This window comes from Herbidospora daliensis, from assembly GCF_001570585.1.
In the GTDB taxonomy this organism is placed as follows: Bacteria; Actinomycetota; Actinomycetes; order Streptosporangiales; family Streptosporangiaceae; genus Herbidospora; species Herbidospora daliensis.
Window position 1 is genome coordinate 880,406 of record NZ_BBXF01000001.1, and the last position, 55,324, is coordinate 935,729.

58 protein-coding genes (2 of these 58 cut by a window edge) are annotated in these 55,324 nt (G+C 71.6%); 18 read left to right on the forward strand and 40 right to left on the reverse strand.

Annotated features, from left to right (window positions below; all coding sequences use genetic code 11):
• On the forward strand, positions 1–957 hold the 3' portion of the coding sequence (locus AW274_RS03335; protein WP_083973802.1) for a tyrosine-protein kinase domain-containing protein. It extends 303 nt beyond the left edge of the window; only the last 957 of its 1,260 coding nucleotides appear in the window; its start codon lies beyond the left edge, outside the window; the stop codon is at positions 955–957.
• A 248-nt stretch (positions 958–1,205) separates the two neighbouring features.
• Here the strand turns inward: AW274_RS03335 and AW274_RS03340 are convergent, their stop codons facing one another.
• Complete coding sequence (locus tag AW274_RS03340; RefSeq protein WP_062429204.1) at positions 1,206–2,531, reverse strand: hypothetical protein; 1,326 nt, start codon at positions 2,529–2,531, stop codon at positions 1,206–1,208.
• Positions 2,532–2,822: 291 nt separating this feature from the next.
• Here AW274_RS03340 and AW274_RS03345 point away from each other — a divergent pair, with 291 nt between their 5' ends.
• A complete protein-coding gene (locus AW274_RS03345; RefSeq protein ID WP_062429207.1) occupies positions 2,823–3,650 on the forward strand; it encodes a hypothetical protein in 828 nt (275 codons plus the stop codon).
• A 74-nt stretch (positions 3,651–3,724) separates the two neighbouring features.
• On the opposite strand, the gene AW274_RS03350 is transcribed toward AW274_RS03345, so the two are convergent.
• The gene (locus AW274_RS03350; RefSeq protein WP_062429208.1) at positions 3,725–4,948 is read right to left on the reverse strand and encodes an ABC transporter ATP-binding protein; all 1,224 of its coding nucleotides are present in this window, start codon (positions 4,946–4,948) and stop codon (positions 3,725–3,727) included.
• 200 nt (positions 4,949–5,148) lie between these two features.
• Here AW274_RS03350 and AW274_RS03355 point away from each other — a divergent pair, with 200 nt between their 5' ends.
• On the forward strand, positions 5,149–6,156 hold the full coding sequence (locus tag AW274_RS03355) for a LacI family DNA-binding transcriptional regulator (RefSeq protein WP_062429210.1): 1,008 nt from the start codon (positions 5,149–5,151) through the stop codon (positions 6,154–6,156).
• Here the strand turns inward: AW274_RS03355 and AW274_RS03360 are convergent.
• The 3 genes from AW274_RS03360 to AW274_RS03370 form a co-directional block, all read right to left on the reverse strand.
• A complete protein-coding gene (locus tag AW274_RS03360) occupies positions 6,128–7,492 on the reverse strand; it encodes a DUF4012 domain-containing protein (RefSeq protein WP_198168996.1) in 1,365 nt (454 codons plus the stop codon). The genes AW274_RS03355 and AW274_RS03360 overlap by 29 nt on opposite strands.
• A complete protein-coding gene (locus AW274_RS41030; protein WP_062429214.1) occupies positions 7,489–7,803 on the reverse strand; it encodes a hypothetical protein in 315 nt (104 codons plus the stop codon). The genes AW274_RS03360 and AW274_RS41030 overlap by 4 nt, the downstream gene beginning before the upstream one ends.
• Positions 7,804–7,924: 121 nt before the next feature.
• Positions 7,925–8,392: a glutathione peroxidase gene (locus AW274_RS03370; protein WP_062429216.1), complete on the reverse strand. Its 468-nt coding sequence runs from the start codon at positions 8,390–8,392 to the stop codon at positions 7,925–7,927.
• Between the two features lie 421 nt (positions 8,393–8,813).
• On the opposite strand from AW274_RS03370, the gene AW274_RS43120 reads away from it, so the two are divergent.
• Together AW274_RS43120 and AW274_RS03380 are read left to right on the forward strand one after the other, a co-directional pair.
• A complete protein-coding gene (locus AW274_RS43120; protein ID WP_439648743.1) occupies positions 8,814–9,254 on the forward strand; it encodes an aggregation-promoting factor C-terminal-like domain-containing protein in 441 nt (146 codons plus the stop codon).
• Positions 9,255–9,303: 49 nt separating this feature from the next.
• Positions 9,304–11,625: an ABC transporter permease gene (locus AW274_RS03380; RefSeq protein ID WP_062429218.1), complete on the forward strand. Its 2,322-nt coding sequence runs from the start codon at positions 9,304–9,306 to the stop codon at positions 11,623–11,625.
• Here AW274_RS03380 and AW274_RS03385 read toward each other — a convergent pair whose 3' ends face one another.
• Entirely contained in the window at positions 11,626–12,258 is a 633-nt protein-coding gene (locus AW274_RS03385) for a TetR/AcrR family transcriptional regulator C-terminal domain-containing protein (protein ID WP_062429220.1), read from the reverse strand. It abuts the gene before it with no gap.
• 73 nt (positions 12,259–12,331) lie between these two features.
• On the opposite strand from AW274_RS03385, the gene AW274_RS03390 reads away from it, so the two are divergent.
• On the forward strand, positions 12,332–13,447 hold the full coding sequence (locus AW274_RS03390; protein WP_062429222.1) for a ferritin-like domain-containing protein: 1,116 nt from the start codon (positions 12,332–12,334) through the stop codon (positions 13,445–13,447).
• Here AW274_RS03390 and AW274_RS03395 read toward each other — a convergent pair.
• Genes AW274_RS03395 through AW274_RS03410 form a run of 4 tightly spaced genes read right to left on the reverse strand, consistent with a single transcriptional unit; the run spans position 13,444 to position 15,550 of the window.
• Complete coding sequence (locus AW274_RS03395) at positions 13,444–14,421, reverse strand: zinc-binding alcohol dehydrogenase family protein (protein WP_062429223.1); 978 nt, start codon at positions 14,419–14,421, stop codon at positions 13,444–13,446. The two genes, AW274_RS03390 and AW274_RS03395, sit on opposite strands and share 4 nt — an antisense overlap.
• Positions 14,422–14,466: 45 nt before the next feature.
• On the reverse strand, positions 14,467–14,790 hold the full coding sequence (locus AW274_RS03400; RefSeq protein ID WP_062429225.1) for a DUF202 domain-containing protein: 324 nt from the start codon (positions 14,788–14,790) through the stop codon (positions 14,467–14,469).
• The gene (locus AW274_RS03405; protein ID WP_062429227.1) at positions 14,780–15,112 is read right to left on the reverse strand and encodes a YidH family protein; all 333 of its coding nucleotides are present in this window, start codon (positions 15,110–15,112) and stop codon (positions 14,780–14,782) included. Before AW274_RS03405 ends, AW274_RS03400 begins: the two co-directional genes overlap by 11 nt.
• Before the next feature lie 48 nt (positions 15,113–15,160).
• On the reverse strand, positions 15,161–15,550 hold the full coding sequence (locus tag AW274_RS03410; RefSeq protein WP_062429229.1) for a DUF8711 family protein: 390 nt from the start codon (positions 15,548–15,550) through the stop codon (positions 15,161–15,163).
• A gap of 95 nt (positions 15,551–15,645) precedes the next feature.
• Here AW274_RS03410 and AW274_RS03415 point away from each other — a divergent pair, with 95 nt between their 5' ends.
• On the forward strand, positions 15,646–15,903 hold the full coding sequence (locus AW274_RS03415) for a UBP-type zinc finger domain-containing protein (RefSeq protein WP_062430105.1): 258 nt from the start codon (positions 15,646–15,648) through the stop codon (positions 15,901–15,903).
• Here AW274_RS03415 and AW274_RS03420 read toward each other — a convergent pair.
• Together AW274_RS03420 and AW274_RS03425 are read right to left on the reverse strand one after the other, a co-directional pair.
• Positions 15,900–17,486: a Na+/H+ antiporter gene (locus AW274_RS03420; RefSeq protein WP_062429231.1), complete on the reverse strand. Its 1,587-nt coding sequence runs from the start codon at positions 17,484–17,486 to the stop codon at positions 15,900–15,902. The two genes, AW274_RS03415 and AW274_RS03420, sit on opposite strands and share 4 nt — an antisense overlap.
• Before the next feature lie 28 nt (positions 17,487–17,514).
• Complete coding sequence (locus AW274_RS03425; RefSeq protein ID WP_062429233.1) at positions 17,515–18,732, reverse strand: hypothetical protein; 1,218 nt, start codon at positions 18,730–18,732, stop codon at positions 17,515–17,517.
• Between the two features lie 246 nt (positions 18,733–18,978).
• Between AW274_RS03425 and AW274_RS03430 the strand changes: the two genes are divergently transcribed.
• Positions 18,979–20,937 (forward strand): ATP-dependent DNA helicase, encoded by a 1,959-nt coding sequence (locus tag AW274_RS03430; RefSeq protein WP_062429235.1) that lies wholly within the window; start codon positions 18,979–18,981, stop codon positions 20,935–20,937.
• Here the strand turns inward: AW274_RS03430 and AW274_RS03435 are convergent.
• The 16 genes from AW274_RS03435 to AW274_RS03520 all read right to left on the reverse strand — a co-directional run bounded on the left by AW274_RS03435 (position 20,927) and on the right by AW274_RS03520 (position 36,299).
• Positions 20,927–21,754: an MOSC domain-containing protein gene (locus AW274_RS03435; RefSeq protein WP_062429237.1), complete on the reverse strand. Its 828-nt coding sequence runs from the start codon at positions 21,752–21,754 to the stop codon at positions 20,927–20,929. The two genes, AW274_RS03430 and AW274_RS03435, sit on opposite strands and share 11 nt — an antisense overlap.
• Positions 21,755–21,786: 32 nt before the next feature.
• Complete coding sequence (locus tag AW274_RS03440; protein WP_062429240.1) at positions 21,787–22,029, reverse strand: hypothetical protein; 243 nt, start codon at positions 22,027–22,029, stop codon at positions 21,787–21,789.
• Positions 22,026–24,998: a hypothetical protein gene (locus AW274_RS41035; protein ID WP_198168997.1), complete on the reverse strand. Its 2,973-nt coding sequence runs from the start codon at positions 24,996–24,998 to the stop codon at positions 22,026–22,028. The genes AW274_RS03440 and AW274_RS41035 overlap by 4 nt, the downstream gene beginning before the upstream one ends.
• A complete protein-coding gene (locus AW274_RS03460; protein WP_062429247.1) occupies positions 24,991–26,016 on the reverse strand; it encodes an SRPBCC family protein in 1,026 nt (341 codons plus the stop codon). Before AW274_RS03460 ends, AW274_RS41035 begins: the two co-directional genes overlap by 8 nt.
• Positions 26,013–26,384, reverse strand: coding sequence for a hypothetical protein (locus AW274_RS03465; protein WP_157519747.1), 372 nt, complete (start codon positions 26,382–26,384; stop codon positions 26,013–26,015). Before AW274_RS03465 ends, AW274_RS03460 begins: the two co-directional genes overlap by 4 nt.
• Before the next feature lie 65 nt (positions 26,385–26,449).
• Positions 26,450–27,202 carry an SGNH/GDSL hydrolase family protein gene (locus AW274_RS03470; RefSeq protein WP_062429251.1) on the reverse strand — a complete coding sequence of 251 codons (753 nt, stop codon included), beginning with the start codon at positions 27,200–27,202 and terminating at the stop codon, positions 26,450–26,452.
• Between the two features lies 1 nt (position 27,203).
• Positions 27,204–27,632 carry a type II 3-dehydroquinate dehydratase gene (aroQ, locus tag AW274_RS03475; protein ID WP_062333840.1) on the reverse strand — a complete coding sequence of 143 codons (429 nt, stop codon included), beginning with the start codon at positions 27,630–27,632 and terminating at the stop codon, positions 27,204–27,206.
• Positions 27,625–28,707, reverse strand: coding sequence for a 3-dehydroquinate synthase (gene aroB, locus AW274_RS03480; RefSeq protein WP_062429253.1), 1,083 nt, complete (start codon positions 28,705–28,707; stop codon positions 27,625–27,627). Before aroB ends, aroQ begins: the two co-directional genes overlap by 8 nt.
• Positions 28,704–29,213, reverse strand: a complete 510-nt coding sequence (locus AW274_RS03485; protein ID WP_062429255.1) for a shikimate kinase — start codon at positions 29,211–29,213, stop codon at positions 28,704–28,706. Before AW274_RS03485 ends, aroB begins: the two co-directional genes overlap by 4 nt.
• Before the next feature lie 11 nt (positions 29,214–29,224).
• Entirely contained in the window at positions 29,225–30,403 is a 1,179-nt protein-coding gene (gene aroC, locus AW274_RS03490) for a chorismate synthase (protein WP_062429257.1), read from the reverse strand.
• 25 nt (positions 30,404–30,428) lie between these two features.
• Positions 30,429–31,088, reverse strand: coding sequence for a prepilin peptidase (locus tag AW274_RS03495; protein ID WP_062429259.1), 660 nt, complete (start codon positions 31,086–31,088; stop codon positions 30,429–30,431).
• A 64-nt stretch (positions 31,089–31,152) separates the two neighbouring features.
• A complete protein-coding gene (locus tag AW274_RS03500; protein WP_062429261.1) occupies positions 31,153–31,698 on the reverse strand; it encodes an SseB family protein in 546 nt (181 codons plus the stop codon).
• 94 nt (positions 31,699–31,792) lie between these two features.
• Complete coding sequence (bar, locus tag AW274_RS03505) at positions 31,793–32,890, reverse strand: barbiturase (protein ID WP_062429263.1); 1,098 nt, start codon at positions 32,888–32,890, stop codon at positions 31,793–31,795.
• The gene (locus AW274_RS03510; RefSeq protein ID WP_232319959.1) at positions 32,891–33,811 is read right to left on the reverse strand and encodes a carbamate kinase; all 921 of its coding nucleotides are present in this window, start codon (positions 33,809–33,811) and stop codon (positions 32,891–32,893) included.
• 76 nt (positions 33,812–33,887) lie between these two features.
• Positions 33,888–34,946: a C45 family autoproteolytic acyltransferase/hydrolase gene (locus AW274_RS03515; RefSeq protein ID WP_062429265.1), complete on the reverse strand. Its 1,059-nt coding sequence runs from the start codon at positions 34,944–34,946 to the stop codon at positions 33,888–33,890.
• 198 nt (positions 34,947–35,144) lie between these two features.
• Positions 35,145–36,299, reverse strand: coding sequence for a pyridoxal phosphate-dependent aminotransferase (locus AW274_RS03520; RefSeq protein WP_062429267.1), 1,155 nt, complete (start codon positions 36,297–36,299; stop codon positions 35,145–35,147).
• 22 nt (positions 36,300–36,321) lie between these two features.
• Here AW274_RS03520 and AW274_RS03525 point away from each other — a divergent pair, with 22 nt between their 5' ends.
• From AW274_RS03525 to AW274_RS03540, 4 genes are read left to right on the forward strand one after another with little or no spacing between them, the layout of a single operon-like run.
• On the forward strand, positions 36,322–37,212 hold the full coding sequence (locus tag AW274_RS03525; protein WP_062429269.1) for a DUF418 domain-containing protein: 891 nt from the start codon (positions 36,322–36,324) through the stop codon (positions 37,210–37,212).
• Positions 37,142–37,924, forward strand: coding sequence for a carbon-nitrogen hydrolase family protein (locus AW274_RS03530; protein WP_062429271.1), 783 nt, complete (start codon positions 37,142–37,144; stop codon positions 37,922–37,924). The genes AW274_RS03525 and AW274_RS03530 overlap by 71 nt, the downstream gene beginning before the upstream one ends.
• 50 nt (positions 37,925–37,974) lie before the next feature.
• Complete coding sequence (locus AW274_RS03535) at positions 37,975–38,433, forward strand: hypothetical protein (RefSeq protein WP_030454273.1); 459 nt, start codon at positions 37,975–37,977, stop codon at positions 38,431–38,433.
• Positions 38,430–38,846, forward strand: a complete 417-nt coding sequence (locus AW274_RS03540; protein ID WP_062430107.1) for a hypothetical protein — start codon at positions 38,430–38,432, stop codon at positions 38,844–38,846. Before AW274_RS03535 ends, AW274_RS03540 begins: the two co-directional genes overlap by 4 nt.
• Here AW274_RS03540 and AW274_RS03545 read toward each other — a convergent pair.
• A complete protein-coding gene (locus AW274_RS03545) occupies positions 38,843–40,333 on the reverse strand; it encodes a carboxyl transferase domain-containing protein (RefSeq protein ID WP_062429273.1) in 1,491 nt (496 codons plus the stop codon). The two genes, AW274_RS03540 and AW274_RS03545, sit on opposite strands and share 4 nt — an antisense overlap.
• On the reverse strand, positions 40,330–41,478 hold the full coding sequence (locus tag AW274_RS03550; RefSeq protein WP_062429275.1) for a CaiB/BaiF CoA transferase family protein: 1,149 nt from the start codon (positions 41,476–41,478) through the stop codon (positions 40,330–40,332). The genes AW274_RS03545 and AW274_RS03550 overlap by 4 nt, the downstream gene beginning before the upstream one ends.
• A gap of 69 nt (positions 41,479–41,547) precedes the next feature.
• On the opposite strand from AW274_RS03550, the gene AW274_RS03555 reads away from it, so the two are divergent.
• Together AW274_RS03555 and AW274_RS03560 are read left to right on the forward strand one after the other, a co-directional pair.
• Positions 41,548–42,108: a uridine kinase family protein gene (locus tag AW274_RS03555; RefSeq protein ID WP_062429277.1), complete on the forward strand. Its 561-nt coding sequence runs from the start codon at positions 41,548–41,550 to the stop codon at positions 42,106–42,108.
• Positions 42,109–42,113: 5 nt separating this feature from the next.
• Positions 42,114–42,662, forward strand: a complete 549-nt coding sequence (locus tag AW274_RS03560; protein WP_062429280.1) for a DUF1707 SHOCT-like domain-containing protein — start codon at positions 42,114–42,116, stop codon at positions 42,660–42,662.
• On the opposite strand, the gene AW274_RS03565 is transcribed toward AW274_RS03560, so the two are convergent.
• Positions 42,652–42,831: a hypothetical protein gene (locus AW274_RS03565; protein ID WP_062429282.1), complete on the reverse strand. Its 180-nt coding sequence runs from the start codon at positions 42,829–42,831 to the stop codon at positions 42,652–42,654. The genes AW274_RS03560 and AW274_RS03565 overlap by 11 nt on opposite strands.
• The gene (locus AW274_RS03570) at positions 42,828–43,136 is read right to left on the reverse strand and encodes a hypothetical protein (RefSeq protein ID WP_062429284.1); all 309 of its coding nucleotides are present in this window, start codon (positions 43,134–43,136) and stop codon (positions 42,828–42,830) included. Before AW274_RS03570 ends, AW274_RS03565 begins: the two co-directional genes overlap by 4 nt.
• Before the next feature lie 52 nt (positions 43,137–43,188).
• Here AW274_RS03570 and AW274_RS03575 point away from each other — a divergent pair, with 52 nt between their 5' ends.
• Complete coding sequence (locus AW274_RS03575) at positions 43,189–43,806, forward strand: hypothetical protein (RefSeq protein WP_063813065.1); 618 nt, start codon at positions 43,189–43,191, stop codon at positions 43,804–43,806.
• 7 nt (positions 43,807–43,813) lie between these two features.
• Here AW274_RS03575 and AW274_RS03580 read toward each other — a convergent pair whose 3' ends face one another.
• The 5 genes from AW274_RS03580 to AW274_RS03600 form a co-directional block, all read right to left on the reverse strand.
• The gene (locus AW274_RS03580) at positions 43,814–45,634 is read right to left on the reverse strand and encodes a hydantoinase B/oxoprolinase family protein (RefSeq protein WP_157519748.1); all 1,821 of its coding nucleotides are present in this window, start codon (positions 45,632–45,634) and stop codon (positions 43,814–43,816) included.
• Complete coding sequence (locus AW274_RS03585; RefSeq protein WP_062429286.1) at positions 45,621–47,639, reverse strand: hydantoinase/oxoprolinase family protein; 2,019 nt, start codon at positions 47,637–47,639, stop codon at positions 45,621–45,623. The genes AW274_RS03580 and AW274_RS03585 overlap by 14 nt, the downstream gene beginning before the upstream one ends.
• 307 nt (positions 47,640–47,946) lie before the next feature.
• Complete coding sequence (locus AW274_RS03590; RefSeq protein ID WP_062429288.1) at positions 47,947–48,591, reverse strand: DsbA family oxidoreductase; 645 nt, start codon at positions 48,589–48,591, stop codon at positions 47,947–47,949.
• A gap of 99 nt (positions 48,592–48,690) precedes the next feature.
• Complete coding sequence (locus tag AW274_RS03595; RefSeq protein ID WP_062429290.1) at positions 48,691–49,587, reverse strand: hypothetical protein; 897 nt, start codon at positions 49,585–49,587, stop codon at positions 48,691–48,693.
• Between the two features lie 33 nt (positions 49,588–49,620).
• The gene (locus AW274_RS03600) at positions 49,621–50,265 is read right to left on the reverse strand and encodes an SRPBCC family protein (protein WP_062430110.1); all 645 of its coding nucleotides are present in this window, start codon (positions 50,263–50,265) and stop codon (positions 49,621–49,623) included.
• A 210-nt stretch (positions 50,266–50,475) separates the two neighbouring features.
• Here AW274_RS03600 and AW274_RS03605 point away from each other — a divergent pair, with 210 nt between their 5' ends.
• Positions 50,476–51,294, forward strand: a complete 819-nt coding sequence (locus tag AW274_RS03605) for a polysaccharide deacetylase family protein (protein ID WP_062429292.1) — start codon at positions 50,476–50,478, stop codon at positions 51,292–51,294.
• A 4-nt stretch (positions 51,295–51,298) separates the two neighbouring features.
• Here the strand turns inward: AW274_RS03605 and AW274_RS03610 are convergent, their stop codons facing one another.
• On the reverse strand, positions 51,299–51,859 hold the full coding sequence (locus tag AW274_RS03610; RefSeq protein WP_062430111.1) for a PadR family transcriptional regulator: 561 nt from the start codon (positions 51,857–51,859) through the stop codon (positions 51,299–51,301).
• A 2-nt stretch (positions 51,860–51,861) separates the two neighbouring features.
• Entirely contained in the window at positions 51,862–52,551 is a 690-nt protein-coding gene (locus AW274_RS03615) for a DUF8817 family protein (protein WP_062429294.1), read from the reverse strand.
• Positions 52,552–52,909: 358 nt separating this feature from the next.
• On the opposite strand from AW274_RS03615, the gene AW274_RS03620 reads away from it, so the two are divergent.
• Both AW274_RS03620 and cydB read left to right on the forward strand, forming a co-directional pair.
• Positions 52,910–54,340: a cytochrome ubiquinol oxidase subunit I gene (locus AW274_RS03620; RefSeq protein WP_062429297.1), complete on the forward strand. Its 1,431-nt coding sequence runs from the start codon at positions 52,910–52,912 to the stop codon at positions 54,338–54,340.
• Between the two features lie 11 nt (positions 54,341–54,351).
• Positions 54,352–55,260, forward strand: coding sequence for a cytochrome d ubiquinol oxidase subunit II (gene cydB, locus AW274_RS03625; protein WP_062429298.1), 909 nt, complete (start codon positions 54,352–54,354; stop codon positions 55,258–55,260).
• Here cydB and cutA read toward each other — a convergent pair.
• On the reverse strand, positions 55,197–55,324 hold the 3' end of the coding sequence (cutA, locus tag AW274_RS03630) for an aerobic carbon-monoxide dehydrogenase large subunit (RefSeq protein WP_062429301.1). 2,296 nt of this gene lie beyond the right edge of the window; the window shows 128 of its 2,424 coding nt (coding positions 2,297–2,424); its start codon lies beyond the right edge, outside the window; its stop codon occupies positions 55,197–55,199. The genes cydB and cutA overlap by 64 nt on opposite strands.

Consider the following 55,324-nt stretch of genomic DNA (forward strand, 5'->3'; position numbering starts at 1 on the left):
ATCGTCACCGACGCCGACCCGCTCCGGGCCGCCCGCGTCGCCAACCGCATCGGCGGCGAGCTCAGCGGCCTCATCCACACGCTGGAGAAACGCTCGGTGATCGGCGTCACCGTGGTCGACCGGGCCACCCCGCCGCTGCGCCCGGTCTCCCCGCGCCCGCCGCTCAACGTGGCGGCCGGGATCCTGCTGGCCCTGGTCTTCGGCTACGGCCTCCTGATGCTGCGCTCCCGCCTCGACACCACGATCGCCGACAGCGACGACCTCGCGGCCGTGACCGGCACGCCCACCCTGGGCGTCATCGGCCGGGGCCGCCCCCTGCTCGCGACCGGCCCCCGGGCCGAGGCCTACCGCGCCCTGCGCACGAACCTGCGCTTCGTCGGCGTCGACGGCCGTCCACGCTCGCTGCTGGTGACCAGCTGCGGCACCGGCGAGGGCAAGTCGACCCTGGCCGTCAACCTGGCCCTGGCCGTCGCCCAGACGGGCCGCCGGGTCGCCCTCGTGGACGCCGACCTCCGGCGCCCCTCCCTCGCGCGCTACCTGGAGCTGACCGCCCCGATGGGCCTGACCGACGTGCTCGTCGGCTCGGCCCGGCTGCCCGAGGCGCTGCTGCGCTGGCGCGACGTCGACGTGCTGCCGAGCGGCCGGGTGCCCGCGGACCCGGGCGAGCTGATGGGCTCACCCGTGATGCTCCGCGTGTTGTCGGACCTCACGGCCGACCACGACCTGGTGATCGTGGACGCGCCCCCGATCCTGCCCGTCACCGACGCGGTGGTGCTCGCGACGGCCTGCGACGGGGTGCTCCTGGTCGGCCGCGCCGGCCGGACCCGCCGGGAGTCGCTCGCCCAGGCGGTCGGGCAGCTCACCCGGGTGCGGGCGCGTCTGGTGGGCGGCGTGCTCACCTTCGCCCGGCTCCGCCCCCGCTCGCCGTACCCGGAGAACCGGATGACCTTCCAGTAGGCGTGCCGGTTCACCGTCAGCCGACCGCGGAGACGGCCGGCCATCGCCGCGCCTCCCGATGTGGAAGCAGCCAAGGCGAAGCCTCAAGAAGAACTCCGCGGGGGAAAGACAGACCAGATCCCAGAAAGGGCCGGCGGCAGAAAGGCCGTGCACGGCCGATGAATTTCCGCGCCGGATGTCAAACCGCCGTCGATTTCCGATGGAAATCGACGGCGCATTCGCGGTGCGCCCGTCAGGGACGCCTGCCGTCAGGGAGTGGCCAGGCCGCTGTCGAGCCTGCACCCGTCGGGGGTGCGGCCGTTGTCGCACCTGTTGAGCTGGAGGGCGTCCAGCGCGTAGGCGAACGACTGACCGGCCGGGCTCACCACCGAGGTCTGCACGCTCGCCGCCCCGGCCGGGGCGACCGCCGACACGTTGTACTCGGCCCAGTCGGGGTTCAGGGCGCTGAGCGTGCCGTCACTGCTCGACAGCGCCACGCCGGAGGCGTTGTACCAGGTCAGCCGTAACCTGACCGAGCCGGAGCCCGTCGTCGTCAGCCGGGCGAAGAACTTGTACCGCCGGCCGGGCGTCACCGCCGGCCTGCGGGTGACCGACAGCACCCCCTCAGCCCACGACTGGACGTTCATCGTCAGGGACCGCCGCCCGTCGTAGTAGCGGGCCGACACCGTGTTCTCCGGTCCGGGCGGGGTGACCTGCATCCATCCGCCGCCGGACACGCCGAACCCGGTCGGGTAGGCGTAGGGGGCGTCCGCCTCGATCGTGCGCTCCTGCGCGGTCAGCAGGTCGTTGCTGTAGCCGACGTCGCAGCAGACCGGCGCGGTGAGCATGGACCAGGTGGCCAGGTTGGCCCTGCGCTGGTGCGGATAGGTGCTCGTGTAGAACAGCGCGGTGAGCTCGCTCGGGTCGTAGTAGTTGTTGAACTCCTGGTCCACCGACCAGGTGTGCCAGGGCGTGGACATGACGTCGGCGTCCTCGTGCAGGACCGCCTCGGTCACCTTGGCGTGGTCGACGTCGAACAGGTGGATGAACTCGTGCAGCATGGCGGCGCTGTCCCATTCGTCGGTCACCGCCACGCAGAGCACGTCGCAGTGGGCGACCGCCCCGCCCTGGAAGTCCTCGAACACCATGTAGGTCCGGTTGCCGGGGTCGTAACCGGCCGCCACCAGGTCCTGCTCGATGACGTGGGCGGGGGTGTCGCCGCCGATCACGGCGTTCTCGACCTTCTCGGGGACGACGAGGGACCGGGCGAAGTCCGCCTGGCCCGACCGGCAGCTCAGCTTGACGTGCTGGTCGTAGTCGGTCGACTGGTCCAGCGACCAGTCGACGCGGTCGACGATCGTGGCGATCCGGTCGACGAACTGCTCGTAGCGGTTCCCGAACTCCTCGCTCCAGGCGTAGACGACCTGGACCGCCGGGGTGCTCCCGGTGGCGACGGCGGGATCGGACAGGGTGGTGACACAGCCCGGCCGGGGCACCTGCGCGTCGGCCGGCTGGGCGTGGGGGACGAACGGCTCGTCGGTGACGGGGCTGAATTCGGCATGCGCCGGATTCGCCGTCGATGTGATGGAAATCACCGCAATGAATGCAACGAACAACTGCATCGCTCGTACGCGCACAGTTTCCTCCCATAACGGAATCGAAGCGCCTCGAAATGAAAGAAAAACAGCCTGCGGTTTCGGCGTCGTTGCGCATGAATCCTTATGTTGATTGCGTACCGGCAACCGTGCGGTCCGGGCGTTAAAGGTGAATGACGAAACCTGTCCACGTACGACTACCGGCCACCGGCGGGTAAAAGGGCGCGGTACGGGACTCCGTCAGGGGTGACCGTGCGGGGATGGGGGCGCCGCTCCCGCCAAGGAGACACCGTGAACACCAGATTCAGAGCCGTCTCGCTCGTCATCGCCCTGGCCGCCGGGCTCGTCGTCGCGGGGGCGGGCCCGTCGTCGGCCGACGTCCCCGGCCGCGTCGTGGTCAGCGAGGTCAGCGACAGGAACTCCGACGACAAGGGCGCCGAGGTGCGCTGCCCGGACGGCACCCATGTGCTCGGCACCGGGGCCGAGATCACCAGCGGCGGCGGAGCCGTCGTCATCGACGAGGTCATCCCGACCGCGTACACGGTCAGCGCCTACGGCGTCGAGACCCTGGCCGGCACGACGGCGGAGTGGACCATCCGGGTGTGGGCCGTGTGCGGGAACCCGCGCACGGCCACCTACATCCGCTACCAGACGACCGCCTCACACCCCAACCCGAAGACGCTCGGGCTCGCCTGCCACGAGGGCGACTGGCTGCTCGGCTCCGGCTACCAGCTGGAGGGGGCGCGGGGCAACGTGAGCGTCACCGGGCTGATCCCCACCCTCGACGACGTCTTCGTGGAGACGAAGGAGAACCACCGGGGCTACGGCGGCAACTACTACCTGCGGGTGTTCGTGATCTGCGCCGAGGACGCGCCCTCAGGGCTGCAGGTCGTGTCCGAGGAGAGCGACGAGAACTCCGAGGACAAGGGCGCCGTCCGGCCCTGTCCCGAGGGGAAGCAGACGCTGGGGGCGGGATTCTCGATCCCCGGCGCGGCCGGCGAGACCATCCTCACCTATTTCATCCCGACCAGGGAGACCGCCATCGCGTACGCGCACGAGCTGAGCACCACGAGCCGTGAATGGAGCGTCCGGTCGTACGCGACCTGCGCGAACGAGTGAAAAGGGCAGAGCCCGCCCGGCCGAACGGAGGGGGGAAGTCGGCGGGGCGGGCTCTGCCGGTGAAGGGGATGTCGTCAGCGGCCGACGTTGGCCGGGTGGCCGATGGACAGACCGCTCTCGACGTCGAAGAAGTGCAGGTTGTGCGTGTCGACGACCAGCTCGATGTTCTGGCCGGGGCGCACGTGGCTGCGGGCGTTCACGCGCGCGGTCCACAGGGACTTGTCGCCCGAGAGCGGCAGGGTCGCGGCCTCTTCCTCGTCGCCGTCGTTGGCGGCGGCGACGGTGTCCTTGTGCTCGACCGGCGGGGCGTCGATCGTGAACAGGACGTTGATCTCGGAGCCGAGCTCCTCGGTCACGTTGGCCTTGACGGGGACGCGGGCCCAGCCGGCGGAGGCGCCGTTGGCGGCGACCGAGTCCTCGAAGTCGGAGGGGCGGATGCCGAGGATGATGCGCTTGCCGATGTAGCGCTCGAGGCCGGCCTTCTCGGCGAACGCCGAGTCGGGGACGGGGAGCTTGTAGCCGGCGAAGGCCACGGCCGCGCCGGCGCCGTCGCGGACGAGCTCGGCGTAGGTGAAGTTCATCGACGGGGAGCCCATGAAGCCGGCGACGAAGAGGTTGACCGGCTTGTCGAACAGGTTCTGCGGGGTGTCGACCTGCTGGAGGATGCCGTCGCGGAGCACGCAGACGCGGTCGCCGAGGGTCATGGCCTCGACCTGGTCGTGGGTGACGTAGACGGTGGTGACGCCGAGGCGCTCGTGCAGCTGGTTCAGCGAGGCGCGCATCGAGACGCGGAGCTTGGCGTCGAGGTTCGACAGCGGCTCGTCCATGAGGAAGGCCTGCGGCTCGCGGACGATGGCGCGGCCCATCGCGACACGCTGGCGCTGACCACCGGAGAGGGCGGCCGGCTTGCGCTTGAGGTACTGCTCCAGGCCGAGCATCTTGGCGGCCTCGTTCACGCGCTTGGCGATCTCGGGCTTGCTCATCTTGCGGAGCTTGAGGCCGAAGGCGAGGTTCTCCTCGACCGTCATGTGGGGGTAGAGGGCGTAGTTCTGGAACACCATGGCGATGTCGCGGTCCTTCGGCGGCAGGTGGTTGACCACCCGGTCGCCGATGACGATCTCGCCGCCGCTGATGTCCTCAAGCCCGGCGATCATGCGCAGGGCGGTCGACTTGCCGCAGCCCGAGGGGCCGACGAGAACCATGAACTCGCCGTCTTTGATCTCCAGGTTGAGGCCGTTCACGGCCTTGACCCCGCCCGCGTAGATCTTGTCGACGTTGTTCAGAACGATAGATGCCATGCCAGTCCTTCGCGCTCCGGAAGGCACGCGCGGACCCCGGCGCCGCCTTCCCCTTGAGGGAAAAGTGGATACGTTTTCATGCATCTCACCCGAACCGGACATCCGTGTCAAGCGACTCGCCCGGTTTCACCTTGTCATCGCATGTCGCGTTATCGTCCCGAGACTGGCGGTGACGATGGAATGATGATGGAATCGTTTCCATGAGCACTCCTGGACCGCGCCGGATCACCATCAAGGACGTCGCCGAACTGGCGGGAGTCGGGGTGGCCACGGTGTCGCGGGTGTTGTCGGGCGGGTCGGCGAGCGCGGAGACCCGGGAGCGGGTGCTCGACGCGGCGACCAAGCTCGACTACCGGCCCAGCGCCCTCGGTCGCAATCTACGTCAGCAGCGCAGCGGCGGGGTCGCGCTGCTGGTGCCCGACATCACCGACGGGTTCTACGCGCGCCTGTGCGACGGGGTGCTCTCGTGCGCGCGGTCCTACCGCGAGCCGGTGACCATCGGGGTGACCGGCGACGACGCCGAGCAGGAGGCCGACCTGGTCGGCGGGCTGCTGGAGCAGAGCATGGACCGCATCATCGCGGTGCCGACCGGCGACGGCGAGATGTGGGCGAGCGCGGTGCGCGCCGGGCTGAACGTCGTGTTCGCCGACCGCCGCGTGTGGTCGCCCGGCCAGCACGCCCGCGCGCTCGACGAGGTGCCGGCCGTGCTGACCGACGACCGGGCGGGGCTGCGTACCGCGATCGAGTATCTGACCGGGCTCGGCCACCGCAAGATCGGCTTCCTGGCCCGCCAGGGCATGTCCCACCGGGTCGCCGCGTTCCGCGAGGTGATGGGCGACCTGCTCGACGAGGACCTGGTCGTGTTCGCGCGGGCCAGCCGCGACTCGGCCTACGCCGCCGCGGCCGGGCTGTTCCAGCGGCGGGCCGACCTGACGGCCGTGATCGCCGGGGGGAACATGCTCGGCGAGGCGGCCGTGCTGGCCGCCCGCGAGCTCTATGTACGCATCCCGCGCGACCTGTCGCTCATCATGTTCGACGACGTCCCGTGGGCGGAGTTGTGCTCGCCCCCGCTGACGGTGATCGCGCAGCCCGCCTCCGACGTCGGCTACCGGGCGGCCGAGCTGGTGCTGCGCCACGGGCGGCGGCCCCGCACGGTGTCGCTGCCGACCGAGCTGATCGTCAGGAGCAGTTGCGCTCCTCGGCGGTGACCACGGTCCGCTGCGGCTTGGCCATCGGCTGCTCCGGCACGACCGGCGCGGCCGTGGAGGCCGGCTCGACCAGCCGCAGCTCCAGGGTCCGGGTCTCGTCGGCGGCCAGGTCGAGCGTCGTGGAGAACACCGGGTGCCCGTGCTCGGTCTCCTGCCGCAGCCCGGTCACCTTGCCGTCGAGGTACGCCTTCTCCAGCCGCGACCCCGCCGAGGTGAACACCGACACCCACACCTTGCCGTCGCGGTCGCCGTTGCGCAGCGTCGCCGACACCGTGCTGCCACACTCGGGGGACACCCGGTATTCGACGGTACGGTCGAGGTTGCGCCCGATCCCGTCGCCGCCCGCGTCGTTCACGACCAGGTAGGCGAACGGCCCCGGCGCGGGGGTGAGCACGCCCGCGAGCGGGGTGCGCTCCAGCAGCGCCTGCTCCCCGGGGTCGGCCGACCAGATCCTGATGTGCCCCTGGTCGATGACCTTCATCAGGCCCGGCAGCCCGGCCAGGCCCGACAACCGCGCCAGCGTGGCCGCGTCGGCGCCGATCACCCCGTCGACACGCTGACCGTGGAGGGCGGCCCAGATGCGGGCGGCGTACGGGAAGTGCGGCGAGCGGTTCGACGCCTCCAGGGTGCGGGTCGCGCCGGTTCCGTAGCGGGCGGCGTAGCCGGCGCCGAGGTCGGCGGCGGGCCCGTCGAGGTCCGGCGCCTCGCGGACCGGTTCGACGGTCCAGCCGGTCGGCGCGATCGTCACCACCCCGAACCCGCGCACCACTCCCCCGGTCGCCCGCGCCCGGTCGGGGCTCTGCACGGCGACCAGGTAACGGCCGCGCAGGCCCGCCAGCGCGGCCAGGGTGTCGACCCGCTGCAACGCGGTGACCTGCGGCAGCACCGCCCGCGCCGCCTGCAGGTGGCCGACGGCCCGCGGGATCTCGGTCCGGTTCTGGCGCAGCAGCAGTTCGAGGCCGGTGGCCAGGTCGAGCGCGGCCCGCGCGTAGTCGCGGACCGTCCGGGCCGGTTCGCCGGCGAACGGCAGGTGGGACAGCAGGGCCCAGTCACGGCCCGAGGTGTAGCGCATGGCGGCCTCGGCCCCGGCCCGCGCCTCGCCGATCCGCGCCGCCACCTCGGGGCCGGGCGGGATCAGCCGGGTCGAGGCGGCGAGCTCCTTGAACGCGTCTCTGGCCTCCGACAGGTGCCGCGCGGCCGAGACGCCCAGGTAGACGGGCCAGGCCACGCCGAGGGTGGTCGCCGTCAGCGCGGTCGCGACGACCGACGTCCGCAACCAGCCCTTGCGCCGCCACGCGACGCGCGCCCAGCCGACCCGGGCCCACCGCACCCTCACCTCACGCGCCTCGCTTCGGCCCGCCTGCGCCGCCGGGCCCCGGCGGCCAGCAGCACCCCGGTCAGCGCCAGCCCCGACGCGGCCACGGCCAGCGCCTCCAGCGGCGCCCCGGTGAACGGCAGGTCCTCGGCGACCGGGCGGCGCGGGTCGACCGCGGGCGACTCCCAGCCGTCGAGGAAGTCGACGGTCGCCTGCTCGCCCGTCACGAACGCGTCGGCCACGTCCTGGGAGATGTCTTGGGAGACCGGCACGGCGGCGGCCAGGCAGGTCCACATCAGCCCCGCACAGGCGAGGACACGCGCGGCGAGCATGGCCTCCCCCGGAAAGAGCAGCGGATTCCGGCCGCAATCGGGCCGGTGCTCCCTTCCTACGAGCGCGGTCGCGCGGGCCCGCCGAGCGGCGCGCCCGCATGACCGAAACTTGCCGCCGGCGTCAGAGATTCTTCTCGATCGCCGCCACGACCTCGGCCGACTCGGGCTCGATCTGCGGGGCGAACCGCGCGGTGACCTCGCCGTCGGCGTTGACGGTGAACTTCTCGAAGTTCCACTTGACGTCCTCGCCGTCGCCGATCAGCGCGCGGTAGAGGGGGTGGCGGTCGTCGCCGTTGACGTCGGCCTTCTCCAGCAGCGGGAAGTCGACGCCGTAGGTGACCGAGCAGAACTCCTGGATCTCGTCGGCGGTGCCGGGCTCCTGGCCCATGAACTGGTTGCACGGCACGCCGATGACGGTGAAGCCACGCGGCGCGAAGGTGTCCTGGAGGCGGACCAGGCCGGTGTACTGCGGGGTCAGGCCGCACTTGGACGCCACGTTCACGACCAGTGCCGAACGCCCCTGGAGGAGGTCGCCGAGCGTCGTGACCCGGCCGTCGAGGGTGGTCACGGGGATGTCGAGATTCGTCATGGGGCCGACTCTACCGAGCGTCACTTTCGTCCCGCTCACCACGTTCCGGCGACCTGAAACCCCAGGCGGCGGGCATTTCCCCGCCATCGGGACCTCTCCCGTCCGCCCCTCCCCGCCAGCGCCGGGCCGTGTGATCACCCGGGCTTGGCACGGGGTCGGCAAACAACCGTCCTCGGGGGGTCGAAGACGCGGCGGCGCGGTGGCCGTACGTACTTCAATCCGCGCTAGAGCGAGACGCGGGCGGCCGGCGGCCGGCCGTGGTTCGCGTCTGGAATCTGCCCAACAGCAAAGTCGCGGTGCCTCCTGGGGGTTGTCTGTTGTCCCGGGGACGGCCGCGCGGACCGGTGTGCGCGAGCCATGGGCGTACCGGCACGGGGGTTCTCCCTCGTCGACCGCACGCGACCCGAGGACAAGGACCGATTTGGACAGCATCAGCGCACGTCGCGGCACCGTCGCGGCCATGCTCGCGTTCGCCGCGCTCGCCGGGGCCACCCCCGCCTCCGCCTGCAAGGGCGAGCATGACGGCCACTCGTGGAAACGGCGGGCCGCACCGTCGATCAAGGTGAGCAGCAAGATCTACGCCCACCGCCTGATCCTGCGCCGCGACTGGGCGCGCCGGGAGTTCCGCTGCCTCGACAGCCTGTGGACCCGCGAGAGCAACTGGAACCACAAGGCGCGCAACCAGTGGTCGGGCGCCTACGGGATCCCGCAGGCCTACCCCGGCGACAAGATGGCCCGCGCGGGCTGGGACTGGCGGGTGAACCCCCGGACGCAGATCCGCTGGGGCATCGGCTACATCAAGGGCCGGTACGGCTCGCCGTGCGGGGCGTGGGGACACTTCCGGGCCCACAACTGGTACTGAGGGGCAACCCCCTGGCAGCGGGGCGCGGTGACGGCGCAGACTGCCGGTCATGGACGGGATCGTCGCGGCGTGGCTGCGCCTCGAAGCGCGGCGGCGCGGCCGTTCGCTGCTGATCCTGGCCCTGCTCGTGGCGTTCGGGACCGCCACCGTGCTGACCGCGGCGGCCGGGGCCCGGCGGGGCGGCGGCGCGGTCGGCCGCCTGCTGGCCGTCACCGCCCCGGCGACCGCCGTCGTGGTGCCCAACCGGGCCGGCTTCGACTGGGCGGGGCTGCGGGCGCTGCCGGAGGTCGAGGCGGTGACCACGTTCCCGGGCTACGTCGCGACGCTGGTGGCGGAGGACCCCGACGACGACCCCTCGCCGTTCATCGCCGCCGACGCCGACGCGATGCGCACGATCGAGCGCCCGGTCGTGCTGGCCGGGCGGCTGCCCGATCCGGCGAGCGCCCACGAGGCGGTGGTGACCCCGGCCTACGCGGCGCGCGGCTTCGGGGTGGGCCGCCGGGTGACCGTGCTGCTGCCGACGTCCGGCGACGCGGCGGCCGCCATCGCCGGGGCGCGCACCGGCCCGCCGCGCGGGCCGAGGGTGCCGGTCACGATCGTCGGGGTGGTGCGTTCGGCCTGGTACGCCGACGAGCCCGGCGGGCGCGGCCACTTCATCCCGTCTCCGGGCCTGGTGGCCGCCTATCCCGGCGAGATCCTGGGGCCCGCCCGCCAGGCGCCGCTGAACGGCCTGGTCAGGGTCGCCGGGGGCGGGCTGCCCGCGTTGCGGGCGTGGCTGGCCTCCCGCGGCGACGTCGAGGTCGCCGACCGGGCCGACCACCTCGCCCACGTGCGCCAGGTCATCGGCTTCGAGACCGGCGGGCTGCTGGTCTTCGCCGTCGCGGCGTTCCTCACCGCCGTGGTGCTGGTCGGCCAGGCCGTCTTCCGGTACGCCACCGCGTCGGCCGCCGACCTGCGCCCGCTGACCCTGGTGGGGATGACCCGGCGGCAGGCCGCCACGGCGACGGCGGCGGCCGTCCTGCCGTCCGCGTTCCTCGGCGCGGGGGCGGGCGTGCTCGGCGCGGTCGCCGGTTCGGCGTGGTTGCCCTACGGCACCGCCGCCCTCTACGAGCCCTCTCCCGGCCTCGACGCCGACCTGCCGGTGCTGCTCGCGGGCTGGGCGGCGGTCACCGCGCTGGTCACGGCGGGCGCGGCGGTCACCGCGCTGCTCCCGAGGGCGCGTCCGGCGGCCCGGCGGTCGGCGCTGACCGGGCTCCCCCTGCCGGTGCCGGTGACGACGGGCCTGCGGTTCGCGCTCGAACCGGGCAACGGGGTGGCGCTGGCCGGCGCGGTGACGGGCGTGCTCGGCGTGGTGGCGGCGGCCGTCTTCGCCGCCGGGGTGGCCGACGCGGCGGCCCGGCCCGAACGGTTCGGCCAGCGGTACGCCCTGATGGTGGTGTTCGGCTTCGACGGCCGCACGTTCACCCCGCCCCGCCCGGCGCTGGAGTCGATCGCGGCGCTGCCGGGGGTCGCCGGGGTGCTCGACCTGCGGGTGGCGTCGGGCCGGTCGGGCCGGGTCAGCGTGGTGACCCACACCTACGACCCGGTGGGGCCGCCGGTGCCGCTCGTGCTGACCGAGGGGTCCGGGCCCCTCTCCGGCGACGAGGTGGTGCTGGCCCTGACGACGGCCCGCGAACTCGGGGCGGGCGTCGGCGACCGCGTCCCGCTGACCGGCGACGCGGGCACCCGGGAGATGCGCGTCAGCGGCCTGGGCTTCGCGGTCGAGAGCTCCACGACCGGCTACGACACCGGCGCGTGGGTCACCCCGGCGGCCTACGACACGATCTTCACCGGCTTCAAGGAGCGCGGCGGCCTGATCGGGCTCGCCCCGGGCGCCGATCCCGCGGCGACGGCGGCCCGCATCACCGAGGGCTCCCGCGGCCGGTTGCTGGTCTTCCCGCCGTTCGTGCCGCCGCAGCGGGCCGAGATCCGCAACGTCGGGGTGCTGCCGGTCGCGCTCGGCGGGTTCCTGACGGTCCTGGCGCTGGGCGCGACCGCCCACGCGCTGTTCACCGTGGTCCGCCGCCGGGCCCGTGAGCTGGCGGTGCTGCGCGCGCTGGGCCTGACCCCGGGCCAGGCGCGCGGCGTCGTGGTGGTCCAGGGGGTGGTCACCGCGGTGATCGCGCTGGCGGCCGGGGCGCCGCTGGGGCTGGCGCTCGGCCGGATGTTGTGGCGGGTCACGGCCGGGGTCATGCCGCTGCAGTACGCGCCGCCCCCGGCGCCGCCGGTGTGGCTGGCGGCGGGGGCGCTGGCGGCGGTCGTCGGGCTGGCGCTCTGGCCCGCCCGCCGCGCGGCCCGGCTCCCCCTGGGCGCGGCGCTCCGGGCGGAGTGATCACCTCGTCCGCTGGGCCAGGCGGCCCGCGATGGCCTCGATCATCAGGTCGAGGCCGAAGTCGAACTCGGCCTCGTGGTCGCACGCCGACAGGTGCGGGGCCAGCGCGCCGATCTCGGGGAACAGCTCCGGGTCGACGTCGGACGCCCTGATCGCGCCGTGGACGGGGGCGAACGTCGGGGTGACCCCGACCTCGCGCAGGAGCGAGCCGATGACGTACGCGATGAAGACCCGGAAGATCTGCACCGCCTCGCGCTCGCCGAACCCCGCCTCGCGCAGCGTCGACAGCGCCCGTTCCACCGGCAGCATGCCGGCCGCCGACTTCAGCTGGCGGCTCACCACGACCATGGTCGAGCGGGGGTGGGTGTGCGCGATCTGCCGGAAGGCGCGGGCCTGCATGCGCACCCGGCCGGTCCAGTGGGCGGCGGGGTCGTCGGTGAACTCGACCTCCGACAGGATCGCCTCGGACACGGCGTCGAGCAGGGCCGACTTGTTCGGCACGTGGTTGTAGAGCGACATCACGCCGACCTCGAGGTCGGCGGCGATCCGGCGCATGGAGACGGCGTCGGCGCCCTCGCGCTCGATCAGGTCGATGGCGGCGGCGACGATCCGGGTGCGGTTCAACGGTGGCACGCGACCAGTATTGACCGGCGGTAAGCTGCGTGTCACTGTCGAGACGTACAGCGTACGTACGGGAGGCCCACACGTGTCCACGCACGAGCTCTACACCATCCCCGCGGACATGCGGACCTGGGACGTCGAGATGGCCGGCTCGGCCCGGTTCACCTGGGAGTACGACGACGGTCGCGACCGCATGCTGGCCCTCTACCAGAAGGGCAAGGACAAGCAGTGGGACTCGGTGAAGCGGATCGACTGGGGCCTGGAGGTCGACCCCTACGACGTGCTCGGCATCCCCGACGAGACCATCGCGATCTACGACTCCCCGCTGTGGCACCGCATGGACGACCGGACCCGCAAGGAGGTCCGCCGCCATGGGGCCGCCTGGCAGTTCTCCCAGTTCCTCCACGGTGAGCAGGGCGCGATGATCTGCTCGGCGCGCATCGTGGAGTCCGTACCGGACCTCGACTCGAAGTTCTACGCGGCCACCCAGACCATGGACGAGGCCCGCCACGCCGAGACCTACGCCCGGTTCCTCCAGGAGAAGGTCGGCCTGGCCTACCCGATCAACCCCTACCTGAAGTCGCTGCTCGACTCGACCCTGAGCGACTCCCGCTGGGACATGCCCTACCTGGGCATGCAGGTCCTGATCGAGGGCCTGGCCCTGGCCGCCTTCGGCGTCATGCGCGACATCACCACCAAGCCCCTGCCCAAGCAGATCCTCGCGTACGTCATGCAGGACGAGGCCCGTCACGTCGCCTTCGGCCGCATGGCGCTGCGCGACTACTACGCGGGCCTGTCGGAGGCCGAACGCCGCGAGCGGGAGGACTTCGTGATCGAGGGCTGCTGGCTGATGCGCGACCGGCTGCGCGGCCGGGAGCAGTGGGAGGCCCTGGGCCTGTCGAAGACCGAGGTCGAAGAGGCCCACAAGCTGGTCGACGAGTCGCGCTACCTGCGGCTGTTCCGCTCGTTGTTGTTCAGCCGCATCGTGCCGTGCGTGAAGGACATCGGCCTGTGGAGCCCCCGGCTCCAGCAGGCGTACGTCGACATGGGCGTGCTCGACATGGCGGGCCAGAACCTCGACGACCTGATGCGCCAGGACGAGGAGATCGCCGAGAAGCTCGACGAGGAGCGGTTCGCCAAGGAGGAGGCCGAGCGCGCCGTCGAGGTCGCCGAGACGATCGCGGCCGCCACCAGCGACTAACGCCGCACGACCACCTTGCCGATCGTCGACCCGGCCGCGACGATCGAGTGGGCCCGGCGCAGCCCGGCGGCGGTGAACTCGTCGATCTCGGTGGTGAGCGTGGAGCGCAGGCGGCCCGCGTCGAAGTGGGCGGCGGCCTCGTCGAGCAGGCGCCCTTGGGAGGCCATGTCCGGGGTCTGGAACATGGCGTGGGTGAACATGAACTCCCAGTGCCAGGAGATGCTCTTCGCCTTGAGCGGGAACAGGTCGGGGTGGTGGTCGTCGATGGCCACGACGTGCCCGAAGGGCTTGACGATCTCGGCGTAGGCCTCGATGTTGCCCTCGGAGAAGGGCGAGAACACCGCCTCGACCCCGTCGGGCGCCAGCGCCTTGACCGCGTCGACCAGCTTGTGGCGGTCGACGGTCGCGTCGGCCCCCAGGCGCATCACCCAGTCGTGGGTCTCGCCGCGCGCGGCCGTGCCGATCACCCGGAGCGACGTCAGCTGCTTGGCGAGCTGCACCAGCATCGACCCGACCCCGCCGGGCGCGCCGACGACGAGCAGCGTGCCCGTGGTGCCCGAATGGGCCCCCAGGTGGGTGAAGAGCGACTCCCAGGCGGTGATCGTGGTCAGCGGCACGGCGGCCGACTGGGCCACCGACAACGTGCGGGGCCGGTGGCCGGCGATGCGCGCGTCGACGGCGTGGAACTCGGCGTTCGCACCGGGGCGGGTGACGTCGCCGGCGTAGTAGACCTCGTCGCCGACCTGGAACCCGGTGACCTCCGGCCCCATCTCGACGACGGTCCCGGCGGCGTCGAAGCCCAGGATGCACCGGTCGTCGACCGCGCCGGCGGCGATCTTCACGTCGACGGGGTTGACCGAGACGGCCTCCACCCGGACCAGCAGGTCGTGCGGACGCGGCGACGGCACGGGCACCTCGACGTCCACGAGGCCGCCCGCGCAGGTCGCGACGGCGCGCATGGTGTTCCGCTCCATACACAGCAGGCTAGGGAGACGACGGTCACCGCCCGGCAAAACGGGTCAGAAGACCACGAAAACGAAGCCGCCGGCCACCGCCGACAACACCCCGCCCCACAGGATCAGGGCGTCGCCGCCGTGCTCGAACGGCCGCTGCTGGTGCAGCGCCTCCTGCACCTGCCGGAACCGCCGTCCGGTACGCAGCAGCGTGACCGCCCCCAGCAGCGCGGCGATCCCGAAGAACACGATCGCCACGACGTGGCCCGAGGCCCGCGCCGTCACGCCCGCCCCGCCGAGCCCGAAGGTGGCCAGCGCGGTGGCGGTGCGGACCCAGGCCAGCCGGGTGCGTTCGCTCTGGAGGCCGGGGTCCCAGGTCTCAGCCGACAAGGATCAGCACCAGCGCCAGGACGGCGACGCCCGCCACCCCGTACCCGAAAAGAGGCGCGAGCCTCGGCGGCGGCAGGGGTTCGGCGCGGCGCAGGGCCGTCTGGACCGTGCGCCAGCGCGGATAGGCGAACGCCGCCGCCAGGGCCGAGAGCAGCACCAGGACGACGGCGAGGGTCGTGCGGACCCAGGGGACGAAGAGGTCGGGGGGCACCGCCGCCATGGCGACTCCCCCGGCGCACAGCGCGAGGGAGGTGCTCAGCCACGTCAGGTAGGTGCGTTCGTTCGCCAGGGTGAACCGGGGGTCGGGTTCTTCTCCGTCCATGCCGAAAAGGATATTTCACCGCAATTCAGGCATGGCTTGCCGGAATAGCTACTCCCCCGCGCAGGCGGACGTGAGGGTCTCGACCCATCCGACGGAGTCGGCGGCGAGCTTCTGGAGGGCGTCGACGGCGTCGTTGGCGTTCTGCACGTTGAACGCGTCGAGCTTGCCCGCGATGTCGTTGGCCGCCTCGGACAGGGTCGTGTTGGCCGCGTCGTTGGCCAGGTTCTCCAGCTTGCTCGCACCGTCGGCGAGGGCGGTCTCGACGGCCTGCGGGTCGCTCGCGAGGCCGGTCACCTTCTGTACGGTCTCGGTCACGATGCCGGCGGCCTGGATACACTGCTGCGTCTTGTCGATCGCCCCCGTGATCTCGTTGAGCTCACCGCAACCGGTGAGCAGAACGAGCGACAGCGGAACGGCGGCAAGAGGGAGGAGTCGCATGGCCTGGAGCCTAATGCACGCGAACCTGCCCCAAGCGCCCCAACACAAAGGGGCAGGTCGGAATGTCCGCGATGCGGCGTCGTACGATCAAGAGCATGGGAATGTGCGAACATCTGCAGGTCGCCGGAGACCCGAAGCCGACCTCCCCGCAGGGGTGCGAGGAGTGCCTTCAGGAGGGCACCCGGTGGGTCCACCTGCGCAAGTGTCTTGACTGCGGGCATATCGGCTGCTGCGACTCCTCGCCCCGCCGGCATGCCACCGCCCACTACAAGAACGCCGATCACCCGGTCATGCAGTCGTTCGAACCGGGTGAGGCGTGGAAGTGGTGCTTCATCGACAACGTGATGGGTTAGTCGCGCTCCAGGGTGGCCTCTTCGAAGTCGAGCTCCGCCATGATCCGGCGCAGCACCTCGTCGTCGATCCTGCGCTGGTCGCGGAGCCTGATGAAGACCGCCCGCTCGGCGGCGAGCATCTCCCGGCGCAACCGCCGGTAGACACTCGCGGGCGTCTCCTCGCCCTCGGGCCCGGTGCCGCCGCCGAGCCGCTCCCAGGCCATCCGGGCCACCCGCTCCGACCGGTCGCGGAGCCCCTGCACGACCTCCTCGTGGATGTCGAGCACCCCTTCGGCCACCAGTTCGTCGAGCCGGGCCGTGGCCGCCGCCGCGGCGGCCTGCTGGGCCGCGGCCTCCGACAGGTCGTCCTCGAACCGCTCGCGCTCGTTGGAGATGCCGAGCCTGCGGATCAGCCAGGGGAACGACAGTCCCTGGACGACCAGCGTGCCGATCACCACCGAGAAGGTCAGGAACAGCAGCAGATCGCGTTGCGGCACGTCGGCCGGCAGCGCGAAGGCCGCCGCCAGTGACACCACGCCCCGCATCCCGGCCCAGCTGAGCGTGGCCACGTTCTGCCACGGCACCTTGGGCTCCCGGGCCCGGATCTTCTTCGACAAGATGCGCGGCAGGTAGGCGCTGGGCACCATCCAGAGCACCCGGCTCAGCACCGTCACCCCGAACAGCACCAGGGCGTACATGGCGACCGTGGCGGGCTCGTAACCCTCCAGCCCGGCGATCAGCGGCAGCAGCTGGAGCCCGATCAGGGCGAAGACGATGCCCTCCAGCAGGAAGTCCATCACCTGCCACACGGCGGCCGACAACAACCGGGTGCCGTAGGAGGTGCGGCTCATCTGGTGGCCGAGGTAGATGCCGACGACGACCACGGAGATCACGCCCGAGGCGTGCACGACCTCGGCCGCCAGGTAGGCGCCCCAGGGCACCAGCAGCGAGATCGCGTTCGCCACCAGGGCGTCGGTGATCCGGGTCAGGATGTAGCCCGCGACGTAGGCGATGGCCAGGCCGATGGCCAGGCCGACGCCGGCGGCGAACAGGAACTGCCCGCCCGCCGCCACGAAGCTCACCCCGCCGCCCGCGATCACCCCGATCGCGACCCGGTAGGCGGTCAGCGCGGTCGCGTCGTTGAAGAGGCTCTCGCCGATCAGCACGGTCATGACCCGGCGGGGGAGGCCGAGTTTGCGTCCGACCGCCACGGCCGCGACGGCGTCGGGCGGCGCCACGATCGCGCCGAAGGCGATGGCCGCCGGGATGGTCAGCTCGGGCACCAGCAGGTAGGTCACCGAGGCGACCACGGCGGTGGAGAACAGCACCAGCCCGATCGAGAGCAGCATGACGGGCCGCTTGACGTCGCGCAGCCGCAGGTAGGAGCTGTCGAGGGCGGCCGAGTAGAGGAGCGGGGGGAGGAATACGAAGAGCACGATCTCCGGGCTCAGTTCGTATTCGGGCACGAAGGGGATGATCGACGCGATCAACCCGGCGAGTACGAGAAGCAGAGGGACATTCCAGTCCATCCGCCGGGCGAGCGCGGAGACCGCGAGCGCCCCGGCGGGAAGGGCCAGCAACTGGAGAATTGTGATCGCTTCCATCAAGCGGTCATCGTATGTCCCTCAGTGACTAGCTCCAGTCACGCCTGTCGTCGGCGCCCTCGGGACGGACCCGCTCGCCGGTGGAGTACATGGGCGGCTGCCCCTCCACGTAGGGCCGCGCGACCGGGCCGCCGAGGCCCAGCGGGTCGTTGGGGTCGACGCCCGGCTGCTGCGGCGGCTGCTGCTGGTAGCGGGGGTCGGCGTACTGCGGCTGCGGCGGGTACTGCTGCTGGACCGGCGGGGGCTGGAACGACGGGTCGGTCGAGTAGACCGCGCCCTGGGCGTACCCCTGCGGGTAACCCTGGGGGTCGCCCTGGCCGAACGGCTCCGGCGGGAACGGCGGCGGCGCCTGCACCAGGTGCGGGCGCTGCGGCTCCGGCGGGAACGGCGGGTAGGGCTGCTGGGGCGGCAGCTGCTGCGGAGGCATCTGCTGCTGCGGGGGCATCGGCGGCTGCTGGACCTGCGGGGGCTGGTAGCTGCCGGTCTGGTAGACCGTCGCGTCGGCCTGGTAGACGTCGCCGCCGGGGAAGGGCTGCTGCTGGTGCTGGCCCGCCTCGCCGTCGGGCTCGGGGTCGAACTGGTAGGCCGGACGGCCCGGGATCGGCGACGGGAACTGGTAGACCGGCTCGGCCGGGACCTGGCCGTCGAACGGCGGGAAGTCGGGCGGCGGCGGGGCCGCGCGGCGCGGCCGCTCACGCGGCGGGGCCTGCTGGTCGACGGCGACCAGGCGGTCGCGCGTCGGGGCGCCCCGGGCGACCAGCACGTCGTTGGGGCCCAGCGCGGCCGGGGCGGCCGGCGCGGGCTGGCCGTAGGCGGGGGTGGCCTCGGGGTAGGGGCCCGGGTCCCACCCGGCCGGCATGGGCTGCTGCTCCTGCGGGAAGGGCGGGAACGGCTGCTGCGGCGGCATCGGCTGCTGCTGCTCGGGGGCGGGCGGGCGCGAATACTGGCCCGTGCCGGGGTATTCGCCCGGATAGTCGGCCAGGTCGGGCGCCGGGAACGGGCCCGTGCCGGGCTGCTCATGGCCGCCCGCGGCCTGCCCGGTGGCCTCGGCGTAGCCGACCTGGAGGGTCTCCAGGAGGCGGCCGACGTCGTCCATGGGCATGCGGAAACTGGCGGTGCACATCTCGCCCCGCCACAGACTGAGGACGAGGGTGCCCTCGTGCCAGGTGACCCGCAGAACGCGGTCCTGACCTCGGGCGTCAAAGAAAACCTCGCCGAAGGATGGCAGCGGGACGACTTCCGACATGACAGACATAGTGCCTTTACCTGCCCTTATCCGTCCACTCGACCTCAAGAAACCCTACAGAAACGCCCGTCTCGGATTGGTCGGGTCTCCCCTTTTGCCCGAGGTAGATCGTCTTTGACCCAGCGCCCCGTGTGGCCAGTGTGCCATGGGAACTCCCCTTCGCACCCCCGAACTCCGGGATGTGGTCCGGCGGTCACGGTCCGATAACAGCGCTCTTCTGTCAGTGGCGGGCGCTAGCCTTTCGGGGTGCCGAAATCCGACCTGCCAACCGTAGAAGAGCTGCTCACGATCGCCGTCAGGGAGCTCGGCGGCGCCGAGAGACCCGGGCAGGTGACGATGGCGGCGGCGGTCCAGAAGGCGCTCGACAAGCGCGACCATCTCGCAGTTCAGGCGGGCACCGGCACCGGTAAGTCGCTGGCCTATCTGGTGCCCGCGATCCGCCACGCGGCGATCTCCGACAGCGCCGTCGTGGTGTCCACGGCAACCATCGCGCTGCAGCGCCAGCTCGTCGACCGCGATCTTCCGAGGCTCGCCGACGCGCTCGAAAAAGAACTCCCGCATCGTCCGGAATTCGCCATTCTTAAGGGCCGTCGCAACTATCTGTGCCGATACAAGTCAACTGTCGGCATGCCCGAAGACGATCAGCTTTTCGACCCCCGTGAGGTGAGCGCCACGGGCCGCATGGTCCAGCGCATCCAGGAATGGGCCGAGGAGACCGAGACCGGCGACCGCGACGAGCTCGTGCCGGGCGTCAGCGAGGTCGCCTGGCGTCAGTTCTCGGTGTCGGCGCGCGAGTGCCTGGGCGCCCAGCGCTGCCCCAGCGGCACCGAGTGCTTCGCCGAGCTGGCCCGCGAGCGGGCCGGCCTGTCCGACGTCGTGGTGACCAACCACGCGCTGCTCGCCATCGACGCGATGGAGGACTTCCAGGTCCTCCCCGAACACGAGGTCGTGGTCGTCGACGAGGCCCACGAGCTGGTCGACCGCGTGACGTCGGTGGTCACCGACGAGTTGTCCGAGTCGACGGCCGGGCTGGCCGCCCGCCGCGCCGGCCGCCTGATCGAGCAGGGCCTCGCCGACCGGCTCCAGGAGGCCGCCGAAGACCTCGGCTCCCTCCTCGCCGCCGCGCCCGCCGGCCGGGTCGACGAGCTGCCCCAGTCGCTGGGGCTGACCCTGGCGCTGCTGCGCGACGCGGCTTTCGCCTGCATCACCGCCCTCGGCTCCCGCAACGCCGACAAGGACGACCCCGACGGCGCCGGCGCGAAGAAGGCGGCCTTCACCGCGCTCGACGAGGTCCACGACACCGCCCAGCGCATGCTCGACGCGTTCGGCGCCGAGTCCGAGGTCGACCGGGCCGAGGTGGTGTGGCTGGAGGAGGGTTCCGGCCGGGTCCCCCCGACCCTCCGCGTCGCCCCGCTGTCGGTGGGCGGCATGCTCCGCGACAAGCTGTTCGGCGACCGGACCGTCGTGCTCACCTCCGCCACCCTCGCCCTCGGCGGCACCTTCGACGGCATGGCGGCCCAGTGGGGCCTCGGCAAGAACGACGACTGGAGCGGCCTCGACGTCGGCTCCCCGTTCGACCACGCCAAGAGCGGCATCCTGTACGTCGCCAAGCACCTCCCCCAGCCCGGTCGCGACGGCCTGCCCGACGCCTACATCCAGGAGATGGTCGAGCTCATAGAGGCCGCGGGAGGCCGGACCCTCGGCCTGTTCTCCTCGATGCGCGCCGCCAAGGCGGCGACCGAGGCGCTGCGCGAGCGGCTGTCGGTGCCGCTGCTGTGCCAGGGCGACGACTCGACCTCGCTCCTGGTCAAGCAGTTCGCCGCCGACCCCGAGACGTGCCTGTTCGGCACCCTGTCGTTGTGGCAGGGCGTCGACGTGCCCGGCCCGTCGCTGACCTGCGTCATCATCGACCGCATCCCGTTCCCCCGCCCCGACGACCCGCTGACCTCCTCGCGCCAGCGCCACGTGGCGGCCAAGGGCGGCAACGGCTTCATGTCGGTCGCCGCCACCCACGCCGCGCTGCTGCTGGCCCAGGGCGCCGGCCGCCTGCTGCGCTCGATGGACGACCGGGGCGTCATCGCCGTCCTCGACCCCCGCCTGGCGACGGCCCGTTACAGCGGCTTCCTGCTGAACTCGCTACCGCCCTACTGGCGCACGACCGACCCGGCGGTGGTCCGGGCTGCGCTGAAGCGCCTCACGTCCTGACGACCGGCGCCACCGGGTCGCCGATCTTCAGCTCGCCGAGGTTCTTCGGCACCAGCCGGATGCCGAACCAGGTCTTCCCGTCCCACCTGCGGTGCTTGGCCAGCGTGCGCAGGGGTTCCTTGCCGCGCTCGCGGGTGTCCGGGTCCCAGAGCGTGACGAAGCACCGGTCGCACAACTCGGAGACCCGGAAGTCGACGTCGCCGATGCGGACCGACGTCCAGGTGTCCTCCTCGAACGGCGCGAACCCCTCGACGACGACGCTCGGCCGGAACCGCGCGACGTCGAGCGGGCCGGGGGTCTCCTCCTGCCGCTCCATGGCGCCCTCGGCGATCCAGTCGTCGAGGCGGCGCAGGGAGTCGCGGGTGACCAGCAGCAACGGCGCGTCCCAGGCGAAACTGACCACCTCGCCGGGCAGCCCGCCGTGGTAGTCGACGATGTGCCGGCGGTTGGGGTCGTCGAGATACACGAGTCTGGCCGGTTTGCCGAGCAGACGGGTGAACCATTCATGCGCGTCGTCGTGCGCGAGCATGGCCTCGTCGAGCCCGTGGAAGTAGACGGGCACGAGGGGCCCGTCGGCAGGCGGCACCTTGAGCTCGTCGAGCCCCGGCGCGGTGAGCACCAGCCCGCCCTCGGGCGTGTTCACCGCCCGGACGGCGAGATACTCGGGGTTCTCACCTGACCAGTAGCCGTCCCCGGTGTCGTCGACGACGGCCCACCGGCGGTCGCCGTCGAGCCCCCATGGCAGCACCTGGGCGTGGTCGACCCGGATACCGGTCGTCGACTTGACGGGATAGATCCGGATATCGGAGAGCATCATCAGTCGACTGTACGAGAAAGCGCTCTCTAGATTCAGTCCGGGCGGGCGGCGCGAACGTCGAGGGCGTACCTGATACGGACGGAACGATATCGCTGACCCTCGGTGACATTTTCGGGCAGATTCTCCCGGTTGGTGCCCGAAGCGCCTTGGTCCTCGCCATGGAACTCGACGGTGTGCTCGGGCGCGACCCTGACGTCGAGGTCGTCGGCCTCGACGTCGGCGGCGACCACGATGTCGGCCCTGGCGAGCTCCTCGTCGGAGGGGCGTCCGCTCACGGTGGCCTCCCGAGTTTGCCGAGGCGCCGCATACCGGCGAGCAAGGCGGCGTGGCGGAGCTCCTTCAGGGCGCCGCGTAGTGTCTGGCCGGCCCGGTCGGGGCGTTCGCGTCGCCAGTGGTCGGCTTTCTGCTGGGCGTGGTCTTCGGGCTTCGGCTTTCCGGGCTCATGCGATGGCTTGCCGGTCTTCGGCTCCCCTTCCGGTTCCCGAGCCGAGCTCTCCGGGGCTTGACCCTCTTCCTCCGGTATACCGGCTTGGCCTGCGGTCACCGGAGCCTCGCTTTCGTGCTCCGACGCCTCGGCTTCGGTGTCATCGTGCGGCTTCGCGGTCCGGTCTTGGCCTTCTGACCTCCCCGTTCCGCGATCACCTACGGCCTTCTCGGCTTCGCGATCATCTGGTGACTCGCCCTCATCTTGTGGGCCCTCAGTAGTCACCTGACCCGACGGCTCTTCGGAGCCACCATCACCAGTTGGTTCCTCGACAGGGCGATCGCCCCGAAACTCATCGGAATCGCCCTCGCCCTGCTGTTCCCCGGTATCACCCTCACCTCTCGGCTCGGTTAGTCCTTCGTTTGGCGGTTGGCCGGTCTGGCCCTCGCCTTGAAGATTCCCGGCACCCCCTTGTGGCCTCTGCGCCTGGCTTGCCCCCTCGGATTCCACCGCCAGGCCAGCGCCCGGTGAATCCCCTGCCTGAACGTCGCCCTTCGGCTCCTCCGACTGACTTGCTCCCTCGAGCTCTTCCGCAAGGCCAACGCCCTGCGATCCCTCTGCCTGACGGTCGCCTTGCAGCTCCTCCGCCTGGGTTTCGCCCTGTAGCTCCTCCGCCTGGGTTTCGCCCTGTAGCTGCTCTGGTTGGGTCTCACCCTTGGGCTGATCGAAGCGGCCCTCGGTCTGAGCTTCCTCGGCGTCGTGCTCGTCGGTCAGTTCTTCCGTTGGGCCCTCATCTGGCGTCTTGTCAGCCTGGTTTCCTGGTCGTGGCGTCTCATCCACGCCTTCTGCTCCTGGCTGATCCGTCTGGCCTCCGCCTTGCCGCCCCTCAGCTCCGCCATCTCCTTTCGGCGTCGCAGGTCGGCCTTCTGCGCCTGAATCCTCCGCCTGGCCGCGGCTTTTGGGCTCCTCGGTGCGGCTCTCTTCTGCCGAGTGCTCAAGTCGGCCTTCCGCACCCGGCTCGTCGGCATGGGACACGCTTTTCGACGTCTCGCCGGGGCCTTCTTCCGTCTCGTCCTCTGCCCCGGTGCTCCCCCACTGGCCGCCGGTCTCGGGCTCGCCGGCACGGCTACCCTCTGCCGACTCCTCCGCATGACCTTCCGAGGCGGGCCGCTGGTCGCCGCCCGCTTGTTCCTCGGCGCGACTGTCCTCTACCTGGTCTTCCGGACCCGGACTCTCACCTTCTTGTTCGTCGCCGCGGCCGTCCTCTGCTTTGCCTTCCACGCCGGACCGCTGGTCGCCTTCATCCTCCGCGCGACCTCCTGTCGGCTCCGCTGCCCGCTCATCATGTGAGCTCTTGGCACCGGTTTCCGGGCGTTCGGTCTGGCCTTCCCCTGTCGTTTCCCCGGACCGATTCCCCTCTGGCGACCGGCCTGCTTCGGCCTCCTGCCGAGTCTCATCGCGTTCGCCGTCGCCACTGGCCGACGGCTTTCGCTCGCTCTGCTCGCCACGGCCGGAGCTCGGCGCGGTCACGCGCCTCACCGGCGGCCGCCGGGGAACGCTCTCTTTCTCAGCGCTCTTCTCTCGGCCAGTCTGGGCACCGGCAGCAGGCCGCTGTTCTTCGACCACAGTGCCGGTGAGCACGTCCCTCTCGTCGCCGCCATCGGCAGGCTGGCCAGCTTGGTCCGTCTCGGCCGCCTGTTCAGCTTCACCAGGTCCGGCGTCATGCGCCTGATCAGTTTCGGCACCTTCATCGAGACGGTCGGCGTCGTTTGAAGCCTCGCTTCTAAGTGAGTCGCCACGCTCGGCGTCTTCACCGGCCTGACCCGCCCTTTCGCCGACGTGACCGGCAGTGGCCGCAGCCCCGGTGCTCTCCCCCACCTGCGTGGCGGCCCGGTTCGTCTCATCGGTCGCCTTCCCGGCAGGCTCGTCGGGTTCGTCTCTTGCCTGGCCCGCTCCTGCGCCGACGGTCTCACCCGTCTTGCCGGCTCCCGCACCGACTGTCTCGGCCGCATTCCCGGCCTCTGCGCCGACGTCACTGATCGCTCCGCCGACATCGCCAACTGCGTGACCCGTTCGCGAGCCCACCTCGCTCATCGCGTCGGTCGCGCCGGAACCAACGTCGCGATCTGCGCCCGAACCCACGTCGCCGACCGCTTCGCTCGCGCCAGTCCCCACGTCATGAACCGTTTCCCGTGCTCCGGAGCCCACGTCGCTCACCGCGCGACCTGCGCCCGAACCCACATCGCCCACCGCACGACCCGCGCCCGAACCCACATCGCCCACCGCGCAACCCGCGCCCGAACCCACGTCACTCACCGCACGACCCGCGCCCGAACCCACGTCACTCACCGCACGACCCGCGCCCGAACCCACGTCGCTGACCGCCTCGCCCGCTCCGGCTCCCACGTCGCGGACCGCGTCCCGTGCTCCCGAGCCCACGTCGCTGACGGCGCTGCCTGCTCCCTTGCCCAGTTCGCCGACCGCCTGGCCGGCGCCTCCGCCGATCGATTCGGTCGCGTTGCCCAGGCCCCGGGTCAGGTTCTCCAGGATCTGTGGGTTGTGGTCCAGCGTCTGCAGAACATCGCCGACGATCTTGGCGACGTTGTCGAGCCGGACCTTGAGCATGGCCTGCGCCTGGACTCCCTTGATCCCCAGGTCCACCTCGCCCAGGCTCACGTCGGCTCCGACGTTGAGTTTCAGCAGGTCGAGGACCTCGGCGCTGACGCTGACGCGGGCTTTGAGGTCGGCGACCCGGAGGGTGATCTCGTCGACGCTGAGGTTCGGTACGTCGAGGAAGACGTCGGGGTCCTCGTCAGCCACGTGCGCTCACCTGGCCCTCGGGGACTCTCTCCTCGTGGTCCTCCGGCTCCTCCGGTTCCTCTGATTCTTCCGGCTCCGCTGATTCTTCTCCCTCCTTCGGCGCCTCGGGTTCCTCTCCCGAACCGGGCGGGGGCGCCTCGGGGGCCTCGGTCGCCTGCTCCTTCTTCGGCTGCTCCTCGTCGGTCGGCGGTTGTGAGGTGACCTCGCCGTCGTGGATCTCGCCGCGCCAGCCCTGTACGTCGTCGGCGTGCAGGAGGGTCTGGTTCATCACCTGGCGGCGGAAGTGCTTCAGCTCCAGCCGGGCGCGGCGGCCCTGGGCGCGCCACAGGTTGCCGATGCGTTCGAACAGGCCTTGCGGGTGGTATTCCAGCACGACCAGGACCCGGGTCAGGTTCGGCGCCAGGCCGCTGAAGGTGACGGCGCCGTCGACGTGGCCCTTGGCTCCGTGGGAGCGCCAGACGATGTGGTCGTCGGGCACCTGGTCGATGATGTCGGCCTGCCACGTGCGGTGGGACCAGAAGATCTGGGCCTTCCACGTCAGTTTGACGTCTTCGTCCTGGCTGACGCGTTCGACCTTCTTCATGAACGACGGGAACTCCTCGAACTGCGTCCACTGGTTGTAGACGACTTCGAGGGGCGCGCCGATGTCGATCGACTCGACGATGTTGGTGACCTTCCGGTTGCCCTTGCCCTTGCCGCCCTTGCCGGTGAAGGCCTTGAACAGTTCGGTGACGCCCTTCACGCCGTGGCCGAGGCGCTTGAAGAAGCCTTCCTTCTTCTCCTCGCCGCCGCCTCCGTGCTCCTTCTTCTCGGCGCCGAAGCCGAGGTCGCTGAGACCGCTCTTCTCGCCGGTGGCGTATTCGGTGAGGCGGTCGGTGAGGTCGCCGACCTTGCCCTTGATCTTGCCGGTCACCTTGCCGGTCAGTTTGGACGCGCCGCGCTTGCCGGCCGCGCCGATGATGCCGCCGACCTCTCTGCCGAGCCGGCCGAGGGGTGACGCCGTCTTCGTGTCCGTCATGAGTCCTCCCCATTGGAGTTCTGCTCCGTGGAGGTCTTCTCTGCGGTCTTCGTCTTGGTGCCGAGCGGGCTGCGCAGCCGCTCCGCCTTGTCGTGGATGCGGTCGCTGAGCTGGTTGATCGGGCCGGTGGTCGCCGCGGTGGCGGCGGCGCGGCCGGCCTCCATGAGGTCGGTCTGCAGCTTTCCGGCGAGCTCTTCGAGTTCGGGCGAGCCGAGGCTCTTGAGGCCCTTGCCCAGCAGGCTCTTGGGCCGGAGCGCTCCGGCGAGGCCCCCGACGGCGACGGCGGTCGCGAGCGCGAGTTTGTGGTTGCGCCCGAAGTAGTAACCGAGGGCGATGCCCACCGCGAGTTTGGCCTGACTTGGCTTCATCACTGTCCCCCTTCCGGAATTCCCCTCCCCGGAAAGCGGACAGTGCATCTCAAGAGCAGGCCAAATTAGTCGAAAGGCGACAAATCGGGGCGTTTGGGGGTGACGTTGTCGCCCGACGAGGTGCCGCGCAGCCGCCGCAGCAACCAGGGGGCCAGGTGTTCGCGCAGCCATTCGGCGTCTTCGCGGCGCTTCACCCGGGGGTCGACCTTGTCGCGGGGCGGCCAGGTGAACCGCCATTCCTGTCCTGGTACGCCCAGCACGTCGAGCACCTTGGCCGCGACCAGACGGTGGCCGTGCTCGTTCATGTGGAGCCGGTCGTCGCTCCAGGCCCGCCAGTCGCGCAGGCCCTGCATCGACCACTGGTCGACCAGGTGGCAACCGTGGAGGTCGGCGATCGAGCGGACGTGCAGGAAGAAGGTGGCGAACGTGCCGCGGGCCCGGCGCATGATCGGGGTGTCGCGCGGGTCGACGCCGGTGAAGACGACCACCTCGGCGCCGGTCTCGCGCAGCGCCCTGACCGCCCCGGCGAAGGTCTTGGCCATCTGGTCGGGGTCGCTGCCCGGCCGCAGCAGGTCGTTGCCGCCGGCGCAGAAGCTGACCAGGTCGGGACGCATCTCGATCGCCCTCGGCACCTGTTCGGCCACGACCTGGTCGAGCAGGCGGCCGCGGACCGCGAGGTTGGCGTACGTGAAAGAGGGGTTCTGGACGGCCAGGGTCTCGGCGACCCGGTCGGCCCAGCCACGATAGGAACCGTTCACGCCCGGGTCGTTGAGGCCCTCGGTGAAACTGTCGCCGAGGGCGACGAACGACCCGTACATCTCACATCTCCGCGATGGCCCTCAGGGCCAGGACATAGGACTGGACGCCGAAACCGGCGATGGTGCCGTTGGCGACGGCCGCCACGACCGAGGTGTGCCGGAACTCCTCCCGGGCGGCCGGGTTGGAGATGTGCACCTCGATCAGCGGCGCGGTGCGCTGGGCGAGCGCGTCGCGCAGCGCGTAGCTGTAGTGGGTGAACGCCGCCGGGTTGAGGATCACGGGGGTGCGGGAGTCGGCGGCGCCGTGGATCCAGCGCACCATCTCGGCCTCGTCGTCGGTCTGCCGCACCTCGACCGACAGGCCCAGGTCGCGACCGGCGGTCTCGCAGATCAGCACCAGGTCCTTGAACGTCGTGGCGCCGTAGACGTCGGGTTCGCGGGTGCCCAGCCGGCCCAGGTTGGGGCCGTTCAGCACCAGGACGTCACGCATGGGGGCCTCCGCTCACCGCCTGGTAGGCGGCCTCCAGCAACTCCTCGGACGGATCTTCGAGCCGGGACGGCTCGGCCAGCCCGTCGAGCACGACGAACCGGAGCTTGGCCCCCCGGGCCTTCTTGTCGATCTTCATGTGCTCACGCAACCGGGGCCAGGCGTCTTCACGGTAAACCGTGGGCAGACCGACCGAGGTCAGAATCGAACGGGTGCGCGCCACCAGGTCGGCCCGCCCGGCCAGGCGGCCGAGTTCGGCGGCGTACACGAGGCCGATCGCGACCGCCTCGCCGTGGCGGATGGTGTAGTTCTCCACCCGCTCGATGGCGTGGGCCAGGGTGTGGCCGTAGTTGAGGATCTCGCGCAGCCCGCTCTCCTTCAGGTCGGCGCCGACGACGTCGGCCTTGACCTGGATCTTGCGCTCGATCAGCTCGCGGGTGTGCGCGCCCTCGGGGTGGCGGGCCGCCTCGGGGTCGGCCTCGACCAGCCGGAGGATCTCGGGGTCGGCGATGAACCCGCCCTTGATCGTCTCGGCCAGCCCGGCGACGTAGTCGTCGCGCGGCACGCCCACCAGCGTCGCGAGGTCGCAGAGCACGCCCGCCGGGGGGTGGAACGACCCGACGAGGTTCTTGCCCTCGGGGGTGTTGATGCCGGTCTTGCCGCCGACGGCGGCGTCGACCATGGCCAGCAGCGTGGTCGGGACCTGCACGACCCGCACCCCGCGCAGCCACGTCGCGGCCGCGAACCCGGCCAGGTCGGTGGTGGCCCCGCCGCCCACGCCGACGACGACGTCGGTGCGGGTCATGCCGTGGCGGCCGAACGCCGACCAGAGCGAGGAGAGCACGTGGACGTCCTTGGCCGCCTCGGCGTCGGGCACCGGGATCGCCAGCACGTCGTAACCGGCCTTCTCCAGCACGCCCGTCACCGGGCCCGCGAGCTCGGGCAGCGTGACCGGGTGGACGACGGCGACCGTGCGGGCCTGCTCGCCGACCAGGCCGGGCAGCTCGCCCAGGACGCCGGTGCCGACGACGACGTCGTAGGGGCTGTCGCCGAAGACGGGGATGCGGGTGACGGTCACTCGGCCTCCGGCTTGAGCTCGGCCACGATGTGGTCGGCGACCACGTCGGCCTCCAGGTCGTCGGTGGGGACGGTGAGGACCGCGAGGTTCTCGTACAGGGGACGGCGTTCTTCCATCAGCTTGCGCAGCTGGCTGCGGGGGTTCAGCACCAGCAGCGGGCGGGCCGAGGTCAGGCCGATGCGCTTGACCGCCTGGTCGAGGCCGACCTTCAGGTAGACCACCGTGTGCCCGGCGAGCAGCTCGCGGGTGGCGGGGTCGAGGATCGAGCCGCCGCCGAGCGACAACACGCCGTCGTGCTCGGCCAGCGCCGTGGCGACGGCGGCCGCTTCGAGCGCGCGGAACGCCTCTTCGCCGTCTTCGACGAAGATGTCGCCGATCGGCTTGCCCGCCACCTGCTCGACGTCGGCGTCGGTGTCGCGGAAGCCGACGCCGAGGCGTTCGGCCAGGAACTCGCCGGTGGTCGACTTGCCGGACCCCGGCGGGCCGATCAGCACCACGACAGGCATGGTCGCTCCCCCTACTTGATGATCAGCGAGGACAGGTAGCCGGCGACGTTGCGGGCCACCTCCTCGACGGAGTCGCCGCCGAACTTCTCGGTGGCGGCGTCGGCCAGCACCAGCGCGACCATCGCCTCGGCGACGATCGCGGCGGCCGGCACGGCGCACACGTCGGAGCGCTCGTGGTGGGCCTTGGCGGCCTCGCCCGTGACGACGTCGATGGTCGCCAGCGCCCTCGGCACGGTCGAGATCGGCTTCATGGCGGCGCTGACCCGCAGCGGCTCGCCGTTGGTCATGCCGCCCTCGACGCCGCCGGCCCGGTTGGTGATGCGCCGGACGCCGCCGTCGGTGTTCTCGATCTCGTCGTGGGCGCGCGACCCGGGACGGCGCGCGGTCTCGAAGCCGTCGCCGACGCCGACGCCCTTGATCGCCTGGATGCCCATGAGGGCGGCGGCGAGGCGCGCGTCGAGGCGGCGGTCCCAGTGGGTGTAGCTGCCCAGGCCCGGCGGCAGGCCGTAGGCGACGACCTCGACGACGCCGCCGAGGGTGTCGCCTTCCTTGTGGGCCTTGTCGATCTCGGCGACCATCGCGGCGCTGCCCTCGGGGTCGAAGCAGCGGACCGGGTCGTCGTCGATGCGGGCGAGGTCGGCGGGGGCCGGCAGCTCGGCCGACGGGGTCACGGCCGACCCGATCGACACGACGTGGCTGACGATCTCGACGCCGAGGGCCTGCTTGAGGAAGTTCTTGGCGACCTGCCCGAGCGCGACGCGGGCGGCCGTCTCGCGGGCGCTGGCCCGGTCGAGGACGGGCCGGGCGTCGTCGAAGCCGTATTTCTGCATGCCGGCCAGGTCGGCGTGGCCGGGCCGGGGCCGCGACCGGGGCGCGTTGCGGGCGAGCCCTTCGAGGACGGCGGGGTCGACCGGGTCGGCCGCCATCACCTGCTCCCACTTGGGCCATTCGGTGTTGCCGACGCGGATGGCGACCGGCGAGCCGAGGGTGCGGCCGTGGCGGACGCCGCCCGAGATGGTCAGTTCGTCTTGCTCGAACTTCATGCGGGCGCCGCGCCCGTAGCCGAGACGCCGGCGGCGCAGCGCCTCCTCGAGCTCGGATGTGGTGATCTCCACCCCAGCGGGCAGGCCCTCGAGGATCGCGATGAGTTCGGGGCCGTGGGACTCCCCGGCGGTCAACCAGCGCAGCATGGGACCAAGTCTTTCAGATGTGCGGTTAAGCTCCCGCCAGCAGTGCCGCCAGCGCGCCCGCGATCATAGCGGGGCCGAAGGGGAACTCGCTGGTCCGGGTGCCTTTTCGGGCGATAAGCAGCCCTAATGCCCACAGCCCGCCGAGCAGCTGCCCGCCCACCCCGGCGATGATGACGGCGTCGACGCCGACTGCCCCGGCAACGAGCCCGACGAGCCCGGCCAGTTTGACGTCGCCGAACCCGATGCCCGACGGCCGTCCGAACCACAGGATCAGGTAGATCCCGGCCATCGCCAGCCCGCAGGCGGCGGCGACCAGCAGGCGCCCGGTGGGGGCGAGGGCGATCAGCAGCACCGGGTAGGCGGGCAGGGTGACGACGTCGGGCAGCCGCCAGGTCCGCAGGTCGGTGACCGTGAGCACGACCCCGGCCCAGGCGGCCAGCAGGAAGGCGGGGATCAGCGCGGGGGTCTCGGCGTAGCGCCACGCGAGGACCCCGAACAGCAGGCCGGTGATCGCCTCGACGACGAAGGGCCTTCGCGGGACGGGCACGACCGTGATGGCGTGGCGTAACGCGGCGCGGGCCTCTTCGCGCGCGTCGTCGGGGTCGGGGCCGAAACCCGCGGCGAGTTCGCGCGCGTAACGGCCGACGACGACGCCGAGCAGCGCGAGCAGCCCCCAAGACGACACGCGGCCGACCCTAACCGCTCCTCGGCCCGCACGGTCCTGATGCGTGTTACGGGTGTGGAAATCCCTACCGCCGCCACCAGCTCTTCTTCTTCGGCGGCGTCGCCTCGAAACGGGCCACCGTCACGCCCGGCACGTCGACGTCGAGGTTCCTGCGGGCGGCGGCGTCCTCGATGGCGGCCATGGCGTGCAGCATCGACCCCTCGACCGCGAACGGCGCCGGCCCCGCGACGTCGATGACGACGGCCGCGGCCTGCTCGTGCACGGCCGCCTTGCAGACCTGCGACGCGGACGCCTGGATGGGGCGCGCGTCGGCCCGCCACCGCGCCAGCGCCTCGACGCCGGTGAACGCGAGCACGGCCATCCGCCCGTCCTGCCCGACGAGCTTGGGCAGGGCCATCTCGCTCTCCTTCTCCCGCTTCAGCCCGTCGTCGCCGACCTCGGCCTCGGTGAGGAGCGCGACCACCGGCACGAGCAGCCGGGCGGGCCCGAGGGCGGTCAGCACGTCGGCGACGGTGGCGTCACCGGTCTGGAAGCCGGCCAGCGTCCCGGCGAGCACGGCATCGGCCCGCCCGTCGTCGTCGGGCACCAGGGGCTGCGGAATCGAAGGCACGAAGGGCGAGGATACCCGCCCCCCTCGGGCACCCGTTTTCCACAGCCCGCGGGGCGCGTGCTCCGGGATGCGCTTCCCCTTCAGGCAAGAAGATTCATCCCAGGTCGGCGATCGCGATGACCGGGCCGCCGCCGCTCGGACCCTGGTGGACCGCGGCCACGCTCACGAACACCGCCGGGTCTCCCGTCACGCTCGCCGCCACGCCTCCCACCGTCGCCTTGATCTGGCGGTGCCAGTGGACGTCGCTGTCGTCGAGCATGATGTTGCGCCGCCCGCGCACGCTGCCCGTCGGGTCGGCTTCGCACTTCATGAACAGGTTGACCAGCCGCCCGCCCAGGTCACTCGGGTGAGGCCGGTCGGGCAGGTCGATGCCGGCGTCGCGGATGGCCTCCCAGATGCCGTCGGTGTCGAGGGCGTCCTTCATGACCGAGTGGCCGGCGCGGTAGCGGCCGCCGATGCCGCGCACGTTCCCGACGACCACGATCTGGGCCACGTCGAGTTCCACGCCGCTCGAACACGACGCCACCGACGAGTACAGCGACAGGTCGCGGTGGATCTGGTCGGCCGACGGCATCTCGATCTCGCCGAGGGCCACGGCGATGCCGAGGGCGGTCGTGGAGTTGGAGATGTCCATCGACGGGCCGGTGTCCTCGGTGATCACGTCGTGGCCGCGCGCCTTGGCGTCGTTGATGGTCGACAGGGTCAGCAGCGGGGTCTTGGTCTGCACATAGTGGACGTCGCGCGGGTCGTCGATGCCGGCGATCTTCATGGCCTCGCGGACGCCTGCCGCCACCTTCTCGACCATGGCCGGGCGGCCGATGTCCTCGGGGAGGATGACCTCGCTCATCGCGATGCCGACGCTCAGCCTCGGCTCGTCACTCTGAGAAGCGGAGGCCGGGTCGACGGTGGCGAAGATGGTCGCGTGGGGCGACAGGACGCCGTCGGTGCCGCCCGACCAGACCAGGGGCACCGATTCCGGCGACGGGTGGCCCCTGCTCGCCAGGACCTCGCGGAAGGCGCGGTCGGCCAGGATGCGCGTGTAGTCGTTGACGCCGCCGTTGCCCTCGGTCTTGCCGATGACGGCCAGCACGCGGGCGGCCTCGATCACGCCGTCGTCGATCAGCTTCGCGAGCCCGGACGCGTCGGTCACGCTCTCGATGGCGACCTTGCGTACCTCGATGGGGTCCGGCATCTAACTCTCCCGGTTAACCGTTGTACCGATATTTCCTGAAATGGCGGCGGCGATGTTGTCCAGCGACGTGATCACCGACTTCGCGCCGCCCTCCTCCACGAACCGCAGCGCGGCCTCGACCTTCGGGCCCATGCTGCCGCTGGCGAAGTGCCCCTCGGCCTGCAGTACCCGCATCTCCTTCGGCGTCACGCTCCCGATCGGGCGGGCCTCGGGGGTGCCGTATCCGGCGACGGCGTTCGGGACGTCGGTCGCGATGACCAGGACGTCCGCGCCGACCGCCTGGGCCAGCGCGCAGGCCGCGTGGTCCTTGTCGATCACCGCCTCCACGCCGTGGAGGCGGCCGTCGGCGTCGCGTACGACCGGCACTCCCCCGCCGCCCGCGGCGACGACGGTGTAGCCGGCCTCCATCAGCGCCACGGCCGGAGCCGCGTCGAGGATCTCCACCGGGCGCGGCGAGGCCACCACGCGCCGCCAGCCGCGCTCGAACTCGCGCCACGTCTGGCCGAGCGCCTGGAACCGCCGGGCCTCCACGACCGAGAAGTACTGCCCGATCGGCTTGACCGGGTCGCCGAAGGCGGGGTCGCCGGGGTCGACGAGGGTGCGGGTGACCACGGTCGCCGAGGGGATCGGGTCGAGGGCGTTCATGATCAGCGCGCCCAGGGTCCCCTGGGTCTGGGCGCCGCACCAGTCGAGCGGCACCGGGGGGACGACATGGGCGGTGAGCTGGTTCTTCAGCAGGATGTTGCCGACCTGCGGGCCGTTGCCGTGGGTGATCGCCACCCGGTGGCCGCGGCCGATCAGGTCGGCGACGTGGGTCATGGCGCGCTCGATCGCGCGCTTCTGGTCGGCCGGGGCGGCGGAGCCGTCCGGCGCGGTCATCGCGTTGCCGCCGAGGGCGATCAGGACACGCTCACCCGTCACACGGCGAAACTATCCGCCGGTCATCTCCCCGGCATTGGCGACTCTCGCCGTCGAAGGTCATGACCCTGGGCAAGATTCACCAAGTGCGCCGGCCGCACGGACCGCCCTCGGTGGCGCGCACCTCGCCGTTCTTCAGGTCGAGCTCGACCGTCGCCAGCGTGATGTGGTCGTCGTCGTGGCCGGGCTCGGTGTGGTGGCAGACGCCGCCCGCGTGCCGGGCCATCACCTTGCGGACCGTCGTCGCGTCGGGCCGCGAAGCGTGCCGGCGCAGGCCGCGCCTGAGCTGGTCGCGCCGGATCAGGGTGCCGGGGTGGAGGCGTGGATAGGGGTCGCTGGGCACCACGCGCGGGTCGAGGAAGTGGTTGGTGTGGATCAGCATGCCGTCGTCCTCGGGAACGGTCCACCCCGGTCCGCCCGGGTGGAGTTCGCAGGTCACGGCCGCGTTTCCGGCGGGGCCGTGGGAGACGAGGTTGAGCGAGGAGGAGGCGCTGACGGGGGCCGTGGTGAGGGTGTAGGCGGCCGAGGTGACCGACTCGCACTCGTCGAGCACCCGCCGGGCGGCCACGTGGACCGGCAGGCCGATCCCGTCGGCGCCGTCGTCTTCGTGGTGGAGGCGGGTGAACAGCAGGCCGAGGCCACTGGCGTTGACGCCGATCTTGCCGACGACGCCGTATTCGGTGAGGGTCGTGGTCACGCGGCCGTCGGGGAAGGGGATGGTCCAGACGAGCCAGCCGGCCGCCATCTGGCGCATCCAGTCCCACGTCTGCACCGCCACGGGCGGGGCGTCCTCGTCGTCGCCGAGCAGCACGACGGCCGAGCACTCGCTCTCCCGCACGCCGCCCAGGTAGGACAGGATCTCGGTCCGGGCGTTGATCGCGGCGAGGTCGGTCACGGGCAGGCGGGCGCCTTCCGCCATTCCCGTGATCTCCTCGGCGAGGTCGGGCGCCCACGCCTCGATCGCCTTCATGCCGAGCTTGCCGAGTTCGGTCAGATCGGGCTGCCGCCCCCCTGCCTTGCGCCGGAAAACCTCGGTGTAGACGGCGACGGTGCGGGCGATGTCGGCCGCGTGGGCCTGCCCGAATTCATGGCCGCGGTCGAAGGGATCACTGACGGTAGAGGTATAGGCGCGGGTCACGGTATTGAGCATCTCATTCGTGGATCGTTCCATCTGGCTCCGAAATGTGATCCTCATCACCTGGGAGCTCGGTGGCCTCGCCGTAATCTGCCCGGAATCAGCCGATTTAAAATGCCCTTTTTCTCCGTTACGGCTCCGCCTACCCCGGCCCCGACCACCGTCCGGAGTGGGCGCCGGAGACCGGCGCCCACCGGCCGCTCAGCCCAGCCGCCGCGACGTCAGCCGCCCGACCGCCTCGTCGATCACCTCGTCGCGCTTGCAGAACGCGAACCGCACGTAGTGACGCCCGGTCTCGGCGTGGTCGTAGAAGACCTGCGTCGGGATCGCCACCACCCCGGCCAGGTCGGGCAGCCGACGGGTCAGCTCCAGCCCGTCGGTCAGCCCCAGCGGCCGGATGTCGGTCTGCACGAAGTAGGTCCCGGCCGTCTTCAGCACCCCGAACCCGGCCTCGGCCAGCCCGGCCGAGAGCCGGTCGCGTTTGGCCTGCAGCTGGTCGCGCAGCTCGCGCACCCAGCCGAGCTCGTGGCGCAGCGCGTGGGCGACGGCCAGCTGCCACGGCACGGCCGAGGTGAAGGTGAGGAACTGCTTGACCGCCGTCACCGCCGTGACCAGCTCGGGCGTGGAGCAGATCCACCCCGTCTTCCAGCCGGTCACCGAGAACGACTTCCCGGCGCTGGAGATCCGGACCGTGCGCTCGCGCATGCCGGGCAGGGCAGCCAGGGAGACGTGCGGGACGCCGTCGAAGGTCAGGTGCTCGTAGACCTCGTCGGTGATGGCGATCAGGTCGTGCTCGCGGCAGAACGCGGCGATGGTCTCCAGCTCGGCCGGCGTGAACACGGTGCCGGTCGGGTTGTGCGGCGAGTTGACGATGATCGCCCGGGTCCTGGACGTCGCCCGCAGGTCGGCCGGGTCGAAGGTGAACCGGCCGTCGACCGGACGCAGCGGCACCGCCCGGCGGGTGCCCCCGGCCAGCGCGATGGCGGCCGGGTAGGAGTCGTAGTAGGGCTCGAAGACGATCACCTCGTCGCCCGGCTCGACCAGCGCCAGGACCGCCGCCGCGATGGCCTCGGTCGCGCCGACGGTCACCAGGACCTCGGCGTCGGGGTCGTAGGACAGGCCCTGGGTCTCCTTGGCGTGCTCGGAGATCGCCTGGCGGAGCTCGGGCACGCCGATGCCGGGGGCGTACTGGTTGCGGCCGCCCTTGATCGCCTCGGTGGCGACGTCGAGCATGGCGGCGGGGCCGTCCTCGTCGGGGAAGCCCTGGCCCAGGTTGATCGCGCCGGTCCGGACCGCCAGGGCCGTCATCTCGGCGAAAATAGTCGGGCCGAATTCCCGCATACGTCCAACTAGCATCCGCACAATTTACTCTGTTCGCATGGCGAGGATCCGGGAGCTCGACGCCCTGCGAGGGTTCGCGGTCTGCGGGATCATGCTCGTGAACACCTGGCAGCACGTCGACCCGCGGCCCCTGGAGGGCGCGGCGTTCATGGCGTTCGTCGAGGGCCGGTTCTACCCGATCTTCTCGTTCCTGTTCGGCGTGAGCTTCGCGCTGTTCCTGCGCTCCCACGACGACCGGCTGATCATGCTGCGGCGGCTGGCCGTGCTGGCCCTGTTCGGGGCCGGCCACTGGTGGCTGATGCCGGGCGAGGTGCTGCTCCCCTACGCGCTGCTCGGCGTGGGCGTGCTGCTGCCGGCGAGCTACCTGCCCAAGTGGCTCAACCCCGTGCTGGGCGTGGTCGTGTTGTGCTGGGCGGTGGTGGCGGCCAGCCCGTGGATCCTCATCGGCGGGCTGTTCCTGCTGGGCCTGGCCTGCGTCGACTACGGCGGGCCCAAGCCGAGCCTGCTGGTCTTCCTGTGCAGCCTGGTCGCGCTGGGCGTGTTCTGGATGGTCGGCGGCTTCCTCTCGGCGCTGGCCGGGGCGGCGGTCTACGCGTCGGGCTTCCTGTTGCTGAGCCCCCGGGTGTTCGAGCCGCTCGGGCGCATGGCGCTGACCAACTACGTCTCCAGCTCATTCGTGATCATCGCGGCGCAGGCCGAGTCGTTCCGCTCGGTGGTCGTGGTCACGGCGGTGACGCTGGTCGTCCAGTGGTGCTTCTCGGCGTGGTGGCTCTCGCGGTTCCGTTACGGGCCGCTGGAATGGGTCTGGCGGTGCCTCACCTGGATGCGGGTGGTCCCCAACAGGCAGACTGTTGCGGGTGACCGTAGTAGCGCTGGGCCAGATCCCGATCGACCACGAGCCCAAGAAGAACCTGGAGGCCGTGCGTGAGGCGCTGGCCTCCGCCGAGGCCGACCTCGTCGTCTTCCCCGAAGCCACGCTGAGCCGCTTCGGCCGCCACATCGGCGAGGTGGCCGAGCCCCTCGACGGGCCGTTCGTCACCGGTCTGCGCGAGGCCGCCCGCGAGTCGGGCACCGCCGTGATCGCCGGGGTCTGGGAGCCCGACGGGGCCCGCGTCGCCAACACGGCGGTCGCCGTCGACGCCGACGGGTCGCTGAAGGGGGCGTACCGGAAGATCCACCTGTTCGACTCGTTCGGGTCGCGGGAGTCGGAGTTCGTCAGCCCCGGCCCCGAGCCGGTCGTGGCCGAGCTGGCCGGGCTGCGGGTGGGCCTGGCGACCTGCTACGACGTGCGGTTCCCCGAGTTGTTCCGCAAGCTCGTCGACCAGGGCGCCGACGTGTTCGCGGTGATCGCGGCGTGGGCGGCCGGGCCGCTCAAGGAGGACCACTGGACCACCATGGTCCGGGCCCGCGCGATCGAGAACACCACCTGGACCGTCGCCGTCGGCCAGCCGCCCCACGCCGACGGGTTCGGGGTCGGGCACAGCATGCTCGTCGACCCGATGGGCGTGGTGACCAGGGCCCTCGGCCCGGCGCCGGGCGTCGGCACCGGCGTGATCGACCCGGCGCGCACCGAGTCGGTCCGCACGGCCCTGCCCTCCCTGCTGCACCGTCGATTCACAATCGGGGACATTGCCGGGTGAATCCCTCCTAAGGGGAGGTGAGGAAGTCAATCGCTCGTAAACTGTCCCCCATGAGTGAGCCAGGGCAGAGCACACGCATGCAGAAGGTGATCCCACCGCGCCTGCTCGTGCCATACCTGGCCGGACGGCGCACCGTCATCTCCGGTTACGTCTACCGGGTGCAGGACTGCGAGCGGCTGACCACCCCCCGGGCGATCGTCGACGCGCTCGACCTCTCCTTCGAGGGGTCCGAGCTGGTCCCGGGCGTACCGGAGCTCTACATCCTGCGCTGGCTGGCGCGGGAGATCGACACCTACGTCGTTCCCTACGGCCCCCACATGGGCGGCGACTGGAGCGATTCGCCCCCCTTCGCCGGAAACGGCTTCACCGCCTCGCGGGAGCACGTCGTGCCGCAGTTCCACACCATGCCCATGCCGATCCCGGCGGGCGCCGAGATCGTCCACCTCACCCGGCAGGGCGAGCGCCTGTTCGCGGCCTTCGACGGCCTCTCGTGGCGGCCGGCCGCATGAGCGGCGACGTCGAACCGGTCGGCCTCGGGTTCATGGCGACCTACCGGGGCCGCAACTACCCGGCCGCCATAGGGCCCGGCGGCGACGACGTCGTGCTGTTCAGCGAGTCGGCCGAACCCGGCTTCGAACGCGGGCGCGGCTACCACCGCCTGGCCGTGACGACCAAGGAACTCGACAAGCTCGTGCTCCTGCGCACGGTCGGCGAGTTCGGCGGCGAACCCTGTCTCGTCCTCGACGAGGACGACGGCGAGGAGGGCGGCCTCCACATCGCCTACACCGGCCACAGCGGCATGAAGGCCGAGGCCCTCGGCTACTGGCTGGTCGACCACGGCGCCTACGAGGTCGTGGTGCCCCGGGAGGAGGTGCACTCGATCAGGGTCGAGCGCATCGCCATCCCCCTGACGTCGGGCTAGACCGCCCGATAGCGGGCGATCCGGCGGTCGACTCGGGTCTCCGCCGGTTCGGCCAGGAGGGCGGCGATCTCCTCCTCCAGGGCGCGGGCGACCCTTTTGGTGAAGGCCGGTTGTTCGTAGACCGCGTCCGGGCACTCGGCGATGATCCGGTCGACGATGCCGTCGCGCTTCAGGTCGGCCGCTCTGACCCCCTGCGACTGGGCGATCTCGGGGGCGAAGTCGACCGTGCGGTAGAGGATCGCCGAGGCGCCCTCCGGGGGCAGCGGGGAGAGCCAGGCGTGCTGGGCGGCGAGCACGCGGTCGGCGGGGAGCAGCGCCAGGGCCGCGCCGCCCGAGCCCTGGCCGAGCAGCAGGCAGACCGTCGGGGCGTCGAGCATGACCAGGTCGGCCAGCGAGCGGGCGATCTCGCCCGCCAGGCCGCCCTCCTCGGCCGCCTTCGACAGCTCCGCCCCGGCCGTGTCGATGACCGTCACCAGGGGCAGGCCGAGTTCCTCGGCGAGTTTCATGCCGCGCCGGGCCACCCGCAGCCCGGCCGGGCCGATCTTCAGTCCGGCCCGCGCGCCGCGCCGGTCCTGGCCGAGCACCACGGCCGGGGCGCTGCCGAACCGGGCCAAGGCCAGCAGGAGGCCGGGGTCGCTCTCGCCCGCGCCGGTGCCGTTCAGCGGGGTGACGTCGGTCGCGGCCAGCTTCAGCAGGGTCCGGACGCCGGGCCGGTCGTCGCGGCGGGAGCTGACGATGGCGTCCCAGGCCGGGACGTCGGTCCGGGCCTCGGGTTCGGTGGTCGGCGCGGGCACCGGCAGGTTCTTCGACGCGCACAGCACCCCGAGCGCCCTGACGGCGATCTCGCGCGCCTGCGCCGCCGGGACCACCGCGTCGACGAGGCCGTGGGCGAACAGGTTCTCCGATTCCTGGACGCCCTTCGGGAAGCGGTAGCCGTACAGGGACTCGAAGACGCGCGGCCCCAGGAAGCCGATCATCGCGCCCGGTTCGGCGGCGGTGACGTGGCCCAGCGACCCCCATGACGCGAACACGCCCCCGGTGGTCGGGTGGCGCAGGTAGACGACGTAGGGAAGCCCGGCCTCCTTGTGCGCCGTCACCGCGGCCGTGATCTTGACCATCTGGACGAACGCCAGCGCGCCCTCCTGCATCCGGGTGCCCCCGCTGGCGGGCGCGGCCAGCAGCGGCAGCCGTTCGGCGGTGGCGCGCTCGACGGCGGCGACGAGGCGTTCGGCCGCCGCGACGCCGATCGACCCGGCCAGGAACGAGAACTCCCCGGCGACGACGGCGACCCGGCGGCCGTCGAGCCGCCCCTCACCGGTGATCACCGACTCGTCGTAGCCCGACGCGGCGCGGGCGGTCGCCAGTTCGGCGGCGTAGTCGGAGCCGGGCGGCGCGGTCTGGAGCGGCGGCCGGTCCCAGGAGACCCACGAGCCGGGGTCGAGCACGACCTCGATCAGGGTGCGCGCGTCGGGTCTCTCGGGGGTCACGTCGCCTCTCTCCCCTTGAGCCAGTCGAGCACGGCGTCGTTGTCGGCGCCCAGGCCGGGCGGGGCGGTGTGCTCCCCGGCGGGGTGGTGGTCGTAGCGCAGCACCGGGCCGGGCAGCCCGATCGGCCCCAGCTCCGGGTGGTCGACCTCGACCAGGAGCCCCTGGGAGAGGGTCTGGTCCCAGGCGTAGACCTCGTCGATGGTGCGGATCGACCCGGCGGGCACCCCGGCCTCGGCGAGCCGGCCGAGCCAGTGGTCGCGGGTCTCGGTGGTGAGCGTCTTCTCCAGCTCGGCGACGAGCTCGTCGCGGTGGGCGAAACGGTCGCGGTTGGTGGCGTACTCGGGCCGGTCGGGGTCGACGCCGAGCAGCGCGGCGACCTTGCGCCACTGGCCCTCGTTGCCGGCCGCGATCTGGATCATGCCGTCGGAGCAGCGGAAGGCCCCGAAGGGCGCGATCGACGCGTGGTGGTTGCCGTTGGCCTTCGGGACCTGGCCCGCGACCGTCCACTGGGTGCCGTGGTAGGCGTGCACGCCGACGACCGAAGCGAGCAGCGAGGTGCGCACCACCCCGCCCTTCCCGGTGCGCTCGCGCTCGTAGAGCGCGGCGGCGACGCCGTAGGCGCCGTGGATGCCGGCCAGCAGGTCGGCGATCGACGGCCCGGCCCGATGGGGCTCCCCGGGCGGCCCGGTGATCGACATCAGCCCCGCCTCGCCCTGGGCGATCTGGTCGTAGCCGGGACGCCCGGCCTCGGGCCCGTCGTGCCCGAACCCGGTGATCGAGAGCACCACCATGCGCGGATTGAGCTCGGCGATCGTGCCGGTGGAGAACCCGAGCCTGGCCAGCACGCCGGTCCGGAAGTTCTCGATCAGGACGTCGGCCTGCCGGATCAGCCGGGTCAGCACGTCGGCGTCGGCCGGGTCCTTGAGGTCGAGCGTGATCGACCGCTTGTTCCGGTTGGCCGACAGAAAGTAGGTCGACACGTCGCCCACGAAGGGCGGCCCCCAGCCGCGCGACTCGTCCCCGCCCTCCGGATGCTCGACCTTGATCACGTGAGCGCCCAGGTCGCCGAGCAGCTGGCCCGCGTGGGGCCCGGCCAGCGCCCGGGACAGGTCGAGCACCACGACACCGGTGAGGGGTCCCTGCACGATCGTCCTCCGATTTCGAGGGGGAGCCCGCAGGCTACCCGTACCGACGGGGGCTGGCACGATCGGGTCATGCCGACCATCGCCGACCTGGCCGCCCGGATCGTCCAGCTGGAGCCGTCGTGCGGCCCCGCCCGGCTGGTGGCCGTCGACGGCCCGGGAGGCTCCGGCAAGACGACCTTCGCCGGCCTGCTCTCCGGGGCGCTGGACGGCGCACCCGTGGTGCACAGCGACGACTTCCCCATCCCCTGGGACCAGGGCCCCGAATCCTGGTTCTCGCATCTCACCCGAGACGTGCTCGAACCACTACAACGTGGTTCAAAAGCCTCCTTCCTTCGGTACGACTGGCGTACCGGAACCTATGCCGAACGCCTGGAGGTCCCGCCCGCGCCGGTGGTGATCGTCGAGGGCGTCAGCGTGGCCCGGGTGGAGTGCCCGGCGGCCCTCCGGGTGTGGGTGGAAGCAGCCCCCGAACTCCGGCGGAAACGTGTGCTGGCCCGCGACGGGACGGAGCACGCCGCCGACTGGGTGACGTGGACGGCGGCCGAAGACGCCTGGTTCGCCCGGAATCCGGTCGTCGCGGACGCCGGCGTGGACGGAGTCACCTTCGAGGTCGTCTTCGCCGTAGGTTGACGTACATGGACCAGGAAGCCCGCGCCTCCGACCAGGACCGGGAATCGACCGTCGCCCACCTCAAGACGGCCTACGCCGACGGCCGCCTCGCCCCCGGCGAGATGGACCAGCGCGTCGGCCGCGCCCTGACCGCCGTCTCCCGGGGCGAGCTGGCCGCGCTCACCGCCGACCTGCCCGAACGCCAGGGCGAGGTGGTGACCATCCGCACCAAGTCGAGCCGCATCGTGCGCAAGGGCGCCTGGCGGGTCCCCCGCACGCTGCGCGTCGAGGCCGAGTACGCCCACCCCCACTTCGACCTGTCGGAGGCGGTGATCGACCACGCCCAGATCGACGTCGACCTCGACCTCGCCTACGGCAGCGCCACGATCATCCTCCCGGCGGGCGCGACCGCCGACGCCGACGGCGTCGAGACCGAGTGGGGCGGCGTCTTCTCGAAGGTCCCGGGCGCGCCCGTGCCGGGGTATCCGCACGTCAGGGTGACGGGCCGGCTCGGCTACGGGAGGCTCCGCATCCGCTACCGGACCACGGGACGTTTCCGCTGGCTCACCCGCTGACGCCCGGTTTCCGGCGCTCGGGCGCGCCGAACACGTCGGCGACGTCGTCGGTCTCCGGCCCCTTGCCCGGCACGGCCTTGGGCGCGGTGATCGTCGTCGGCCTCTCCCAGTAGCGGTACTGGGTGGCGTAGTGGGCCCGCAGGATCCGGTCCTCGCCGAGCCCCTTCACCTGCGGCCGGGGATGGGCGTAGAAGCGCCAGCCGACCCGGTAGGGCAGGCCCCGGTCGTGCCCAGCTTGACCCTGCCGGTGCCGCTCAACCCCATGGCGGCCTGCCAGGAGAGCCACTGGCCGGTGTCGAGCCGCTTGGTCCGGGTCAGGTCGGTCATGACGGTCCCGTAGAACTCGGTCGTCGCCCCCGCGCCCCGGGCGAGCAGCGACCGCAGGGCCGCCATCGGATCGGGTTCGGCCGCCTGGGCGTGGGCGGCGGCCGGAACGACGCAGACGAGGGTTAGAGCGAGGATGAGGGGGCGCATGACGGGCGAATGCAGCGCACCCGGCAGACAAGATCGCGAACCTGGAGGTCGCATGCTCTTTCCCGCATTACCCGGCCGGACCGACGACGGCTCGGAGCCGTTCCACCGGTGCGTGGCCGAGGTGGTCGCCCTGCTGGGGATCGAGGTCGAGCCGTCGGACGCCTTCCCCTGGCTCTCCCAGGCCCGCAGGGCGATCCGCCTGCACTTCGCCACGCGGCCGGACCTCCCGCCGGAGGCTTTCGACGCGCTGATGAAGGCGGCGGTCCACGACCCCGACCCGAGTTTCAACCGCGGCTTCGTCGAGCCCGCGCTCAACGCCTTCGGCCGCCGCCGCGTCCGGACGGCGCTGCTCGCCTACCTCATGACGGGCGCCGACCAGGAGAAGGCGGGCGCGGCCTCCGCCTGGTACTGGTCGGGCCTCCGCCTGCGATCCGGCGGGTCGGCCGAAGACACGGCCGACCTGGTGGCGATGTGGCACGAGGCGGCGCTGCGTGAGTTCGTCGGGAACGAGCACCTGGACGTCCGGCGCAACCTCGTCTCCGGGTTGCCGCTGAACCCGGAGGCGGCTCCACCGGAACTCCGTCCTCTCGTCGAGGAGGTGGTGCGCATCGCCCGCGCGCATCCCGACGAGTACATCCGCCACCGTGTCGAGATCCAGGTCCGGGTCTGATCGGCGGTCAGGGCCGGAGGTCCACCTCCGCGTGCGGACGGCCGCCCGACAACTTCGGGAAGCCCGGTCCCCGGTCGAAGAACGCCTCCTGCGGCACCCGCAGTTCCGCGCGCAGCGCCTCGGTGGCCGCCTCGTCGACGTCCAGGCCCGCGGAGAACACCACCCCGTAGTCCTCCCGCGCCGCTTTGAGGGACACCTTCCCGTCGCGCACGTCGTCGGCCACGCACAACGGTTCGCGGTCGAAGGGAGAACCCCAGCCGCCGCCGCCCGTCGTCCGCACGCGGACGATCTCGCCCTCGCGCACCGGGAAGTCGTCGACCAGGCCGTCCATCTCGACGCCGTTCACCGTCACCACGAACGGCCTCCCGGCCCGGCCGCCGTTGACGCCCCAGCAGCTGAGGATCGAGCGGTCGGCGATGCTCATGAACGACGCGTCGCGGAGCAGGCGGATGTGCTTGTCGTAGCCGAGGCCGCCCCGGTAACGCCCGGGGCCGCCGCTGTCGACGGCCAGGCCCAGGCGTTCGACCCGCAGCGGCCAGCGGGCCTCGGCGAACTCCACGGGGATGTTGCGGGAGTCGGGGACCACGTGGATGGTGTCCTCGCCGTCGGCGTACCAGCGGCCGCCCGAACCGCCGCCGAGGACCTCGCGCATCAGGTAGTCGTTCCCGGCCGCGTCGTGGCCGTAGACGCCCGTGTAGCGGATGGTCTCCTGGTCGGCGGGCATGCGGCCGCCGGTCGCCTTGGCCAGCACGCCGGCCAGGACCCCGAGGAGGCGCAGGATGACGAAGGTCCGGGCGTTGGTGGGGGCGGGGAAGATCGGAGTCAGGAGGGTGCCCTTCTCCGGGAAGACCATCTTGATCAGCGGGACGACGCCCTCGTTGACGTCCAGTTCCGCCATGCGCTCGGGGGTGTCGGCCAGGTTCCGCAGGATCGGGGCCAGCCACTTCTTCAGGAACACCCCGTCGGCGTAGTCGCCCGCGTGGTTGATGGGGCCCTTGGCCTGCGGCGAGGTGCCGGTGAAGTCGATCACCAGGGGTTCGGGGGCGGCGTGGTCGACGGTCAGGGTGATGCGCTGGGCGTGCAGGCGGGGTTCGTCGACGCCGTCGTGCTCGGCGTAGTCCTCCCAGACGTGCACGCCCTCGGGGATCTTCGCCAGCAGCTCGCGGCGGAAGGTCTCCGTCGTCTTGGCCAGGATCGCGTCGAAGCACGCCTCGACGGCCTCGCGGCCGTAGCGGTCGAACAGCTCGCCGAGCCGCCGGGCGCCCATCAGGCAGGCCGAGCACTCGGCGTCGAGGTCGCCGGCCAGGGAGTCGGGCATACGCGAGTTGCGCGTCATGATCCGCAGCGCGGCGTCGTTGGGCACGCCCCGGTCCCAGAGGCGGATCGGGGGCACCATCAGGCCCTCCTCGAACACGCTCCGGGCGCCCGAGGGCATCGAGCCGGGGCACGCGCCGCCGATGTCGTCGTGGTGGCCGAACGCCTGCACGAAGGCCACCACCTGCCCGTCGTGGAAGACCGGCACGGTCACGCACAGGTCGGGCAGGTGGCCGATGCCGCCTTCGGACAGGTAGACGTCGTTGTGGAAGAAGACGTCGCCGGGGTTCATCGTCTCGACCGGGAAGTCGCGCACGATCGGCTGCACGAGGGCGCTGTAGGAGCGCCCGGTCAGCTTGCGCAGCCGGACGTCGTGGATGCCGGCCCGGAAGTCGTGCGCGTCGCGGATCATGGGCGAGCGGGCGGTCCGGGCGATGGCGGTCTCCACCTCCATCTCGACCGACGCCAGGGTCCCCTCGACGATCTCGATCAGGATCGGGTCAGCCAAGCTCACGGCGCACCTCCAGGTTGCCGTAGTCGTCCATGGTCGCGGTGAAGCCGGGGTGGACCGGGAGCGTGGAGCCGTACTCCTCGATGACCGCCGGGCCGTGGACGACGGCCCCGGCCCCCAGGTCGCGGCGGCGGTAGATCACCGTACGGGCCCAGCCGTCGAAGTGGACGTCGCGGGTGCAGATCGGGGTGGGCTCCTCGAACTGCTCGGGGCGGCGGGCCAGCGCCGGGCGGGTGATCGGGCCGACCCCGCTGACGCGCAGGTTGACCCATTCGACGGCGTGGCGGGGGTCGTCGCGGTAGCCGTAGCCGTAGAGCCTCTGGTGCGCCTCGTGGAAGCGGGCCTCGACGTCGCCGTCGGCGGGCACCCGGACTTCGTACGCCTGGCCGTAGTAGCGCAGGTCGGCGGTGCGGACGTACACGTGGTCGGTGAAGCCCTCGCGGTCGAGCGCCATGGCGGCCTGGGCCTCCAGGTCGCGGAAGACCGCCTCGATCGCGTCGGGGTCGGGGTCGGTCGTCACGTGGGTGCGGACGTAGTCGTTCTTGACGTCCACCGTCAGCAGGCCGAAGGCCGACACGTTGCCCGGGTCGGGCGGCACGATCGCGCTCTTCAGGCCCAGGACGTCGAGCAGGCGGCAGACCAGCAGCGGGCCGGAGCCGCCGAAGGCGACCATCGGGAAGTCGCGCACGTCGAGGCCGCGCTTCACGGTGATCTGGCGGATCGCGTTCGACTGGTTGAAGGCGCTGATCTCCAGGATGCCGGTCGCGCAGCGTTCGGGGGTGAGGCCGAGCTTGGCGGCCAGGCCCTCGATGCCGGCCCGCGCCGCCGCCGCGTCGAGCGGGATCTCCCCGCCGAGCAGGTGGGGCGGCACCCGGCCGAGGAACACGTGGGCGTCGGTCACGGTGACCTCGGTGCCGCCCTTGCCGTAGCAGATGGGGCCCGGGTCGGCCCCCGCCGAGCGGGGACCGACCTTCAGGGTGCCCTCGGGCGAGATCCACGCCACCGAACCGCCGCCCGCCCCGACGGTGACGATGTCGATCATGGGGATCTTGCAGGGGTAACGCCCGATGGAGCCCTCCGTGGTCTGGGAGGGCTCCCCGTCGACGATGACGGCGACGTCGGTGCTGGTGCCGCCGCCGTCCAGGGTGATCACGCTGGGGTGCCCGGCCGTGCCGGCGATCAGGGCCGCGCCGAGCGCGCCCGCCGCCGGGCCCGACAGGACGGTGGTGATGGGCTGGTTGACGACCTCGGCCGCCGACAACACCCCGCCGTTGCTCTTCATCACCGAGAAGCCCCGGCCGAGCCGCTCCGAGAGGTTTCCGATGTACGTCCGCATGATCGGCTTCACGGCCGCGTCGACCAGCGTGGTGACCGAGCGTTCGTATTCGCGGTACTCCCGGAGCACGTCGCTCGACAACGAGACCACGGCCTCGGGGTGCTCGCGGGCCAGCACGTCGCGCATGAGGCGTTCGTGCGCGGGGTTGGCGTACGCGTGCAGGAAGCACACCCCGATCGCGGTGACGCCCAGCTCGCGCAGCCCGCGCGCGGCCTCGGCGGCGGCCTCCTCGTCGAACGGCCGCACCTGCGCGCCCGTGTGGTCGAGGCGGCCCGGCACGGTCCGCACCCGGTGCACCGGGACGATCCGGGGCGGCTTCACCCAGAAGTAGGAGTTGCCGTAGCCGTCCGGGACGCTCTGGCGGGCGATCTCCAGGATGAACTCGAAGCCCTCTGTGGTGATGAAGCCAAGATGGTCCGACCGGTCGGGACGGTCCTCCAGGAGCTGGTTGGTGGCGACCGTGGTGCCGTGGACCAGCGCCGAGACGCTCGCCAGGTCGACCCCGCCGCCATGGAGCTCCAGGACCTTGGCGACGCCCGCCAGGAACCCGTCGGCCGGGTTCGACGGGGTCGACGGGGTCTTGGTCGTCACGATCTGCCCGGTGCGCTCGTCGACGAGCACCACGTCGGTGAACGTGCCACCCGTGTCGACACCGATTCGGACGCTGTACATGCCCCGTTTCTACCGACCTGCCCGACGTGGGGAATCAGCGGGTTGTGCCGAAGAATCCCAAAATACTCGTCACAGCCTGCCCGGCCGGTTCGTGAACCCCGATCCGTCGGCGTGTCTGTGACCCCAGGTCAGCGGCCACGAGGCCGACGGGGCCGGGGTTCCCGCCCGGGATGGCGGGGAAGGGGAGTTTTGGCCGGAACATGGGGCGCTCACACTGTTTGATTATTTTCGGTCGACCGAAAAACCGGCTTCCGGCTCAGCTCGAAGACCTGAGCCGGGCTCGGATACGGTCGGACCCAAACGGTGGTCAGATGAGGCAGTAGCCGTCGGCGCACGCGTCGCCCCGCGGGACCGACAGCGGCTCGCGCTGCTCGACCTCACGCAGCGCCCCGACGAGCACGTCGACCGGCTGGGCGCCGGAGACGGCGTACTTGTCCTCGAACAGGAACAGCGGCACACCCGAGATGCCCAGGTTACGAGCCCGGTCGAGGTCCGCCTTGACCTCCGCGGCGCCCTCGCCGGTGTCGTCCACCCCCACCTCGGCGGCGAGCTTGGCCAGCACCTGCGCGTCGCCGACGTCGAGGCCGTCGGAGAAGTGGGCCCGGAACAGGCGGTCGGTCATCTCGGGGGCCTTGCCGTCGCGCTGGGCCAGCCAGACCAGCCGGTGCGCCTCGGCGGTGTTGGCGCCGATCGCCTGGTCGTACTTGAGGTCGAGACCCTCCTGCGCCGCGACGCCGACCACCCGGTCGATCATCTGGAGCGCCTGGCCGCCGAACCTGCGCTCCAGCCAGGCCGTGAGCGGGGTGCCGTCGCTGACGGCCTCGGGAGACAACTGGAACGGCCGGTAGGCGACCTGAACGGGCTTGCCGTAGGCGCGGACGGCCGCGCGGAACCGCGTGTGCCCGATGTAACACCACGGGCAGACGACGTCAGAAAAGATCTCAACCTTCACACCGGCTGCAACCCTCACGGGTCACGACCGAATTCCCCTGTTCATGAGGCAGATTCACGAACGCGAGCCACGACCGGCCTTCGGCCGTCCGCGTCTCGCTCATCGCGCGAGATCGTGCAGGCGTTCGGTGAGCTGATCATGATGGCCGTCGATCAGCGCCGACACCGCGCGCCACCAGGCGAACCACTCGGCGCTGCGCCACATCCAGTCGAGCCGCTCCACGGCCGCCACGACGTCGCCGACGGTCTGCCAGGCGGGCCCGGTCTCCTCGGTGGTGGCGCCGTGGCGGATCGTCCACTCCCGCAGCACGTGGCCGGTCTTCGCGTCGATCTCCTGCCCGTACGGGCTGGGCTCCTCCCCCGGCAGCGGGTGCGGCCCGAGGCCGGCGGCGACGCCCCACGACCACTGGGCCTCGGCCGGGCGGGCGTAGCGGAGGGAGTTGAAGTCGAGATTGGTGCCGAGTTCGTCGTCGAGACGGCGGACCACGACGGCGTCGAGCCGCCCTCCGGCGTCGAACGAGACGACCAGCTTGGCCCCGGCCCGCACGCCGGGCGGCACCGCGACCCGGTCTTCGGCCTGCCAGGAGTTGAGGTCGGCGACGCCCACGGGCGGGCCCCACAGGGTGTCGGCGACGTCGTCGGAGACCCACGCGGCCAGCGTCTCGAGAACGGTCAGGTCACCCCACGGCTCGATCGGCTGCGCCTTGACCAAAGCCTCTTCGGGGGCGGGCAGCTTTCCGTCGCGGCTGACGGTCCACCAACCGCCGCCGAGCTCATCGGTCCCGACGAGGAGCGCGGCGACGGCCGCCAGTTCGGCTGAGCGCCGAGTCAGTGGGGCGAGACGGACCAGGTCCGCCACGCGGCGGGTGCGTTCGCGGCCGAGCACGGCCTGCGCCTCCCTCAGGAGGGTGGCCGCCGTTGGACGGTCCTCTCCCAGCAGGTCGGTGGTCAGCCGTCGTGCCTCTGCCCGAGCGTCCTCCGCGTGCGACTCCCGCATGCGGACAAGTTACGCCCAAAGATCGCCCGATCGCTAGCGTTTCCCGGCACGACCGAGAAGCCAGCCGATGACGGCGCTTCCCAGGGCGATCCCGGCACCCATCCCGAAAGCGGCCAGAACGGGCCACGCGCGGGACCCCCGCTCGCGCCCGCGCCCGCTGGCGGGGGCCTCGGCGCGGGTGAAGACGCTCGGCAGCGCGACCTCCTCGACCTGCGTGTTCTCGACGGGGAACAGCGCCGGCACGGCCAGGATGTCCTTCTCGACGGCGGTGAAGAACTCCCCCGCCATCTTCTTGGCGACCGAGGTGAGCATGCGCTGCCCGACCCCGCCGACCATGCCGCCCACGACGGCGTCGGCGTCGTAGTCGATCCGGGTGCCGCCGTCCTCCTCGGTGAGCCGCACCCGCACGGTCGCGTCGACCGTGCCGGGCGCTCCCTGCCCGCGCGCCTTCAGCACGAACGCCTCGGGCTCCTCGGGGTCGGTCAGCGCGACCTGTCCCTGGTAGATCCCCTTGATGGACGCCACCCCCGCCGAGACGGTCATGGTGTAGACGTCGCTCCCGACCGCCTCCAGGCGCTGGCAGCCGGGGATGGTGCGCACCAGCACGGCCGGATCCTGCAGGGCGTCCCAGACCTTCGACCGGTCCGCCCCGATCAGTGCACTGCCGACGACCTTCACGGCCACCTCCCTCGGTTGCCGAGCACACTAGAGAATCCAGGCGACCGGCGAGTACGGCAACATCTGCCGCCCGGGGGCCCCGGCGCCGTGCAGATGTTCACAGCGTAGACCGGACGTCACGGAACGAGGACGATCCGCCCGGCCAGCTCGCGGCCCTGGAGTTCGGCCTCCGGCCGCCGGTCTCACCACCCGGGGCTAGGATTGCGCGTCATGCGCCGGGCCTTCACGATCATCCTCACGGCCCTGGCGCTGAGCGCCTGTTCGGCGCCCCCGGCCGCTCCCCCGCCGCCGCCGCCCGTGGCCGCGCCGACCGCGTCGCCGACGCCGTCCCCGTCTCCGTCGCCCACGCCCAGCGGGCTGCCGGTGCCGGGTGAGGTCACCCGGATGAAACGCGACGGGTTCCCGGTCATCAGCACCATCCCGACGAAGCGGAAGGTCGTCTTCCTCACCATCGACGACGGCTGGGAGCAGGATCCGGGGTTCGCCCGGATCGTCCGCGAGCGCGGCATCCCGATCACCGTCTTCCCGACCCGCGACGCCGTCGAGGCCAAGGACGGCCAGGAGGCCGGGCAGGGCTGGAAGTACATCGGGGCGGGCGGCTGGCCCTACTTCAGGGACCTGGGCGTGCCGATCGAGAACCACACGCTCACCCACCCCGACCTGCGCACCCTCGGCCCCGACGCGCAGCGGGCCGAGATCTGCGGCGCGGCCAAGGCCATCGAGCGGCACGTCGGCCGCGCCCCGGAGTTGTTCCGGCCGCCGTTCGGCTCGTGGAACGCCGCCACGCTGACCGCCGCCGAGAAGTGCGGCATGCGCGCCATGGTCCTGTGGACGGCCTCCGTGCAGACCGACGCGCTGATCGCGTACCAGAACCCGGAGAAGCGGCTCTACCCGGGCGACATCCTGCTCCTGCACTTCCGGCCGCCGCTGGAGAAGGACTTCACCCGGCTGGTGCGGAAGATCGAAAGGCGCGGCTTCTCCTTCGGCGACCTGAACGCCTACCTGGACGACCTCCTCCCGGTCTCCTGAACGCTCATTCGCCGGCCATGCGGAAGGCGCCCTTCTCCAAGCGGGCGATCAGGCGTTCGGTCCAGGCGGCGCGGCTGTCGGCGGTGTGCAGCCACAGGTCGATGACCGCGCCGGTCGGGCCCCACTCCTCCAGGTCGGAGCCGGGCGGCAGGTGGCTGGTGATCGCCGAGCGCCAGTCGGCCATCGCGCGGGCCCGGGTGCGGAGCAGCTCGACCGCCTCGGCCCGGGGCAGGTCGTCGACGAAGCCAACGGCCGCGGCGAGCAGGTCGAGGCGGGGGTCGCGGCTGGAGAGGGCGGTGCGGAGCAGGGCGAGGTAGGCGTCGTCACCCTCAGGGGTGATCTCGTACTCCATCCGGGGCGGGCCCCCGGCCTCGCTGGGGCTGGTCTCGTGGGCGCGCAGCAGCCCCTGCTCGCTCATGGCCTTCAGCGCGTGGTAGATCGACCCGGGGGTCGCGTTCGACCATTCGTGCGCGCCCCACGACTCCAGGTCGGCGCGCACCTTGTAGCCGTGGGCGCGGCCGTGCCGCCTGACCGCGCCGAGGACCAGCAGCCGGACCGCCGACACGGTCACCCCTCCACGGTCAGGTCGTCGAGGGCCGCGCGCTGGGCCTCGGAGAGGGGCAGCGCCCGCGCCCGGTCGACGAACTCCCGGGCGCGGGCCGGGTCGCCGGTGCGCACCGCGAGTTCGGCGCGGTAGGTCAGCGCCTCCACCAGGTCGGCCGCCGGGGCGGTGTCCTGGTCGCGCAGCAGCGCGTTGTCGAGGATGCGGGCCGCCTGCTCGTCGTTGCCGTGGGAGTCGCCCATGACGACCGCGCTGCGCAGGCTCTTCGCCAGGGTGCCCGGCGGTTCCTCGGCGGCCGGTCCGGGCGCGGCGGCGGTGATCCTGATCCAGTTGCCGCCCGGGTCGACCACCGAGAACCCCGTCACGCCGTCGGCGTTCTTGCGGCTGCGCGGCCGGGTCATCCGCGGGATCCCGGCGACCAGCACCTTCCCGTACGCCGCCCGCATGCCCGCCGCGAACGCCGCGTGCAGCGCCGCGATGTCGGGCACCAGCACCACGCAGGTGCCGTAGGAGTCCTCCGGCTTGAAGCCGGGCATGCCGAAGAAGCCCAGGTGCAGGTCGTCACGCTGCAACGCGACGTAGGGGTTGGGCCGCACCTGCCGGTAGGTCCGGACGAAGCCCAGCGCCCGGTAGAACTCCTCGATCTCGTCGATCGAGCCGCACGGCAACAGCGGCACGGTCTTCTCTCCGGCCATCTCGCCTCCACTAATCAAATTTGACTAGCAGCCTAGGGCATGTCACCCGCGCGGTGTACCCCCCGATCAGCCTCCCGGCGGACGCCCCGGCGCCCTCCCGTGCGGGACATTCGGTGGCAGAGAAAATCCCGCGCGGACAGGGCATCCGTCCCTGTCGGCCGGGACACCCGGCGCGGCATTCTCGGTACCGCAACGGGGGTTGTGCGTACCGGGATCCGGGGGTTGGGAGAGCTCCGGATCCCGGTCATGCCACGTATGTGACGAAGATCGCAGCAGACACCGGAGGCTGAGCTCTACAAGCTGTAGTACTACTTGAGGTAGCACTACACCCCGTAGAGCATCCGGAGGGGGACCGACCATGGACGCCTTGGACCTGGCACGGTGGCAGTTCGGGGTGACCACCGTCTACCACTTTCTTTTCGTACCGCTGACCATCGGGCTGGGCGTGTTCGTCGCCGGCCTGCAGACCGCCTGGTACCGCACCGGCAAAGAGCACTACCTGACGCTGACGAAGTTCTTCGGCAAGCTGTTCCTGATCAACTTCGCGATGGGCGTGGTCACCGGGATCGTGCAGGAGTTCCAGTTCGGCATGAACTGGAGCGAGTACTCGATCTTCGTCGGCGACGTCTTCGGGGCGCCGCTGGCGCTCGAGGCGCTGCTGGCGTTCTTCCTGGAGTCGACGTTCCTCGGATTGTGGATCTTCGGCTGGGACAAGCTGCCCAAGAAGCTCCACCTGGCGACGATCTGGGCGGCGGTCATCGGGTCGAACCTGTCGGCCTACTTCATCCTGGCCGCGAACGCGTGGATGAAGCACCCGGTGGGCTACGAGGTGGTCGACGGCAAGGCCCGGATGACCGACCTGTGGGCGGTGCTGACCAACTCGACCGCGCTCGCGCAGGTCCCCCACGTGGTGGCCGGGTCGTTCGTGGTGGCGGGCGGGTTCGTGCTGGCGGTGGCGGGCTACCGGATCCTGCGGGAGCGCAACGCCACCGGGCTGATCCCCCGCAAGAAGGACTTCGCCGACGTCACCGCGCCGATGCGCCGCGAGGTCGACATGTGGCGGGCGGCGCTGCGGGGCGCGCTGGTGATGACCGCGATCGCGGGGGCGATCGTCGCGCTGACCGGGGACATGTCGGGACAACTGCTGCACACGCAGCAGCCGATGAAGCTGGCCGCCGCCGAGGGGCTGCGGCACGACACCGCCGGGGCGCCGTTCTCGCCGGTGCCGGGGGTCGAGGTGCCCGGCCTGCTGAGCCTGCTGGCCGCGCACGACCCCAACGCCACCATCCAGGGCATCGACGACATCCAGCAGCGCCTGGTGACCCAGTTCGGCCCCGGCGACTACGTGCCGAACCTGCCGATCGTCTACCTCTCCTTCCGGGTGATGATCGTGTTCGGCATGGCCACGGTCGGGCTGGCCTTCCTCGGGCTCTTCCTGACCCGCGGCCGGGGCCGCCGCGCCCGGCCGGTGCCGACCTGGTTCGCCCGGCTCTGCGTGCTGGCGCTGCCGCTGCCGATCGCCGCGATCATCTCCGGGTGGCTGCTGAGCGAGATCGGCCGCCAGCCCTGGACCGTCCAGGGTGAGCTGCTCACCGCCGCGAGCGTGTCGCCGGGCGTGAGCCTGACCGAGGTCGCGATCTCGCTGGGCCTGTTCACCCTCGTGTACGGCGTCCTCACGGTCGCCGAGGCGATCCTGCTGATCCGGCACGTCAAGGCGGGCCCCGACGAGCCGGTGCCGGCCGTCGTGCCCGGCGAGACCGAGCGCCGCGTTCCGACCCTGATGTACTGAGGTGCCGTGACATGACCACGTTCTGGTTCATCCTGATCGCCTTCCTCTGGACCGGCTACTTCGTCCTGGAGGGCTTCGACTTCGGGGTCGGCGCGCTGATGCCGGTCCTGGCCCGCGGCGAGGCCGAGCGCCGCCAGGTGCTGCGCACCATCGGCCCGGTCTGGGACGGCAACGAGGTGTGGCTGATCACCGCGATCGGCGCCATGTTCGCCGCCTTCCCCGCCTGGTACGCCGGCTTCCTCAGCCAGTTCTATTTGGCGGCCGTCATGGTCGTGCTGGCGCTGATCGTGCGCGGCGTCGGGCTCGAATGGCGCGGCAAGGTGCGCGCCAAGGAGACCCCGCTGGTGGACGTCGCGATCGTCACCGGCAGCGTGCTGCCCGCCTTCCTGTGGGGGGCGATCTTCGGCAACGTGCTGTTCGCGTCGGCGTTCGCGACCGTCATGGGCGGGCTGCTGTCGCTCGGCCTGGCGCTGGTGCACGGCGCGGTGTTCGTCGCGCTGAAGACCAAGGGCCCGGTCAGGGCCCGCGCCCGCGAGACCGCCTGGGTCGCGGGCGTGGTGCTCGTTCCGGTGGCCGCCTTCGCCCTGTGGCGGCTCGACGCGGTCCCGGCCTACGCCGCCATGGCGACGTACGCCGCCGGGGTGGTGCTGGTCTGGGCCGGGAAGGAGGCGTGGGCGTTCGCGTGCACGGCGGTCACGATCGTGCTGACCACCGCCGCGACGTTCCTCGCCCTCCACCCCGAGCCCCTGCCGGGGCTCATGATCGAGTCGGCCGCCTCGGGCCCCTACACGCTCACGGTCCTCACGTGGATCGGCCTCGTCGCGCTCCCCGGGGTCATCGCCTACCAGGCGTGGACCTACTGGGTGTTCCGCAGGAGGCTGACCGCTCCGGAGGTCCTGCTGGAGTCGCGCAGCGCGTAGAGGTCGGACGGGGAGATCGGCATCCGGTCGATGACGATCTTCTCGGCGTCCTCGACCGCGCCCG

Bases quoted from the DNA above. Each gene is read 5' to 3' on its own strand.
- AW274_RS03575 (WP_063813065.1), top strand. From the start codon at position 43,189: ATGCTCTTTCCCGCATTACCCGGCCGGACCGACGACGGCTCGGAGCCG.
- AW274_RS03420 (WP_062429231.1), bottom strand. From the start codon at position 17,486: ATGGAAGCGATCACAATTCTCCAGTTGCTGGCCCTTCCCGCCGGGGCG.
- AW274_RS03460 (WP_062429247.1), bottom strand. From the start codon at position 26,016: ATGACGGACACGAAGACGGCGTCACCCCTCGGCCGGCTCGGCAGAGAG.
- AW274_RS03395 (WP_062429223.1), bottom strand. From the start codon at position 14,421: ATGGAGCGGAACACCATGCGCGCCGTCGCGACCTGCGCGGGCGGCCTC.
- AW274_RS03555 (WP_062429277.1), top strand. From the start codon at position 41,548: ATGCCGACCATCGCCGACCTGGCCGCCCGGATCGTCCAGCTGGAGCCG.
- AW274_RS03405 (WP_062429227.1), bottom strand. From the start codon at position 15,112: ATGGACGGAGAAGAACCCGACCCCCGGTTCACCCTGGCGAACGAACGC.
- bar (WP_062429263.1), bottom strand. From the start codon at position 32,890: ATGCCGGACCCCATCGAGGTACGCAAGGTCGCCATCGAGAGCGTGACC.
- AW274_RS03465 (WP_157519747.1), bottom strand. From the start codon at position 26,384: ATGAAGCCAAGTCAGGCCAAACTCGCGGTGGGCATCGCCCTCGGTTAC.
- AW274_RS03560 (WP_062429280.1), top strand. From the start codon at position 42,114: ATGGACCAGGAAGCCCGCGCCTCCGACCAGGACCGGGAATCGACCGTC.
- AW274_RS03485 (WP_062429255.1), bottom strand. From the start codon at position 29,213: ATGCCTGTCGTGGTGCTGATCGGCCCGCCGGGGTCCGGCAAGTCGACC.
- AW274_RS03535 (WP_030454273.1), top strand. From the start codon at position 37,975: ATGAGTGAGCCAGGGCAGAGCACACGCATGCAGAAGGTGATCCCACCG.
- AW274_RS41030 (WP_062429214.1), bottom strand. From the start codon at position 7,803: ATGCTCGCCGCGCGTGTCCTCGCCTGTGCGGGGCTGATGTGGACCTGC.
- AW274_RS03620 (WP_062429297.1), top strand. From the start codon at position 52,910: ATGGACGCCTTGGACCTGGCACGGTGGCAGTTCGGGGTGACCACCGTC.
- AW274_RS03410 (WP_062429229.1), bottom strand. From the start codon at position 15,550: ATGCGACTCCTCCCTCTTGCCGCCGTTCCGCTGTCGCTCGTTCTGCTC.
- AW274_RS03615 (WP_062429294.1), bottom strand. From the start codon at position 52,551: ATGGCCGGAGAGAAGACCGTGCCGCTGTTGCCGTGCGGCTCGATCGAC.
- AW274_RS03470 (WP_062429251.1), bottom strand. From the start codon at position 27,202: ATGTACGGGTCGTTCGTCGCCCTCGGCGACAGTTTCACCGAGGGCCTC.
- AW274_RS03595 (WP_062429290.1), bottom strand. From the start codon at position 49,587: ATGCGGGAGTCGCACGCGGAGGACGCTCGGGCAGAGGCACGACGGCTG.
- AW274_RS03570 (WP_062429284.1), bottom strand. From the start codon at position 43,136: ATGCGCCCCCTCATCCTCGCTCTAACCCTCGTCTGCGTCGTTCCGGCC.
- aroC (WP_062429257.1), bottom strand. From the start codon at position 30,403: ATGCTGCGCTGGTTGACCGCCGGGGAGTCCCACGGCCCCGAACTCATC.
- AW274_RS03585 (WP_062429286.1), bottom strand. From the start codon at position 47,639: ATGTACAGCGTCCGAATCGGTGTCGACACGGGTGGCACGTTCACCGAC.
- AW274_RS03525 (WP_062429269.1), top strand. From the start codon at position 36,322: ATGGCGAGGATCCGGGAGCTCGACGCCCTGCGAGGGTTCGCGGTCTGC.
- AW274_RS03380 (WP_062429218.1), top strand. From the start codon at position 9,304: ATGGACGGGATCGTCGCGGCGTGGCTGCGCCTCGAAGCGCGGCGGCGC.
- AW274_RS03415 (WP_062430105.1), top strand. From the start codon at position 15,646: ATGGGAATGTGCGAACATCTGCAGGTCGCCGGAGACCCGAAGCCGACC.
- AW274_RS03435 (WP_062429237.1), bottom strand. From the start codon at position 21,754: ATGATGCTCTCCGATATCCGGATCTATCCCGTCAAGTCGACGACCGGT.
- cydB (WP_062429298.1), top strand. From the start codon at position 54,352: ATGACCACGTTCTGGTTCATCCTGATCGCCTTCCTCTGGACCGGCTAC.
- AW274_RS03355 (WP_062429210.1), top strand. From the start codon at position 5,149: ATGAGCACTCCTGGACCGCGCCGGATCACCATCAAGGACGTCGCCGAA.
- AW274_RS03350 (WP_062429208.1), bottom strand. From the start codon at position 4,948: ATGGCATCTATCGTTCTGAACAACGTCGACAAGATCTACGCGGGCGGG.
- AW274_RS03540 (WP_062430107.1), top strand. From the start codon at position 38,430: ATGAGCGGCGACGTCGAACCGGTCGGCCTCGGGTTCATGGCGACCTAC.
- AW274_RS03605 (WP_062429292.1), top strand. From the start codon at position 50,476: ATGCGCCGGGCCTTCACGATCATCCTCACGGCCCTGGCGCTGAGCGCC.
- AW274_RS03370 (WP_062429216.1), bottom strand. From the start codon at position 8,392: ATGACGAATCTCGACATCCCCGTGACCACCCTCGACGGCCGGGTCACG.
- aroQ (WP_062333840.1), bottom strand. From the start codon at position 27,632: ATGCGTGACGTCCTGGTGCTGAACGGCCCCAACCTGGGCCGGCTGGGC.
- AW274_RS03425 (WP_062429233.1), bottom strand. From the start codon at position 18,732: ATGTCGGAAGTCGTCCCGCTGCCATCCTTCGGCGAGGTTTTCTTTGAC.
- AW274_RS03520 (WP_062429267.1), bottom strand. From the start codon at position 36,299: ATGCTAGTTGGACGTATGCGGGAATTCGGCCCGACTATTTTCGCCGAG.